This window comes from Bacillus sp. JJ1122, assembly GCF_036964885.1.
In the GTDB taxonomy this organism is placed as follows: domain Bacteria; phylum Bacillota; class Bacilli; order Bacillales; family Cytobacillaceae; genus Mesobacillus.
The window spans coordinates 51,602-98,334 of sequence record NZ_JBALQL010000006.1 but is presented as its reverse complement, the minus strand read 5'-3'; the positions used below and the strand labels follow the sequence as shown (position 1 = coordinate 98,334).

Annotated in this window: 47 protein-coding genes and 2 other annotated features; of the genes, 41 read left to right on the top strand and 6 right to left on the bottom strand. The window is 39.3% G+C overall.

The window, feature by feature from the left end; translation table 11 throughout:
* Positions 1–191 precede the first annotated feature (191 nt).
* From V7201_RS04125 to dapF, 7 genes are all read left to right on the top strand, one after another.
* A complete protein-coding gene (locus tag V7201_RS04125; protein ID WP_335375520.1) occupies positions 192–392 on the top strand; it encodes a PLD nuclease N-terminal domain-containing protein in 201 nt (66 codons plus the stop codon).
* Entirely contained in the window at positions 392–1,300 is a 909-nt protein-coding gene (locus tag V7201_RS04120) for an ABC transporter ATP-binding protein (protein ID WP_335375519.1), read from the top strand. Before V7201_RS04125 ends, V7201_RS04120 begins: the two co-directional genes overlap by 1 nt.
* Positions 1,297–2,076: an ABC transporter permease gene (locus V7201_RS04115; protein WP_335375518.1), complete on the top strand. Its 780-nt coding sequence runs from the start codon at positions 1,297–1,299 to the stop codon at positions 2,074–2,076. Before V7201_RS04120 ends, V7201_RS04115 begins: the two co-directional genes overlap by 4 nt.
* A 283-nt stretch (positions 2,077–2,359) precedes the next feature.
* Positions 2,360–3,748, top strand: coding sequence for a S8 family peptidase (locus V7201_RS04110; protein WP_335375517.1), 1,389 nt, complete (start codon positions 2,360–2,362; stop codon positions 3,746–3,748).
* A 197-nt stretch (positions 3,749–3,945) separates the two neighbouring features.
* Entirely contained in the window at positions 3,946–4,716 is a 771-nt protein-coding gene (locus tag V7201_RS04105; protein ID WP_335375516.1) for a hypothetical protein, read from the top strand.
* Positions 4,717–4,801: 85 nt separating this feature from the next.
* Positions 4,802–5,131 (top strand): four-helix bundle copper-binding protein, encoded by a 330-nt coding sequence (locus V7201_RS04100; RefSeq protein WP_335375515.1) that lies wholly within the window; start codon positions 4,802–4,804, stop codon positions 5,129–5,131.
* A gap of 131 nt (positions 5,132–5,262) precedes the next feature.
* A complete protein-coding gene (gene dapF, locus V7201_RS04090; protein WP_335375513.1) occupies positions 5,263–6,243 on the top strand; it encodes a diaminopimelate epimerase in 981 nt (326 codons plus the stop codon).
* A gap of 66 nt (positions 6,244–6,309) precedes the next feature.
* On the opposite strand, the gene V7201_RS04085 is transcribed toward dapF, so the two are convergent.
* On the bottom strand, positions 6,310–8,142 hold the full coding sequence (locus tag V7201_RS04085; RefSeq protein WP_335375864.1) for a DNA ligase D: 1,833 nt from the start codon (positions 8,140–8,142) through the stop codon (positions 6,310–6,312).
* Positions 8,143–8,277: 135 nt separating this feature from the next.
* On the opposite strand from V7201_RS04085, the gene V7201_RS04080 reads away from it, so the two are divergent.
* The 5 genes from V7201_RS04080 to V7201_RS04060 all read left to right on the top strand — a co-directional run bounded on the left by V7201_RS04080 (position 8,278) and on the right by V7201_RS04060 (position 11,939).
* Positions 8,278–9,123 carry a Ku protein gene (locus tag V7201_RS04080; RefSeq protein ID WP_335375512.1) on the top strand — a complete coding sequence of 282 codons (846 nt, stop codon included), beginning with the start codon at positions 8,278–8,280 and terminating at the stop codon, positions 9,121–9,123.
* A gap of 108 nt (positions 9,124–9,231) precedes the next feature.
* Positions 9,232–10,128, top strand: coding sequence for an NAD-dependent epimerase/dehydratase family protein (locus V7201_RS04075; RefSeq protein WP_335375511.1), 897 nt, complete (start codon positions 9,232–9,234; stop codon positions 10,126–10,128).
* Positions 10,129–10,312: 184 nt separating this feature from the next.
* Positions 10,313–10,849, top strand: a complete 537-nt coding sequence (locus V7201_RS04070) for a hypothetical protein (protein ID WP_335375510.1) — start codon at positions 10,313–10,315, stop codon at positions 10,847–10,849.
* Positions 10,850–10,879: 30 nt separating this feature from the next.
* Complete coding sequence (locus V7201_RS04065) at positions 10,880–11,407, top strand: metallophosphoesterase family protein (RefSeq protein ID WP_335375509.1); 528 nt, start codon at positions 10,880–10,882, stop codon at positions 11,405–11,407.
* Positions 11,408–11,549: 142 nt separating this feature from the next.
* A complete protein-coding gene (locus V7201_RS04060; RefSeq protein WP_335375508.1) occupies positions 11,550–11,939 on the top strand; it encodes a cytosolic protein in 390 nt (129 codons plus the stop codon).
* Between the two features lie 34 nt (positions 11,940–11,973).
* On the opposite strand, the gene V7201_RS04055 is transcribed toward V7201_RS04060, so the two are convergent.
* Positions 11,974–12,279, bottom strand: coding sequence for a DUF6509 family protein (locus V7201_RS04055; RefSeq protein WP_335375507.1), 306 nt, complete (start codon positions 12,277–12,279; stop codon positions 11,974–11,976).
* Positions 12,280–12,405: 126 nt separating this feature from the next.
* A complete protein-coding gene (locus V7201_RS04050) occupies positions 12,406–13,026 on the bottom strand; it encodes a LysE family transporter (protein ID WP_335375506.1) in 621 nt (206 codons plus the stop codon).
* 328 nt (positions 13,027–13,354) lie between these two features.
* Between V7201_RS04050 and V7201_RS04045 the strand changes: the two genes are divergently transcribed.
* The 10 genes from V7201_RS04045 to V7201_RS04000 all read left to right on the top strand — a co-directional run bounded on the left by V7201_RS04045 (position 13,355) and on the right by V7201_RS04000 (position 23,399).
* Entirely contained in the window at positions 13,355–13,561 is a 207-nt protein-coding gene (locus V7201_RS04045) for a cold-shock protein (RefSeq protein ID WP_335375505.1), read from the top strand.
* A gap of 536 nt (positions 13,562–14,097) precedes the next feature.
* On the top strand, positions 14,098–14,736 hold the full coding sequence (locus V7201_RS04040) for a hypothetical protein (RefSeq protein ID WP_335375504.1): 639 nt from the start codon (positions 14,098–14,100) through the stop codon (positions 14,734–14,736).
* 357 nt (positions 14,737–15,093) lie between these two features.
* Complete coding sequence (locus V7201_RS04035; RefSeq protein WP_335375503.1) at positions 15,094–15,330, top strand: hypothetical protein; 237 nt, start codon at positions 15,094–15,096, stop codon at positions 15,328–15,330.
* Entirely contained in the window at positions 15,323–16,693 is a 1,371-nt protein-coding gene (locus V7201_RS04030; protein ID WP_335375502.1) for an arsenic transporter, read from the top strand. Before V7201_RS04035 ends, V7201_RS04030 begins: the two co-directional genes overlap by 8 nt.
* 18 nt (positions 16,694–16,711) lie before the next feature.
* Positions 16,712–17,374 (top strand): DUF2642 domain-containing protein, encoded by a 663-nt coding sequence (locus V7201_RS04025; protein WP_335375501.1) that lies wholly within the window; start codon positions 16,712–16,714, stop codon positions 17,372–17,374.
* A 301-nt stretch (positions 17,375–17,675) separates the two neighbouring features.
* The gene (locus V7201_RS04020) at positions 17,676–18,428 is read left to right on the top strand and encodes a DeoR/GlpR family DNA-binding transcription regulator (RefSeq protein WP_335375500.1); all 753 of its coding nucleotides are present in this window, start codon (positions 17,676–17,678) and stop codon (positions 18,426–18,428) included.
* Positions 18,425–19,336, top strand: coding sequence for a 1-phosphofructokinase (gene pfkB, locus V7201_RS04015; RefSeq protein WP_335375499.1), 912 nt, complete (start codon positions 18,425–18,427; stop codon positions 19,334–19,336). The genes V7201_RS04020 and pfkB overlap by 4 nt, the downstream gene beginning before the upstream one ends.
* A 15-nt stretch (positions 19,337–19,351) precedes the next feature.
* Complete coding sequence (locus V7201_RS04010; RefSeq protein ID WP_335375498.1) at positions 19,352–21,211, top strand: PTS fructose transporter subunit IIABC; 1,860 nt, start codon at positions 19,352–19,354, stop codon at positions 21,209–21,211.
* A gap of 117 nt (positions 21,212–21,328) precedes the next feature.
* Positions 21,329–22,129 (top strand): DUF2935 domain-containing protein, encoded by an 801-nt coding sequence (locus tag V7201_RS04005; RefSeq protein WP_335375497.1) that lies wholly within the window; start codon positions 21,329–21,331, stop codon positions 22,127–22,129.
* Between the two features lie 499 nt (positions 22,130–22,628).
* Positions 22,629–23,399 (top strand): alpha/beta fold hydrolase, encoded by a 771-nt coding sequence (locus V7201_RS04000; RefSeq protein ID WP_335375496.1) that lies wholly within the window; start codon positions 22,629–22,631, stop codon positions 23,397–23,399.
* 30 nt (positions 23,400–23,429) lie between these two features.
* On the opposite strand, the gene V7201_RS03995 is transcribed toward V7201_RS04000, so the two are convergent.
* Positions 23,430–24,704: an MFS transporter gene (locus V7201_RS03995; RefSeq protein WP_335375495.1), complete on the bottom strand. Its 1,275-nt coding sequence runs from the start codon at positions 24,702–24,704 to the stop codon at positions 23,430–23,432.
* 146 nt (positions 24,705–24,850) lie between these two features.
* On the opposite strand from V7201_RS03995, the gene V7201_RS03990 reads away from it, so the two are divergent.
* The 8 genes from V7201_RS03990 to trpA all read left to right on the top strand — a co-directional run bounded on the left by V7201_RS03990 (position 24,851) and on the right by trpA (position 32,757).
* Positions 24,851–25,501, top strand: a complete 651-nt coding sequence (locus V7201_RS03990; protein WP_335375494.1) for an MOSC domain-containing protein — start codon at positions 24,851–24,853, stop codon at positions 25,499–25,501.
* A 50-nt stretch (positions 25,502–25,551) separates the two neighbouring features.
* Positions 25,552–25,801 (top strand) — a binding site (T-box leader).
* Between the two features lie 269 nt (positions 25,802–26,070).
* Positions 26,071–26,328, top strand: a binding site (T-box leader).
* Positions 26,329–26,387: 59 nt separating this feature from the next.
* The gene (gene trpE, locus V7201_RS03985; protein WP_335375493.1) at positions 26,388–27,782 is read left to right on the top strand and encodes an anthranilate synthase component I; all 1,395 of its coding nucleotides are present in this window, start codon (positions 26,388–26,390) and stop codon (positions 27,780–27,782) included.
* Complete coding sequence (locus V7201_RS03980) at positions 27,766–28,368, top strand: anthranilate synthase component II (RefSeq protein ID WP_335375492.1); 603 nt, start codon at positions 27,766–27,768, stop codon at positions 28,366–28,368. Before trpE ends, V7201_RS03980 begins: the two co-directional genes overlap by 17 nt.
* The gene (gene trpD / locus V7201_RS03975; RefSeq protein ID WP_335375491.1) at positions 28,352–29,377 is read left to right on the top strand and encodes an anthranilate phosphoribosyltransferase; all 1,026 of its coding nucleotides are present in this window, start codon (positions 28,352–28,354) and stop codon (positions 29,375–29,377) included. Before V7201_RS03980 ends, trpD begins: the two co-directional genes overlap by 17 nt.
* Positions 29,377–30,162: an indole-3-glycerol phosphate synthase TrpC gene (trpC, locus tag V7201_RS03970; RefSeq protein ID WP_335375490.1), complete on the top strand. Its 786-nt coding sequence runs from the start codon at positions 29,377–29,379 to the stop codon at positions 30,160–30,162. Before trpD ends, trpC begins: the two co-directional genes overlap by 1 nt.
* Position 30,163: 1 nt before the next feature.
* Complete coding sequence (locus V7201_RS03965; RefSeq protein WP_335375489.1) at positions 30,164–30,778, top strand: phosphoribosylanthranilate isomerase; 615 nt, start codon at positions 30,164–30,166, stop codon at positions 30,776–30,778.
* A 3-nt stretch (positions 30,779–30,781) separates the two neighbouring features.
* Complete coding sequence (gene trpB, locus V7201_RS03960) at positions 30,782–31,987, top strand: tryptophan synthase subunit beta (RefSeq protein ID WP_335375488.1); 1,206 nt, start codon at positions 30,782–30,784, stop codon at positions 31,985–31,987.
* Positions 31,987–32,757: a tryptophan synthase subunit alpha gene (gene trpA / locus V7201_RS03955; protein ID WP_335375487.1), complete on the top strand. Its 771-nt coding sequence runs from the start codon at positions 31,987–31,989 to the stop codon at positions 32,755–32,757. The genes trpB and trpA overlap by 1 nt, the downstream gene beginning before the upstream one ends.
* A gap of 31 nt (positions 32,758–32,788) precedes the next feature.
* Here trpA and V7201_RS03950 read toward each other — a convergent pair whose 3' ends face one another.
* On the bottom strand, positions 32,789–33,388 hold the full coding sequence (locus tag V7201_RS03950) for an SAM-dependent methyltransferase (protein ID WP_335375486.1): 600 nt from the start codon (positions 33,386–33,388) through the stop codon (positions 32,789–32,791).
* Positions 33,389–33,959: 571 nt separating this feature from the next.
* Here V7201_RS03950 and V7201_RS03945 point away from each other — a divergent pair.
* The 5 genes from V7201_RS03945 (at position 33,960) to odhB (ending at position 40,580) form a co-directional block, all read left to right on the top strand.
* Positions 33,960–34,553, top strand: coding sequence for a hypothetical protein (locus V7201_RS03945; RefSeq protein ID WP_335375485.1), 594 nt, complete (start codon positions 33,960–33,962; stop codon positions 34,551–34,553).
* Positions 34,554–34,698: 145 nt separating this feature from the next.
* Positions 34,699–35,760 carry a tRNA 2-selenouridine(34) synthase MnmH gene (gene mnmH, locus V7201_RS03940; RefSeq protein WP_335375484.1) on the top strand — a complete coding sequence of 354 codons (1,062 nt, stop codon included), beginning with the start codon at positions 34,699–34,701 and terminating at the stop codon, positions 35,758–35,760.
* 133 nt (positions 35,761–35,893) lie between these two features.
* Positions 35,894–36,130, top strand: a complete 237-nt coding sequence (locus tag V7201_RS03935) for a hypothetical protein (RefSeq protein ID WP_335375483.1) — start codon at positions 35,894–35,896, stop codon at positions 36,128–36,130.
* Between the two features lie 297 nt (positions 36,131–36,427).
* Positions 36,428–39,268 (top strand): 2-oxoglutarate dehydrogenase E1 component, encoded by a 2,841-nt coding sequence (gene sucA / locus V7201_RS03930; protein WP_335375482.1) that lies wholly within the window; start codon positions 36,428–36,430, stop codon positions 39,266–39,268.
* 1 nt (position 39,269) lies between these two features.
* On the top strand, positions 39,270–40,580 hold the full coding sequence (gene odhB / locus V7201_RS03925; RefSeq protein ID WP_335375481.1) for a 2-oxoglutarate dehydrogenase complex dihydrolipoyllysine-residue succinyltransferase: 1,311 nt from the start codon (positions 39,270–39,272) through the stop codon (positions 40,578–40,580).
* Positions 40,581–40,647: 67 nt separating this feature from the next.
* Here odhB and sda read toward each other — a convergent pair whose 3' ends face one another.
* A complete protein-coding gene (gene sda / locus V7201_RS03920; protein ID WP_207499553.1) occupies positions 40,648–40,782 on the bottom strand; it encodes a sporulation histidine kinase inhibitor Sda in 135 nt (44 codons plus the stop codon).
* 575 nt (positions 40,783–41,357) lie between these two features.
* Between sda and V7201_RS03915 the strand changes: the two genes are divergently transcribed.
* The 6 genes from V7201_RS03915 to V7201_RS03890 all read left to right on the top strand — a co-directional run bounded on the left by V7201_RS03915 (position 41,358) and on the right by V7201_RS03890 (position 46,557).
* Positions 41,358–42,491 carry an MBL fold metallo-hydrolase gene (locus V7201_RS03915; protein ID WP_335375480.1) on the top strand — a complete coding sequence of 378 codons (1,134 nt, stop codon included), beginning with the start codon at positions 41,358–41,360 and terminating at the stop codon, positions 42,489–42,491.
* 506 nt (positions 42,492–42,997) lie between these two features.
* Positions 42,998–44,638 carry an AMP-binding protein gene (locus V7201_RS03910; RefSeq protein WP_335375863.1) on the top strand — a complete coding sequence of 547 codons (1,641 nt, stop codon included), beginning with the start codon at positions 42,998–43,000 and terminating at the stop codon, positions 44,636–44,638.
* 209 nt (positions 44,639–44,847) lie between these two features.
* On the top strand, positions 44,848–45,117 hold the full coding sequence (locus V7201_RS03905; protein WP_335375479.1) for a hypothetical protein: 270 nt from the start codon (positions 44,848–44,850) through the stop codon (positions 45,115–45,117).
* A gap of 185 nt (positions 45,118–45,302) precedes the next feature.
* Complete coding sequence (locus V7201_RS03900; protein ID WP_335375478.1) at positions 45,303–45,971, top strand: SOS response-associated peptidase; 669 nt, start codon at positions 45,303–45,305, stop codon at positions 45,969–45,971.
* A gap of 106 nt (positions 45,972–46,077) precedes the next feature.
* Complete coding sequence (locus V7201_RS03895; RefSeq protein WP_335375477.1) at positions 46,078–46,281, top strand: hypothetical protein; 204 nt, start codon at positions 46,078–46,080, stop codon at positions 46,279–46,281.
* Positions 46,282–46,350: 69 nt separating this feature from the next.
* Positions 46,351–46,557: a DUF6501 family protein gene (locus V7201_RS03890; RefSeq protein ID WP_335375476.1), complete on the top strand. Its 207-nt coding sequence runs from the start codon at positions 46,351–46,353 to the stop codon at positions 46,555–46,557.
* Positions 46,558–46,733 lie beyond the last annotated feature (176 nt).

The following is a 46,733-nucleotide window of genomic DNA, read 5'->3' as shown; positions in this document are numbered from 1 at the left end:
GATGGAAATGCGTTAGCATTTTCGGAGGAGTCTACGTGCCTGGAACGAAGGTCAACAGGTTTTCAATAACTGATTTGTAATCTGTATCTTTGTAGACAAGCTGAATCCGGCATAAATTTGCTGGATTTTTTTTGAACGTTTTTTATCCTTGTGCGTCTTATGGATAGAATCCAACGGGGAGGGACTTCAATATGGAATTATTAGACACGGTAAACTGGTCTTTGGCCGCACCTATACTGGTTATTCAGGGAATCTTATTGATTGTTGCACTGGTCGATTTAATAAAAATTGAAAAAACGAATGGACCTAAATGGATTTGGGCAATCGTCATACTGATTATAAATATTCTGGGACCCATCCTGTATTTTGTATTTGGAAGGAGAAACAATTAATGTCCTTAATCCATGTGGAGAATTTGGAGAAGAGCTTTAAAGGTACCAAGGTGATAAAAGGACTGAATTTTGAACTTGAATCGGGGAAATGCGTAGCGTTAATTGGTGCCAATGGTGCAGGTAAAACAACCACTCTTAAGATGCTGTCAGGATTACTAAAGCCTTCGAATGGAAATATATATTTCGAATCTGAAGAGAAGGGGGATGACATCAGGAAGTTGATTGGCTACCTTCCACAGCACCCTGTGTTTTATGAGTGGATGACGGGTAGTGAGTTTTTGGAATATACAGGTAAATTATCAGGGTTAAGCAGCAGGGAAGCTAAACAACGTTCACAACAGCTTCTTGAACTGGTAGGTATTACAGAAGCGAGGAACAAAAGGATAAGCAAGTACTCAGGAGGGATGAAGCAGCGTCTGGGAATAGCACAAGCGGTTATTCACAAACCTAAATTAATTATGCTCGATGAACCCGTTTCTGCCCTCGATCCTTTCGGAAGAAGAGAATTACTCGGGTTGCTGGAAAAGCTAAAACAGGAAGCAACCGTTTTATTTTCCACTCATATCCTTAATGACGCAGAGGAAGTGTGTGAAAGTATATTATTCTTGCATAAAGGTGAAATTATTGAATCCGGGACGATGGACGAATTTAGAGAAAAGAACCAGCAGTCAAAAATCGACGTTGTGTTCCAGGAAAGCCCAGAACGTTATCTAAATACCATATATGATCATCCTGAAGTAATTACCATACAAATTGAAGGTAATAAAGCGAGTATTTTAGTGAATGATCTCAATGCAGTAAGAGGACTGGTCCTGAAAATGGCAGTGCAAAATGATTGGCCGTTATCTAAATATGAAATCAGTTCGATCAGTCTGGAAGATGTTTTTATGAAGGTGGTGGGAAAATGAATCAGTGGTTTACCCTTTTAAATAAAGAATTACTGGAGATGACAAGAAATTATAAATGGATATGGGTCCCGGTATCCTTTATATTACTTGGAGTCATGGATCCGCTGACTACTTATTATATGCCACAAATACTGGATTCTGTAGGTGGGTTACCAGAAGGAGCAGTCATTGAAATCCCAAAACCCTCTGCCAATGAAGTATTTATCATGAGTTTGGGAGAATACCAGACACTCGGTATTTTAATCATTGCATTATCTACCATGGGAATGGTCGCTGGCGAAAGGAAAAGCGGAGTAGCTCAATTGATTCTCGTTAAACCAGTTTCTTACTTCTCCTACATTTCTTCTAAATGGGCAAGTGCAATGTTATTAATTACGCTCTCTTTGTTTTTAGGCTTATTGGCAAGCTGGTATTATACTGGAGTTCTATATGAATTCATTCCATTTGGGGATTTCATGTCAGCATATTTCTTGTATGGTCTCTGGATTGTGTTTGTTGTGACCATCGCGATCTTCTGTAGTTCGATTATTTTACATCCGAGTGCTGTGGGAGCCTTGTCCCTAGGTATAACCATCATAATCAATCTTATTGGAAGTACCTTATCACATATGATGAAGTGGAGTCCAACTCATCTCCTGCAATATGCTTCTGAAGTACTTGTCCTGGATACTTGGCCAGATGACACCCGGTTTGCCATTGGCACTACGTTCTTGCTGATTATTTTATTGCTTGCTTCTGCCGTTGCTGTTTTTAAAAGCAAGGAACTTGCAGATTAAATTTCTTTGAATCTGGTCCATTTTGGATCAGTTTTTTTTTTTATTTTGATAGGATGTAAGAACTGTTTTATAGTCATGTTTTGTCGAAATGTTTAGTTTTTTTGTATCTATAATTGATTCTTTCACCTTATTGCAAATTTATCAAAAGGGGGAATTTTTTAAGTTTAATAATAAAATATTCCTAAATTTGCTTCTGTATCAGCAGGTTCAGTGTCGATAAAACTATATTGAGAAAATTTAAATTTTAAATATAATGAAAATTAAGAAAAAAGGGAGGGTTTTTATGTCGAAGAGAAAAAAACTTTATGCTGGTACGCTGGCTGTACTCTTAGGTGCTGCAACCATTTTTAATGCAGGAATAACCAAAGGTGAAGCAGAAACTTCTGGAAATAAATATCTAGTCATATTTAAGGACCAACAGGATCTTCCGGCAGGATATGCAGATGCAATCAGAAAAGCTGGCGGACAAATAGAAGATAAATTGGACAAGCTAGGTGCTGTGGAGGTAACTTCTAAAAATGCTAACTTCTTGAATGAAGTTAAAAAGTCTTCGCTTGTTTTAGAGGCTGGTGCAGAGAATATTGTCTACCCTGAACAAACAATTGAATCAGAGACTGTTACGGCAGAAGACCTAACAGAAGGTGCTGATTTTTACAACCAATATATGTGGGACATTAAACAAGTAACAAATGACGGAGCGTCATGGAAAATACCTGGAGGCACTGGAAAGCCGCTATCAGGAGATGACGTCGTTGTTGGTGTCATAGATACAGGAATCGATTATAATCATCCAGATTTAAAGGATAACTATGCAGGCGGAAAGTCGTTTGTTCCAGGTTATAGCGATCCGATTGATCAGAATAGCCATGGCACACATGTTGCCGGCTCGATTGCAGCAAAAGGTGAAGCCCTCGGAGTTGGTCCTGATTTGAAGGTTGCTTCTTATCGGGTATTTGGTCCAACTGGCGGAGCGGAAACCGCACATATCGCTGATGCATTAATGACGGCAGCAGATGATAATGTCGATGTTGTAAATATGTCTCTTGGCGGATATGACTGGTTCCAAAATCCGGATTATGCGACGAAAGATATCGTGGCAGATGTACATTTGTTCAATCGCGCAATCCAGTATGCCATCCAAAAGGGAGTTACTGTTGTTGGTTCGGCTGGAAACAATGCGCTGGACTTAAGCAGTCCCGGAAAACTTTCTGGTGATGATAAGGGTGCAACACATAGAAGCCCTAGCAGCCAGACAATGATCAGAGTTTCCGCAGGTGGCGCATTGAAAAATCTTGCATTTTACTCTAACTATGGTGTTGGTAAAATTGATGTAATGGCTCCCGGGGGCGACCTTGGACCTAACTATGATCCTGCTACAGGTGCCGGAAGGGATAATAGCTATCTAGCATTTAGTACAGTGCCAATCTTAGATCCTAAAACCAAAGAAGTAATTGGCCACGGTTATGGAGGTAAAGGTGGAACTTCAATGGCAGCACCGAAAACCGCGGCTTTGGCTGGTGTAATCATCGCAAAATATGGAAAGGATAAAATTTCTCCGGCACAGGTGAAAGCCATTATCCAACAATCTGCTGAAGATGTATTCCAGCCTGGCTACGATGAAAAGGCTGGACATGGATTGATTAATGCTGTTAATGCGTTGAACACGAAATAATTGTAAAAGGAGGGGCAGATTTAAGAAATCTGTCCCTCCTTTTCATTGAAAAGCTTTTAATTGAAGACTTCCCTATTGAATGAATTATATCCCAGCCGAGGGAAGTCTTTTATAAATTGAAAAAGGTAGAATGTTTAATCTCCTTGTTTAATAGAATTAATATGACGAAACAGATTTTCTTCAAGGAGATAATAGATATGAGTATCCAGCAATATTATCAGCAGGCAGCCAATATCAGATTAAACGGTTCTATTGTTTCCGCAGGAATGCTCTCCATTATTTTGACTGTCAGCCTCCTGTTGTCCTGGGATATCCCGTTCCTGGTTGTTGCAGTCCCGTTTTTGTCAGTATGTTTTTTACAATATAATAGCTATCTTTTATATCGAAACCGATCTGAAGAAAGCAGGGAATCTATAAGTCTTTATGACGAAAAGAATCTTTTATCGCAAAATCATTTAATGATCGCTTTTGCGCCTGCCCCTTGCATAAGGCTGTTATTTTTTACACCTGATGGCATGCTGGCAGGTGAATTGAAAGAGATTAAAATAAAACAATGGCGATGGATCATTCCTTTTTTTATCGATAAGAGGATGTCGAAACAGCTTGGGATTTATGATGCGCATGGGCGCCAGATAGGACGTCTGCTTAGTGATCCTAAAAAAACAAAGCTGGTTAACGAGAAAGGTGAGATCGAAGGATTCTTTTATCCGAAAAAGAAGTCAAGTACTGCTATCGTAGAGGGTGGGAAAAAATTAAAACTAGAAGGGGCAAACTCCGATTTATTTTTCATTAATGCGTATGGCATGGAGGCTTTTAAGCTTCAAAAAGGGTGGATGCCGCTGGAGTGGTCACATTTTTTTATTGATGCCAATACTCCGGTTTTGACCTTTGATTATAGTTTAACGACTTCCGAACGGCTTGCTGTATTTGCAGCAGTGGCTCATTATTACAAATACTATAACCATTAGAATATTTATCCATTTTTGTTATAGCTGTTTATCTCCGGGTATTTAGGTTAACAAATAAGTAAGATACTCAAGGAGGTAATGTTTTATGTGGGATCAGCAATATCAAGATTGTATACAGGCATGCAAAGAGTGTATTGAAGCTTGTAATGTATGTTTTGATTCGTGCTTGAAAGAAGAGAATGTGAAAATGATGGCTGAGTGTATCAGATTAGACAGAGAGTGTTCTGAAATTTGCGGCTTGGCAGTAACAGCGATGCAGACAAATAGCCAATTCGTCAAACAGATTTGTGGGTTATGCGCAGAAATTTGTGAGTCATGCGGAAATGAATGCAAGCAGCATGACCACGAGCATTGTCAGAGGTGTGCGGATGCATGCTTCAAATGTGCAGAAGCATGCAGGAATATGGCTTCTTAAATATTATCCTGTTAAAAGGCCAGCAGCAGTATGCTGGTCTTTTACTTGACTTCAAATATAGAGTTCCTTATTGAACAATTCCATCTTTTATGGCATCTTGTAATATAAAGAAGGAATTTGGGGGCAGTAATATGTTAATCAATTTAATAAAATGCCATGGTTCTAATAATGATTTTTTACTGATAGACGAAACCGAAGGAAACTATAAATTGGACGATTTCAAAAGACGGGATTTGGCTTTGGCGCTTTGTGACAGAAATACTTCACTTGGTGCTGATGGCATTTTGTTTATTCGTAACAGCAACGTAGCAGACGCGCAATACCGCATTTTTAATTCAGATGGTACTGAGGCCTCTATGTGTGGAAACGGACTTCGCTGTGCTGGAAGATATGTTTGTGAAAAGCTCGGTAGGGATGAAGCGATAATAGAAACATTGAAAGCCAATCTTAAAGTGAAAAAGCATGAGGAAATTTTTATCGATATCCCAACCTATCAAGTGGAGATATCTCCAGTGTCTTTTAAATTGGAGGATTTGCCGCTTAAGCTAGATCAAGAAACACTTATTCAGGGAAAACTCCCTCAGTTATCGGAAGAGTTGACCTTTACAGCACTGGCAGTTCCAAATCCGCATCTTACTGCCATTGTAGGCAAAGAGCAATTAGACTCTGATTTGCAGGAAGAAATAAGCCAAAAGCTAAACAATCCGAATGATTTATTTCCAGATGGAGTAAATGTAAGTTTTATCAGATTGCTTGAAAAAGGGAGTATATACGTCAATACTTTCGAACGTGGAGTAGGCTTCACAAATGCCTGCGGAACAGCAATGTCTGCATCAACTCTTGTCACTTGCCTTTTGAATGAAAATGAATTTGAACAGCCGATTAATGTTTATAACAATGGCGGAATGGTTCAATGTTCTGTCCACGAAAATAATGGTGTCTACTCGATTGATTTGATCGGTAACGCAACCTTTTTGTACTCAGCTCAGCTAAAAATTGAATTTGACGATAAAGTTATTGTAGGGGAGATATTGGAGCAGGAAGATTTCAACGAAGATGCAAAGTATAGCTTGCTGCAAGAGCATGCGAAAAAATACCTGACCCAGTTCTAAAAAATTCCCATGGGTAGCGATTTTCCGAAAAACCTCCTGAGTTCAAATATCAGGAGGTTTTTGTATCTATTTCTTCCCCTTTAAAATCTGAAGCACGGGTTCAAAATTTTGCTCTGCTTTTGCAGCGAAATAATCTCGGAACGGGCAGCCATGCTTCTGGACTCTTTGTAGAATTGTCACTAAATGAAAATCTTCAATTCGTAAATCTTCGGTAACTTCATCCCAAAATAAAGGAGTTGCCACGCCAGCGTGAGATTTGCCCCTCGCAGAATAGGGGCTGACGATTGTTTTGCCCTCGGCATGCTGGACATAGTCTACATACAACCTGTTGCCTCTATTCTTTTTCAGCCGTTCAATCGTAAATGAATCTGGATCCTTTGAAACTAGATATTGTGCGATAAAAGAAGTGAATAACCTGGTTTCGGCATAGCTATAAGTGCTGTCAGGGAGCGGAATATACACCTGAAGCCCTTTATTTCCAGATGTTTTAATAAAGCTGATGAGCTTTAATTCATCTAAGACTTCTTTAATGAATAAAGCTGCTCTGATTGCTAAATGAAAATACTCCCTTGATGGAGGGTCAAGGTCAAAGACGATTTCATCAGGCCCTTTGCTCACGATTGTTTGAAAAGGTATATGAAATTCAATGGCAATCTGGTTTCCGAGCCACAGCAGGGTCTTCATGTTGTTGCATACGATATATTCAATTCCCTCTGACATTGTCGTTTCCACAAAATCAGGAGCATAGTCAGGAACATTTTTTTGGTAAAAGGCTTCGCCGAACATGCCATGTGGAAATCGAATGACTGTTAACAGCCTGTCCTTTAAAAAAGGAAGCATAAATGGAGAAATTTCTCTTAGATAATGAATATAATCGATCTTCTGAACTGAAGGTTCCTCCCATAGCGGTTTGTCAGGATGAGTGATTTCAATATCTGGCGGCAGGTTCTTTTGCTGAAGAACAAACTTCTCGTATGTACAGGTTTCAGGCGAAAGATCGAATCGGAATTGGTGGAAATGCGGCTCGCGAAGCTGGTCTTCATAAATTTCCAAATACTTCACGTCAAGGCAAATCCCGGGTTCAACATAAATGTATTGGTTGTCTTCATCGCTTTTATTTTGTTTGATAATTTGCTGGAGTGCATTTTTCTCTTCAGGCTTAAAACCGAAAATGACAAGGCCAATTGGGAGTATCTTATCAGCCTTGTAAACAGAAATATAAAAATAACCATTCGATTTTTCGTATGCAGTCACAAAACATGAAACATATTTCCAATTCTTCGCTTTGATCCAGCTTTGAGTCCGGTTGCCTTCCACCCATTTGCTGTTGGTTCGCTTAGCCACAATCCCTTCACCATCAAATAGCACTATTTGTTCCCATAATCTATCAAGTTCTTTCTCACTCGGGATTAATTGTATTAATTCCTGGCTTCCGTTATCAGGTGCCAGTGGAAGCTTTAGGTCTTTAAATAAAGTTTCCAGCATGGACCGCCGTTCTTCGTATGATTCAGTTATTAGGCTTGTGCCTCTAAGTGTAAGGAGGTCAAAAACCATCAATCTGCATGGATTCTTTTTGGCAATATGGCCAATCCGTTCCTCCGATCTCATTCTTCCTCTAACTTGAATGGCACCAAAATTTGCTTTATATTCATTCTCCAGAAATACCAGCTCAGCGTCCATTTCTAGCGGGAGATATGGTTTGAACTCTTCCTCGAGGGAAAGCAAAAATTCCAGGATTTCTGGAAAAATTGGAATTAGCGGCTTCCCATTCCGGCTGGTCAGCGCAATCTCAGTATCCCATGACAAAACAGCTCTGAACCCGTCAAATTTTGTTTCATAACGCCATTCTTCTCCTCTTGGGATATTAAATGCCAGTGTAGGGAGCATTGGTTTCGGCATCATTTCCATCCTTTCACAAGTCGTATTTATATTGTCTCTGTTTATCAGCAAACTAGTCTGCTGGGAAAAGTTTTAACGAATGATAAACCGTTTCTAAACCAAATTAGTAATAAAACAATAAGGATGGATACGAATATGCATACAATCTGGAAAGGAAGCATCAGCTTTGGCCTTGTCAATATCCCAATCAAGCTCCATGCCGCAACTGAAGATAAAGATGTTAAACTGAGGACGCTTCATAAGGAGTGCAACTCTCCAATAAAATATGAGAAAGTTTGCCCTGTTTGTGATAAGGAAGTAAAAAATGAAGATATCGTGAAAGCTTATGAATATACAAAAGGAAAATTTGTCGTTCTTGATGATGAAGATTTGGAAGCATTGAAAAAAGAAAATGAAGATAAAGCAGTCGAAATCATCGATTTTGTAAAAATGTCTGAGATAGACCCAATCTACTATCAAAGGAGCTACTTTATGTCGCCGAACGAAAGTGGAGGAAAGGCCTATTCACTATTAAGAAAAGCGCTTGAAGAATCGAAAAAAGTCGGAATAGCAAAAATCATGATCCGGGCAAAAGAACAACTGGCCGTAATCAGGGTGTATGATAATACGCTTGTCATGGAAACAATTCATTTCCCGGATGAGGTAAGAAAAACAGTAGACGTACCAAATGTTCCCTCTGAGGATAAGGTAACGGAGAAAGAACTCGATACGGCCATTATGCTGATTGATCAGCTGACAACAGAGTTTGATCCAGATAAATATCATGATGATTACCGGACTGCCTTGCTTGAGCTAATAGAAGCAAAACGCACCGGTAAAGAACTCGTTACACCTACGGAAAAAGAACCGGTTTCCAATGTCACCGACCTCATGGCTGCACTCCAGGCATCAATCGACCGAACTAAGCCAGAGAAAAAAGAGCCAGTAAAGAAAAAGAAAGCCGCCGCAAAACCAAAAGCAAAGGAAAAAAAGCAAGCATAATAATTCATACACCGGCCAGCTTACTGCTTGGCCGGTTTTTATTCGATTTAAAAGGGAAAATTGTTTCGGCTGCAGAATTATATAGAAGAGATAAAGGGGGAAGTGCAAATGAGGAAAGTTCTTGTATTAGGTGGGACTCAGTATTTTGGCAAAAAGCTCGTTCAAAAACTGATTGAAAACGGAGACCAAGTAACAATTGCTACAAGAGGGACAAAGAATGATCCTTTTGGCAATCAAGTTGAACGGCTTGTAATTGACCGTGAAAAAAAGGATACAATGGCAATTGCATTTGCAAACAAAGATTGGGATGTGGTATACGACCAATCATGCTTTTCGCCCATTGAGGCCAGAGATACGGCCGAAGTGCTGAAGGGGAAAACTAAGCGTTATATTTTTACATCAACCCAAGCTGTCTATGAATTTGGAACACTGCATAAAGAAGAGAACTTTAATGCCAATACATATGAAATTAACTTTAAAACACGCAGGGAATACCCTGGATACGAAGGTTACAAGGAAGCTAAGCGCTCATCTGAGGCTGTTTTCCATCAGCTTGGTTATTTCGATGCTGTTTCTGTCAGATTTCCTATCGTAGTATCAGATGATGATTATTCAGAACGATTAAAATTCCATGTTGATAAAATTCTTTCAGGCCAGGCAATCGGAATTCAGAATTCTGATTTACGATATAGTTTTATCCATGCAGATGAAGCTGCTGAATTTTTATTGAAAATAGGTGCATCCGATTATAAGGGACCAATCAATCCAGGATCTGCTGGTGACATTAGCCTACGCGAGCTTATTGATAAAATTGCCCAGCTTAGTGGAAAAGAAGCAATGATTGATGCTGGCATTTCAGCAGAAAATACTTCTCCATATTCATTGCCAGGATCCTGGTCGATCGATACTTCAATGGCAGAGCGACTTGGATTTGCTTTTATCCCACTCGATCAATTGCTTGAGGAATTAATCACATATTATATTGAAGAATATAAAGGGGTATAAAAATGAACCAGGTGCAGTGCATGTACCTGGTTTTATGTTTACAAGAATTTTAGATGGAAATCAGCATTCAAGTTAAAATGAAAAATTGAAAAAGGTTTTTCCATCCAGCTGTCAAATTATATAAGAACTAGGTAATTTTGTTTTCCTTGATTGAAAGTATGATAACAGGGGGGCAGGCAGCAGCATGGAAAAGAAAAGTATATGGAAACGGACGATTGTACCATCCGCGTTATTTCTATTGGCTTTTGGATTATATGTTGGCTTTTCAAGCTGGGATGCAAAAAATAATGAGGATGCCAGGAAAATCCACGAGGCAGTGGCTGCCAGTAAAGATGCGAATGAGGATATTGCTAGTTTTCAACAAGATTCAGCCAACAAAGATTTTAAGAGTGTCGGGAGTTTTATTTCAAGGTTTCATCAAAAATACAACAAGTCTCTTGGCTGGGGCGGAATAGATTCGGTAAAATGGGAAACCCAAATGGAAACCGCTGCAGAAATAAACTCCATTATTAAAGACATTCAAACAGATAATGGCGATTTGCAAGCGGATTTCAATGCAATTTCTGAATATGCAAAAACGATTGAAGGAGGAAGACGAGATAAAAAGGCTTTGCTAAAGCTTCATCGTTACTTCCATGACTTAGACATTGAAGTTAATGGTTACAAAGATACAAATGATTACTTTGATGTGACTGAATATAAAAGTTCCGAGAATGGTTAAGAACATCGATGAAGGGTAACATAACCACATATGGGATTGGAATGGAGTGAACAGTCAACAATGAAAATCGTGGTATTGTCTGACACTCATATGCCCAAAAAAGCAAAGCATCTTCCGAGCATAATGATAAAGGATTTGGAAACTGCAGATTACATTATCCATGCCGGTGATTGGCAGACCGCGGAATTTTTTCATGAGCTTAAACAATATGCGCAAGTAATTGGTGTAACCGGGAACGTGGATAGCCCGGAATTGAAAACACTATTGAATAAAAAAGAAATTCTAAGAGCAGGAGATTTTAAAATCGGTGTAGTTCATGGACACGGCACTGGCAAAACAACTGAAAGAAGGGCAGTGGACGCTTTTATGATGGATAAAGTGGATTGTATTGTCTATGGTCATTCACATATTCCTGTACAAAAGGAATCAAACGGGATCCTGCTGTTCAACCCGGGTTCTCCTACGGATAAAAGAAGACAAAAGGATTTTTCATATGGTATCCTGACAATCGGAGGAAAGATAGAAGCAGAGCATATTTACTTTGATGACAAGAGTTAAAGAATAGTAAGGATTCGTCTTGAAGACTTAAGGTTTTGGTCAAAATAGGACTATGCCAATTTGAAATTCAGCCTATAATGTTTTAGAGGCAGTACATATTTTTGCCAGATATTCAAAGCAGATTAGAGGAGTTGCAGTAATCATGAAAACATTTAACGTAAAATTTCATGCAGAAGATCAAGTAGAAACAATGGTTGTCCAGAAGTTAAGCGGTGAAGAATATGAAACAGCTACAGAAGGTGGAACGCGCCATTTATTTGATTTGGATACAAACATCGGTTTCTTCGTATTCTTTGACGCAGAAGATAAAGCAGGCAAAGAAGCTTACCTGGTGCTTCAGTATGAGGAAGAGAGTGAAGAGCCATCCAATTGTTATGGCTTTGAATTGAAGGACTTCTATGAGTTTTCAGCTCTGTACCTGAATGACTTGGAGTTCAATGAAGAATTGAGAGAAGAGGAATACGGGCCTGTACACCATTTGGCACATCTTCTTTTTCATATTGTCGAAGAGGGAAAAACAGCTCAGGTATAATAGCAAATTAAAAAAGAGCATTTACTGCTCTTTTTTAATTTGATTCGTTATCTACCTCAGTATCGAGGTTTTGCATACAATATGCTTTTACTGCTTCAATCTCTTCATCTTCCAGGTCAAAATCAAGTACTTTTTCTGTTTCCTCTTCAATGAAATAATTTTGAAGAATTCGGCCTTCGCCACCATCCAAGAGAAAAATCACTTTTAACAGAATACCTTTCTCTGTATACAGTTCATCTTCCTCATCTACATTGATATCTAAAAAAAACTCATATCTGTGTCCTTGAAGAAGGCCGAATGGATCTTCAAGCAATTCAACAGTATGTCCTGTAATTTCCATGAAAAAATCATCCTTTTAATTTTGTCTTTTCTATTATATATCGAAAATGTCTATAACAATCAAGAAATTAGACAAAAAGTCAAAGTATGTCAGTCAATCTTGCTAACAATCCAATCTTATTTCCTTTTATAAGAATAGCTTCAATGCCTGAAAACCAAAAAACAAGCCGAAGCAAATTAATGAAACTCCTGAAATGATGGAAATGAAGATAAGCAGCCGAGTAGTAAGCAACTTCCGAAAGCTGCTTGAAACGGCGGCCATGACAATATCCCATAGGATGAGTCCTGTGATGATGCCAAAGCTATATATAATGAGTTCCCCAGTTCCGTAGGTGGATGCTGTCTTCGCAAGCACAGATCCGTATATTCCAAGCCAAAAAAGAATCGTCAAAGGATTGGAGATGGACATTAAGAACCCTGTGGAAAAGGATTTGAACCCTGATCCGCTGCCTCTATTTTCCATAACAATCTTACCAGAATTCATGATTGTCTCAATTCCAGTGTACATCAGAACAAAAAAACCAAACAGCCACAGAAAAGACTGCATGTATGCTGTCTCAAGAAATCTTACAACTCCAAGATATACAGTAAGCATATAGACAATATCAGCTGTTAAAGCACCCAGTCCGAGGAGCCAGGCCTGAAAGAATCCGCTTTTTATTCCCTTGTCAATTTGTGCAGCATTCACAGGACCAATTGGAGCTGCCAGCGATAATCCAAGGAAGATATACCCTAAAAATACGTTCAATGTAACGACCTCCATTAGCCAAAGCGTACAATTTGCTTGTACTATTTCTATTCGGGAATATGCAGGTGTACAACTTATTTTCCAAATAGGTTAAAAATTTGAATACACGTAAATAAAATTTTGTTGTTAAGCATATAATAGTAACTGTTGTTTAAGGGCAATTCCTGAGGTTTCATCTTTGGTAAAAATAAGAAAGTGTGGTAAAATGAAATAGATATCAACTTTCGCATAATTCATTTATTATAAAAAGGTTTATTTTCGGGCTTTTTATAATGAATGGATTTTTTTATCGATGGATTGTCAATTACTTATATAGGAGCGTGAGGAAATGGCATTTGGCAGAAAACCACCTGAAGAGATCGTTACAGCTGAAACGAAAGTATGGGTATGTACTTCTGAAGATTGCAATTGCTGGGTTCGCGACAATTTTAAGAGCAGCAATGTCCCCGCTTGCCCAATCTGCAAAAGTGATATGGAACAGACAACTAAAGTTTTAGAAGTAGTAAACAACCATAGCCAGAATTTGATTGGCTAAAATAGGGTCTTGATAACAGCTCGTGGATTATCCACGGGCTGTTTCTTTTTTTCGCTGTCGGTTGCTATAACTTTTTACCAAGTATTACATTCATTATCCGGAATATGGCCACTGAAAAAAAATATTTCTATGTAAAATAGATCGCATTTAATTTTACTTTATTAATTCAAAACTGACGAAAATAAATCTTCTTGGTAATAGTTGAAAATGTGAGATTCCTCCCTAAAACAAAAACTTATACTAAAGCATTTTTATTAGTACAAGCTCATTGATAGCGAAAACTATTTTTTGTGCTATTTAATTCAACTTTCGCTTATAATCTTTCCTCTTATATGATTATTCCTCATGTCTGATTTCTTCTAGTAAATTTGACTATTTCTGCTCCGCTATTAATAAATTTGTCCCATAGATTAGACATCAGCTGATAGATACTAGTGGAATTTGTAGAAATAAGGCGAACGCTTAGTTCAATAACATGGCATGACACATATAATTTCAGTACATATCAATTAATTTATTTGAGAGGGGAATTTAGTATGGATAAAATGAGCCGTCTTTCATCAATGGCAGGTAGAACCGTTCGCTTGGATAGGGGAGGTCCTGAGTCAAGGTCAGGAAAAGTTTTGGCTGTACAGTCAGATCATCTAGTATTATATAACGAAGCGGAGGGAGTAATTTATTACAAAACAGACCATGTAAAAAGTGTTAGCATGGATACTAAAGACTATTCTGATTTGACTCCATCTGCAGAAGATTCTATAAATCCAACCTTTATTAAAGAGGAAAATTTTCAAGCAGTTTTGGGAAATATGAAATTCCGCTGGGTAAAAATAAATCGAGGTGGCCCTGAATCAGTAGAAGGCATGTTAACTGAGATTTATGATGACCATCTATTATTAACTGTTAATAATGAGATTGTCAGTGTTTTCAATTTCCACATTCGCAGCATTAGCTATAAGAGTGCAAATCAAAATGCTGAGGCAAGCAAGCAAGAAAACCAGAATAAACAAAACAGTCAAGGAAATGAAGCTGGTCAAGCGCAAAGTGCTCAGCAAGAAAAGTCTTCAGAGAAATCAACAGAAAAATCAGCAGAAAAATCCAAAGAAAAATCTAAAGAAAAATCTAAAGAAAAATCTAAAGAAAAATCTAAAGACAAGAATAAGAAAGATAAATAGGGAAGATTCAATCAAAGCCTATGTTGATAGAACATAATAGCTGAAAACAGATCCGAAGATTAGTTTATGAATATATAAACTAGATTCGGGTCTTTTTCTTTGGACAAACGTGGAAGTTTTAATAATAAGGCTAAACCATCAGTACATAGAGCGCTTCCGTTACGTATCATGCAGTAACAAATACCTTCTATTGATAGATGCAGTGAGTCGATCAACTAGTTTGAATGTGGATTGGCATAAATAGAAGAAGGAGGGCGAATATAGTCCGTTTCTGTTAGGACAATGCAACTGAAAAGTAGTGGATTGCCCTAAAATCTTTCACCTTTTAGGGACCTAAAATTGAAAGGGGGCGAAAAAATGTTAATAGGTTTATTTCTATTAGTTTGTGGCTGTTTATTGTATGTATTTATAAAACCTGCATCAGGAATTAATACGGAAGAGGTTACAATTGCAAGCGAAGTACCGTCTGGAAAAATTCTGCAATATGCAAAATTTAAAAGGAGAACACGTCTTTTGCTTGCGAAGAGGTTTCCTAGTGAAAATACTGGAATAAGCCAGAGTAGTTTGGACAGGGAGGCGAAGCAAAATGCTTGATTTGGAGTTTTCCCTGACAATAATCGTATTTGCTATCACCGTCTTATTCATTCTTTGGAGGCCATTCGGTATAAATGAGTCTCTACCTACCATTTTAGGTGCAGCGATTCTATTTTTCGCAGGTATTGTACCTCTTTTAGATATTTGGGGCATACTGGGAATGGTTAGCGGTGCGACAATTACGATTTTATCGACAATTGTCATGTCCATTGTCCTAGAAAGTATCGGTTTTTTTCGCTGGGCAGCCTTTAATCTTGCGAGGAAAGCGAAGGGATCTGGAATCAGGCTCTACTGGTATATTAATTTGCTGTGTTTTTTAATGACTATGTTTTTTAATAATGATGGCAGTATATTAATTACGACACCAATTATATTACAAACTCTGAATATATTAAAAGTAAAGCCTCATCAGAAAATATCTTATTTGCTTTCTGGTGCATTGATTGCGACAGCCTCTAGTGCTCCTATTGGTGTGAGTAACCTAGCCAATTTGATTGCCTTAAATATAGTTGGACTGGATTTGAATACGTATGTTGCTTTGATGTTCGTTCCATCGATGCTCGGAATTGCAGCTATTGCTTTTTTATTTTACCTATATTTTAAGGAAAGTGTCCCAAAGAAAATACCTCAAATATCACCTGATCTGCTCGGTCATATGGTTACAAATGATCCATTGCAACGGCCATATCATCCCTTATCAAAGGCATCAAGCGAAGAGAATTATATAGATTGGAAGTTGTTTAAAATCTCCATGGTGATCGTTGTCCTTACGAGAATTAGTTTCTTTGTACTTGCTCCGTATCATATCCCTACAGAAATCCCTTCAATCATTGGTGCCTTACTGCTCATATCTTTAAGATGGGCCCGGAAAGGAATTGGGCCAAAGGACATTTTGAAAAAAACACCATGGCACATCATTTTTTTCGCTTTTGGAATGTATGTCATCATATATGGGCTTCATAATACGGGTTTTACGTCGATGATCGTGGAACAATTTGGCTCTGCGGTGTCAGAAAACCACTTTAATGCTATTTTTATCATGGGTTTGCTGCTATCGGTCATGTCGAATTTATTCAACAATTTACCGTCAGTGATGATCGGTACAATTTCACTAACTGAGATGGCACTTGATCCACAAACTTTACAAGTTGCCTACTTAGCCAACGTTATCGGCGCTGATATAGGGTCCTTGCTTCTGCCTATGGGGACACTGGCTTCGTTAATCTGGATGTTTATCTTGAAACAAAATAAAATCCCCTTAACATGGGGCCAATACTTGAAAGTGACTATCCTGGTAATCCCTGCTGGTCTACTGATTAGTCTCTTAAGTTTATATATCTGGACACAATGGATACTAGGCTAAGTAAAGGAGGGAAAATGTATGACTTTGCTAGCACAATATCATGGCAAGGAAGTTGAAATTGAAATCTCAGGAGATAAGAAACATAAAGGAGTCTTGATCGATTCGGGATTGGATATTTTAGTCATTTATAATGGAACGGATTTTATCTATATTCCTATTAACCATATGCAAAATTTCAATCTAGCTGTAAAAAGTGAACAGGAACTTTCTAATATTCCTGATATACCGATCATTAGTGAACAGAATATTTCGTACCGCAAGACTTTGACTAATGCCAAGGGAGTATTTGTAGAAATTTTTGTTACCGGAAATTTATCATTACATGGATATATTACAAACATCCTTACAAACTATTTTGTTTTTTATTCCCCGGTATACCAAACTATTTTTATTCCATTCTTCCATTTAAAATGGCTGATTCCATATCCTTATAACCAAACTCCATATTCAATAGATAAGAAGCTGTTGCCAGTAAATCCGGCCGAGATGCCGCTTGCTCGTACTTTTGAAGAACAGATAAAAAAATTAACAGGGAAAATTATAGTGATTGATTTAGGAAGTAACGGAAATAAAATGGGCCTGCTTAAAACCATAGAAAATAATATGATTGAGCTAATTACAGCCGGCGGATCCAAATTATATTTCAATATCCAACATATAAAAACTGTTCACTATGTATAGTGGGGGGTATTTTGGAAAACCATGAGAAGGGGATAAGGCACAAATAACTTCAATAAATGAAATAAAAAGAATGTTACATTAATTCAAAAAGCACAAAGTTTGTGCTTTTTTCTTTTTAAGTAAGATATGTGAATTTCTTTGAAGAGGGTATTAGGGATAGTGCTGTTTTCAGAAAACAATCAAAAACGTTCATGTTTGTGACGATTATTATTAAAATGTGAATGTTTTTGAAAGAAAATGATTGATTTTTGAAATCGATTACATTAATATAAAAATACGAAGCACATAGGAGGTAAGGCTCATGTTGACACCTGAGCGCCACCAGCTCATTTTACAATTAATTAAAGAAAAACCAATCGTTAAAATACAGGAATTAGTTGATTTAACTGAAGCATCAGAGTCTACTATCCGACGTGACTTAACAGTCCTAGAAGAAGGTAAGTTCCTTAAAAGGGTTCATGGCGGGGCAGCAAGACTGAGAGGTAAGCTCCAAGAACCAAGTATGGTTGAAAAATCGGCCAAAAACCTTCAGGAGAAAAGGTACATTGCTCAATATGCTGCCAGTCTTGTCGAAGAAGGGGACAGTATTTACCTTGATGCAGGCTCGACCATTCTGGAGATGCTCAATTTCCTTCCAGCAAAAGATATAGTAGTAGTGACGAATGGACTCATGCATTTGCCACACCTTCTTGAAAGGAATATCGAAACATATGTAATTGGTGGCTATGCCAAGCCAAAGACAAATGCCATCATTGGAAGAGGAGCATTAGCCAGCCTCGAGCAATATCGTTTCGATAAGTGCTTTCTTGGCGTAAATGGGGTTCACCCTCATTCTGGCTATACAACGCCTGACCAGGAAGAGGCAATGATCAAACAAAAAGCCATTTCATTGTCACGTGAGGTTTTTGTACTAGCGGATGATACGAAGTTCTCAGAAATCGCTTTCGCAAAAATAGCGGATTTACATGAAGCTACCATCATTACAAATACACTGAATAATGATATTAAAGGTCAATATACTAGTAAAACTTCAATAAAGGTTGTGACATCATGATTTACACATTGACGCTTAATCCTTCTGTAGATTACATTGTCGAAGCAGATGAAATCATACTAGGTGAATTGAACAGAAGCAAAAATGAAGCGAAATTCCCAGGCGGGAAAGGAATAAATGTCTCCCGAGTTCTGCGCTCGATGGAGATGGAAAGCAAGGCTATTGGCTTTTTGGGAGGCTTTACTGGTAAATATGTCGAGGAGTTCCTTAATAGGGAAGGGATTTATACAGGATTCATCAAAGTCGAAGGGGATACGAGAATCAATATAAAACTGAAAGCAGATACAGAAACAGAAATCAATGCCCGCGGTCCTGAGATTTCCTCTCTTTCATTAGGTTTATTGAAGGAACAAATCAAACAAATTGGAAACGGAGATTTCCTCGTGCTTGCAGGAAGTATTCCATCGAGCATGCCAGGGACAATCTATGAGGAAATTGTCCGAATTTGCAAGGATACAGGCGCAGAATTCATCGTAGATGCAGAAGGCGATTTGCTAAAAACGGTGCTTGAATATCGCCCATTCCTGATCAAGCCCAATCACCATGAATTAGGCCAGTTATTCAACACAGAGGTATCATCGACTGAAGAGGCAATTTTCTATGGGAAGAAGCTTATCGAAACAGGAGCTAAAAATGTGATTGTATCTCTGGCTGAAAAAGGAGCTGTATATATTAACGAATCCACAGCTTATACTGCATCTGTGCCAAAGGGAGAAGTCAAAAGCTCTGTTGGTGCAGGGGATTCCATGGTTGCAGGGTTCATTTCTCGTTACATGAAAACTAAGGATCGCAAAGAAGCATTCCGTTACAGTGTCGCCTCAGGAAGTGCTACTGCCTTTTCCATTGGATTATGTACAGATGAAAAAGTAGAAAAGCTTTTGCCAGAAGTAAAAATACAAGAATGCTAGTGAGGGGGAAGAGAAATGAGAATTACAGAATTGCTTACTAAAGAGACGATTCTTTTAACAATGAAAGCAAACACAAAACTTGATGCAGTAGATGAGCTTGTAAGTGTTCTCGAAGGGGCAGAAAAGATTACTGACCGCACAACATTTAAGAACGCAATTTTAAAACGCGAAGAACAAAGTACAACAGGTGTAGGTGATGGAATTGCAATCCCACACGCAAAGACTTCCGTGGTAAAGGAAGCTGCGATTGTTTTCGGCCGATCACAATCTGGAATTGATTACGAGTCTTTGGACGGCCATCCAGCCCATCTTTTCTTCATGATCGCTGCTCCTGAGGGGGCAAACAATACCCACCTTGAAGCACTTGCACGTCTGTCTTCGATTTTGATGAAAGCTGACGCCCGTGAAAAATTGAAGAGAGCCAAAAATGAGGATGAGGTATTAGAAATTATAAATAGCTATGACAAGGATGCGTCTGAAGATAAAGTAGAACGTACTAATAAGAAATTCATTGTTGCCGTTACAGCCTGTCCTACAGGCATTGCCCATACGTATATGGCTGCAGATTCCCTTAAAGCAAAAGCAGCTGAAATGGGTGTGGATATCAAGGTTGAGACAAACGGCTCTGGAGGGGCGAAAAATGTCCTTACCCGTTCTGATATTGAAAATGCTGAGGCAGTCATCATTGCAGCGGATACAAAGGTTGAAATGGATCGTTTCGCTGGTAAACCGTTGATTGAGGTCCCTGTGGCTGACGGAATCCGGAGGCCAAAGGATTTAATCGAGAAGGCTGTCAAAAAAGATGCACCATTATTTCAGGCTTCTGCCAATAAGAGTCCTGATAAGAAAGAAAGCCGCGGCGGTGTGTACAAACATTTGATGAATGGTGTATCCAATATGCTTCCATTTGTTGTCGGAGGCGGGATCTTAATCGCAATTTCGTTTATGTTTGGCTATAATGCGTTTAATCCTGAAGATCCAAGTTATAACCCTATCGCAAAGGCGCTTATGGACATAGGCGGAGGAAGCGGGGCATTCGGTCTGCTTGTACCAGTACTTGCAGGATTTATTGCCCTTAGTATAGCGGACAGACCAGGTTTTGCTCCTGGTATGGTAGGCGGATTGCTTGCAGCTACTGGTGGAGCGGGCTTCCTTGGCGGATTGATTGCCGGTTTCCTTGCGGGATACCTGGTTTTAGGCTTGAAAAAGGTGTTCGCAGGTTTACCAAACTCACTTGAAGGTATCAAAACAATTTTATTATATCCTTTGTTCGGTATTGCTTTGACAGGATTCCTTATGATTTTCCTCGTAAACAAACCTGTCGGTGCCTTGAATCAGGCGATCACTGATTGGCTCTCAGGACTTGGAACTGGAAATGCAGTATTGCTTGGAATTGTACTTGGATTAATGATGTCATTTGATATGGGTGGCCCGATCAATAAGGCTGCATATGTATTCGGCACGGGGCTGCTTGCAAATGGAGTATACGAGCCGATGGCAGCGATCATGGCTGCAGGTATGGTACCTCCGCTTGGTATCGCTCTTGCCACTACATTCTTTAAAAATAGATTTTCAAAGCAAGACCAAGATGCAGGGAAAGCTTGCTACATCATGGGACTTTCCTTCATAACTGAAGGTGCCATTCCTTTTGCGGCAGCAGATCCATTAAGGGTCATCCCTTCTGTAATGGCCGGCTCAGCAGTAACAGGTGGACTTTCAATGATGTTCAACATTGGATTAAGAGCTCCACATGGCGGGTTGTTCGTAGTGCCCCTTGTTGATGGAGCATGGTTATTATATCTTGCAGCAATCCTGTTGGGTGCTGCTGTAACAGCTATCCTGCTGGGAATCTTAAAGAAACCAGTCAACAACTAGAAAGCTAGCCGGCAGAAATAATCTGCCGGCTTTTTCCTTGTCAGAGTCTTTTCAAAGAATATTTCTGCAATCCTGCAGATATGATTTTATTAGATGACTGAGAAGGGAGTAGGTGGAATGGTTCAAGACTTTAAGGAAGCTGCTCTATTTGAACATCGATTCTGGCTCCAGGTACTTGGTGACCATGCGAGATTTTTACACGCTGCACTAGCGTCTGTTGAAAAGGAAGAGATAGAGATCGCGCACTATTTCATTAATGCTTTTGACCGGCTTTTAGGAAGGATTGAGACAACGGATCTGGTCCATTTGAGTATGAGGGCAGAGGAAGAGGCAAAGAAAATCCGAGAATTCAAACTGGAGTTAATCGCAAAAATGCTCACAGGCAATGTGAAAATTCATTTTGGGCCTACTTTTGTCAATCATATGGTGAATGAGGTCGAAGAATATATTAGAGTATTAGAATACTTGAAAAAGGGTCAGGTACCTCCTATTTTTCATGAACTTCACCATCATACTGTCTGGCTGCTGGACGCCGCAGGTCATGCTGGAGCCATTCAGAGTAATCTCGATCAGGTTGAAAAGCGATTAAAGGCAAGAAGTGAAAAATACATGAAGCATTTTGAAGATTTTTATTTGAAGGCAGTGGAAATGACAGGTTATCTGCGCACGAATTTAACAGCATTTCCTGCCCTTCAAAAAATGAATGAAGACGTTACATTGGAACTTCAGCTGTTCATGAAATTTTTGGATGAGCTAAAAGAACTTGAACTGACTGAGCAGGCTTTAGGCAGCTTTGCTCCATTAATGGCTGACCATATGTTCAGGGAGGAATGCTATTACTTAACAAAAGTTGCGGAAGCATCCTCTTTGCAGATGCCTGATTGTGATCCGGGAAAACCCAGAGTAAAAGCGGAATAACTAGGCGGGATACTAGATCTTATGAAGGTAACATCTAGTATCTTAGCCCTAATTTTCCTAAAAATAGAACAGATGTTCTTATTTTGTACAAGATTATGTTATACTTAAATGGCAATAGTCGGATCTCAAGGGTGGTCGGCTAGCCCCGCTGAAAGGGGGTGATGCCTTTGACGCTGTTCGAGTCCTTTATGGCTATGTTTTCCTTTGCCAGTCTTGTCCTCGCAATATTAACATTTAGCCAAAAAAAATAGACCTCCCTTGATCTAATACTGAGGGAGAGGTCCAGCTATTACTATGGCCGATCCTCCATGGGAAAGGCTATTGCAAAACTGCCGGTGGGCCAACACTGGCAGTTTTTTTACTTTTATTAATAAAAGGATACCATACCGGAAAGGCAATGTCACGGTAAGAACGTTCTTTTGCATGAGTCGTTTTGTGAAATGGCAATACTAAACTTGCCTTAACATAAGAGGATAAATGCATAAGGAGTTGATTGTGGTTGCCAAAATGTCAATTAGCTTATGGCGATCTTTTTTTCGAGGATATTGGTGCTGGGGTGCCGATTATTTTTTTGCATCCGCCTGGTATGGGAAGAAAAGTGTTTCACTACCAAAGGGCATTGAGTAATAAGTATCGAGTGATTTTGCCTGATTTGAGCGGACATGGCGATTCCACAGCCCTTTCAAGTTCAGTGAGTATAAAGAAATACGCCGACGAAATCCTGCAGCTTATTAATAGTTTAGGGGTTGAAAAGGTCGTACTTTGCGGCTATTCATCTGGAGGAAGCATCGCACAGGAATTTGCATTGACATATCCTGGCCGGTCCGCTGCAGTAATCCTTTCAGGTGGATTTGCAAAGGTGGAATCGCCTGCTCTAAAATATGAACACTTATTGGGTATGTATTTTGTTAAAAATTCACCTAATATACTGGCAAAGGTAATCGCCACTGCGCACACCCATGAACAAGTATTTCGTTTAGAATTGATTAATCATATGCTGAAAGCCCACCGCGGCACGTGGTTTCACTTTTATCAAGAATCTTTGAACTACTCGTGCTTAAAGCGGTTGAAGGATTTATCTGTTCCATTGCTGCTGATCTACGGCTCAAGGGATTTTATTAACCAGCATCTCCGGACTTATGAGAGGGTATTGGGCGAATGTAAGTCTGTTTTAATCCAGAAAGTTTCACATCAGGTACCCGTTAAAAAATGGCTTGAATTTAACAACGAAGTATCTCATTTTTTGGATAACCTCAATTTGCAAAGATAAAACGCATTGGAGCCAGCCAATGCGTTTTCTTTACGCTCCCTTTTTATCAGGCTTAATTGCGATGAACGTTGCTAATGCAGCTGCAATGCTCAACGTTGTTAACAAAATGAAGATGATTTTACTTGAATTTTTCATCAGTAATGCAATAACAGGAGGACCAGCTGCAACCCCAATAAATCTCATTGAACTGTAAATGGATGTGATGGTTCCTCGCTCCTCTTTCTCAATACTTTCAGTTATGAGCGCATCTAAAGGAGGGAGGCTTGCACCGATTCCAATCCCAGCAATCAGAAACATTGTAATGATGAACCATAGCTCCTTCGAAAAGCTCAAAAGGGCAATGGCAATTCCTAATAACACTAAGCTGCTGAATGTAATCCATTTCATCAAGACCATATTTTTTTTGATTTTTTTCCCTGTTATAAAGGATGACAGGCAAAGGGCGCCTAAGGGCAGTGCCAATAGCAAACCTTTTCGCAGGTCCTTGATTCCATACTTGTTTTCCAGAATATCTGAAAGGTAAAACAATACCCCGAATAGTACAAACATAACAATGACACCAATAAAAAAGATGGCGTAAAGCCAACGGCCATTTTCGGTAAAGATCAATTTGACTTTCTTTAAGAAGTCTTTAAAAGGCAAAGGTTTTTCTTTCTTTTTAGGGCTCCTAACCATAAAAATCATCATGACAATGGAAATCGCACAAAAAACTGGTATGGAGAAAAACGGGAGGAACCAGATAAACCCAGCCAGGAAGGACCCTAAGACTGGACTTAGAACCTTTCCAAGTGTATTGGCTGTTTCTATTTCACCTAGTACACCACTTACCTCGTCATCATTCTTAAACATGTCTCCTACCAATGGCAAAACAATCGGGAATGCCCCTGCTGCACCAACACCCTGCAGCGCTCTGCCGATAAGAACAATCCAATAACCGTCATTCATTTTCCATGCAGCCCATCCTGAGATAAGACCGCCAATTCCAGTAATGATAAGACTCGGAATGATTACTTTTTTTCTGCCGATATGATCCGACATGTAACCCGCAATTGGAATTAGAAAGATTGCTACGATGGAGTATACGGTTATGATTAAAGATGACTGAAATGCGGAAATCCCCATTTTACGTTCCATAACTGGAAGTACGGGTATAAGCATTGAATTTCCAAGTGTCATGACTAATGGAATAGATGCGATTGAAATGATGGCCCACTTTTGGTTATTAACATTATCCTTTTCGGAATCCTTTTCTTTCTTACCCTGGATTCCTTCAGATTTTGGAAACAAGTTTTCAATATAATTCATGTCCGAAACCTGCCTTTTTTCAAACTATTTTTAGTGTGAGCTTTTGTGCGGGGAAAAACAGATGTTTTTTTATGGTAATCCCTGATAGTAAAATTGGGTGGAAAACGATAAAATGAAATGAATGACCAAGAGGAGGATACAGGAAAATGGCTCAGATTTTATTTTTAAATGTTGGTTTGCCAGAGGTAAAGAACTGGAATGGTACACAGGAACACTCAGCAATCGCAAAAAAAGGAGTGTCTGAAGCCTTCCTTTCTATTGAGGCGCTTCAAGGAGATGGAGTTGCAGCTACAGAATATCACGGGGGACCAGACAGAGCCGTTTGTTTTTACCCTGTAGAGCATTATTCTCAGTGGTCACGTGAATTTGGCAAGGAACTCAATGCCCCCTCTTTTGGAGAAAATATTTCAGTTCCAGGAATGAAAGAATCTGATGTTTATATTGGAGATATTTATCGTCTTGGAGACTCCATTGTGCAGATTTCTCAAGGTAGAATCCCATGCTCTAAAATTTCGAAAAACAACGATACCGATCAGCTATTGAAAAGGGTTGTGGAAACTTGTTATACAGGCTATTTCTTTAGGGTGCTTGAAGAAGGGATGGTTTATTCCGATTCAGAAATTAACCTGCTGGAGAGGAAGCAAAATAGCTTCTCTGTTTTACGTGCAAATGAATTATTCTTTCATCAAAAAAATGATTATGATGCAATTGGGAAACTACTGGAGGTTAATGAATTGGCTGAGGATTGGAAACAAAATCTCCAAAGACTCCTAAAACAGAAAAATCGGAAAAATTAAATTTTATTTGACTTTTAGAATTATTCGTTTTATTATAAAAAACAATATAACGTATAGCGTTGACGAAGAGTAGTAACTGAAACGGGTACTTCAGAGAGCTGATGGGTGGTGAGAATCAGCGTGGCTGTTTCAGCGAATGGACTTCCGAGCTTCCAAACCGAACCCCATGGGCAGTAGGCTTTGGCGAAAAGGCCTTATCGTTACAAAAGGCAGGCATTAAGCATTTTTTCATGCTCGATGCTGTTAAGTGAGCCGAATTTCGGCTAAACAAGGTGGCACCACGGGTCTCTCGTCCTTATTTTTATAAGGAGGGGGACCCTTTTTGTTTTGGCTGATCTTTTTATCGTTAATGCTTTAAAGTTTTTTTGGAAGGTGCTGGCGGACATAGAATGTAACTAAGAAAAAACGCATCTTGGTCGTACTATACGAGCAAAATATAGGCTCACTTAAAAAATAAGAAAGTGCTCCCACGAAGTAAGGAATTTTTCAAAGAAGCACGAATCCTAAATAAATAGTGTGAAGTAACAGAAATAAATGAATGTGAAATATCTTTTATAAAACTTAATATTATTAACTCGATGAGCAAGAAGAGTAAGCAGATGATTTTCGGTACAGAGAGCTGGGTATGGTGAGAACCGGCGCGAACATCCCTGCCGAATGGCCTTGCGAGAGGCAGCTTGAAATGTAGTAGGGCTGTCCGGGATTCCACCGTTAAAAGGATAGGGTATACCGAAAATTCATTTTGATTTTTCCTGTACCTGAAGAGAGGGAGCTTTTTCTGCTCCAATATGAGGTGGCACCGCGGTCCAATCGTAATCGTCCTCTATACAGCACAATATTTGTGCATGTATAGGGGACTTTTTTTATTTCCAAAAGGAGGATATCAATGAACATACAAACCCATGAACTGATGATAGAAGAGCTTGAAGGAGATACAGTAACGCCAATTTCTTTGTACCAAAGAATTTCCGGGAAGAAAAAGTTTCTATTAGAGAGCTCCCATAAACATGAGGAATCAGGAAGGTTCTCATTTATTGGCAGCAACCCCGTTTTTGAGCTGATCAGCATGAACGGGAAAACAATAGTCAAAAACGAGAAAGACGAGGTACAGGAAACAGGGAGTTTTACTGAAGCTCTACAGCAATATGTGCCTCAAATTGAGAACAAATTGGATATACCTTTCATTGGTGGTGGTGTTGGATTTATTGGCTATGATTTCATAAGGAATTATGAGTATATTGGGTCGCTGCAGGAAGACACGATTGGGATGCCTGATGCCCATCTTATGATATTTGATCACGTTATCGTGTGCGATCATTCAAAACAAAAATTATATCTAATAGGCATTCCCATTCCTAATCAATCAACAGAAGATCTCGTTAAAAGGCTTAAAAAGCGAAAAGAGGAGATTCATACATCAGCAAAAATATCAACGGAGGGAAATTATTCCGTAACTGATTTCAAATTTTCAAAGTCGAAGGAAGAGTTTACAGAATTGGTTGCAATGGCTAAGGAACTAATTGAAGCAGGTGAAATATTTCAGGTTGTATTATCGCGTAGGCTGACTGCAAAAGCAAAAGGGGACCCTTTTAACTTTTACCGGAGATTACGGGTCAATAATCCATCACCATATATGTATTATCTAGACTTTAAAGATTACGCAGTGGCGGGGTCTTCTCCTGAAAGCTTGGTGAAGTATCATTCAGGAACCATATTAACCAACCCAATAGCTGGCACGAGACCAAGGGGGACTTCATTCGAAGAAGATGAAACTTTAGAGTCTGAATTGCGGAATGATGAGAAAGAGCTGGCAGAGCACAAAATGCTTGTAGATCTTGCCAGGAATGATTTGGGGAGGGTATGCGAAATAGGCAGTATAGAAATCAAAAAATTCATGGCTGTCGAAAGGTTTCAATTTGTAATGCATCTTGTTTCAGAAGTACGAGGTAAATTGCTTGACTCAATCCATCCAATTGAAGCACTTGCCTCTTGTCTTCCGGCGGGAACTGTATCTGGAGCTCCCAAAATACGTGCTATGCAAATTATCAACAAGCTTGAAAGTGAGAAAAGAGGAGTCTATTCAGGCGCGATCGGATATTTTTCTGCCTGTGGAAGCATGGACTTTGCCTTGGCAATCAGGACGATGGTTGTCAAAGATGGCAGGGGATATTTCCAGGCTGGAGCCGGTATCGTTTATGACTCTGATCCTCAGAAAGAATTTGAAGAAACGAATCACAAATTAAAAGCTCTTTTGGAGGCAGCAAATGATTCTGCTAATTGATAATTATGACTCTTTTACCTTTAATCTTTATCAATATTTAAGTGAACAAGGCTGGGACGTAACAACTGTTAGGAATGACAAAATATCACTTACCCAAATCGAGCAAATGGCTCCGGATTGTATCGTTCTATCCCCAGGTCCTGGAAGGCCAGAACAAGCTGGGATATGTGTAGAAGTGATAAAAAGATTCACTCCGGAAATCCCCATACTTGGTATTTGTCTTGGCCATCAGGCAATTGGGTATGCATTTGGAGGTTCAGTAATTAGGGCGAATAAAATCATGCATGGCAAAGTTTCTAAAATAAAACATAATGAATCGATGCTGTTCTCTTCATTGCATCAGCAGATCGAGGTAATGAGATATCACTCCCTTGTAATCGAACGTGAAACGTTGCCTGAAGAGTTTGTCGTTCTTGCAGAATCAATGGATGATCACGAAATCATGGCAATCAAGCATAAACGGTATCCGCTTTTTGGGCTGCAGTTCCATCCTGAATCGATAGGAACAAAAAGCGGTAAACAAATTTTAAAAAATTTCCTGGATGGAATCAGAAAGGGGAAAAAAGTATATGAAATTTTATCTTGAAAAGTTACTAGGAAAAAATTCGCTAACAGAAAATGAAATGAAAGCTGCTGTTCAGGAATTTTTCACTAAGGATATTAGTGATAGTGAAATTGCTGCTTTCCTAACGGGTTTGAAAGCAAAAGGGGAAACTGCCGATGAGATTTCGGGACTTGTTAAAGTAATCAGGAAACATTCGATGAATTTCACTAAGAACCATTCAGGTGTCATAGATAACTGTGGTACTGGAGGGGATGGATCGAAAAGCTTCAATATCAGCACAACCTCAGCGTTTGTGATTGCCGGTGCAGGAATTACGGTTGCTAAACATGGAAATAGGAGTGTTTCGAGTAAAACTGGCAGCGCTGATGTACTGGAAGAACTCGGAATCCGTCTTGACTTAGAAACAGAGACAATAGAAGAAATTTTAGAAGCTAACGGTATAGCGTTTCTATTTGCTCCCCATGTCCATCCAAAATTAAAGCAAATTATGAAGGTGAGAAGAGAATTAAAAATCCCAACAATTTTCAATCTCATTGGACCTCTCACCAATCCAGTAGAACTTGATTATCAGATGCTTGGAATTTATAGGAGAGACTTGCTTGATCAATTTGCTAAAGTCCTTGCCAATCTTGGCAGGAAGAGAGCTGTTGTTATAAGTGGAGCTGGTCAAATGGACGAAGCTTCGCTGGCTGGAGAAAACGAACTAGTTATACTAACTGGTGGAAAATTGAAAAGCCTGAAGCTCCATCCTGAGGAATTGAATATGCCAGTTTATGACAACACCCATATACTCGGCGGCGATGCCAGGGATAATGCAGAAATTTTAACGAAGATTTTAAAAGGCAAAAAAGGCCCTCAGCGAGATACTGTGCTTTTGAATGCTGGAATTGGGATTTTTACTGCAGGCAAGGCTGATTCCATATTAGATGGAATTGCCCTTGCGACAGAAAGTATTGATTCGGGAAGAGCGCTGGCAAAGCTTGAGAATTTAATAGCGTTAAGTAGCAGAACAAGAAAGGCGGTGGGATAATGGAAGGCACAATTCTTGAGAGGATTATCGAGCGAAAAAGAATAGAAGTAGAAGAATGTAAATTATCTAAGCTGGTTTCACATCAACCCTTCTTTAAACCACGATCCCTAATAGAGAAGTTAAGGAACACAGATGAAGTAGCTATTATTTCTGAATTCAAGAGGGCGTCTCCTTCGAAAGGAGACATTAACCTTAAGCTAAATCCCGCAGATCAAGCAAGACTTTATGTGAAAGCTGGTGCCTCGGCAATTTCCGTCTTAACGGATGAAATCGGCTTTAAAGGTACTTTTTCTGATCTCGAAAAAGTACGAGAGGCAGTGAACATTCCCATACTATGCAAGGATTTTATCATCGACAAGGTCCAAATCGACCTTGCCAGGTATTCAGGTGCAGATGTGATTTTGCTGATAGCAGCTGCTCTAAGTAAAGAAGAATTGGGGCTGCTGTATGGGTATGCATCATCTGTAGGGTTGGAATGCCTTGTGGAAATTCATGATGAAATAGATCTTGAAAAAGCGGTTGAATTGAATGTACCCCTGATTGGTATTAACAATCGTGATTTGAAAACCTTTAAGGTCAATCTTGAAACCACAATGAAATTGGGACCTCTTGTTAAGAAGGCGGGTGCATTTCTGATCAGTGAAAGTGGCATGAAAACTAGGGAAGATGTTCAAATAGCTGCATTAGCAGGTGCGAACGGAGTATTGGTAGGCGAGACATTCATGAAATCACTTGATGTTGAGCGGACTTTTATGGAATTCAAGGTTCCTATCGGAGGCTACTGATATGAAGGTGAAGATTTGTGGAATTAAAAGTCAGGAAGCAGCTAAATATGCAGTAGAACATGGAGCAGATGCTATAGGATTTGTTTTCGCCAATAGTAAAAGGCAAATTCCTTTAATGGATGCTAAGGAAATTATTAATGAACTTCCTGCAGCTGTCTGGAAAGTTGGGGTCTTTGTGAATGAAGATGCTGAAACAATCGTGCAAACAGCAAAGACAGCAGGCCTGACACATATTCAGCTTCACGGTGAAGAGCAAATAGAGGCTTATAGAAATATCGATCTACCGATTATTAGATCTGTTTCAGTTTCACCAGGCGAGGATTTAACAAGGATTAAGAAATTAAAGGCTGACTTTGTGCTGCTGGACAGCCCGCCTGAAAAATTTCATGGAGGAAATGGCATGAGTTTCAATTGGAACCTTGCAGAAGGGATAGGAGCCTCCCAGCAAAATGTAATCCTTGCGGGTGGCCTTAATCGTGATAATGTTCAAGCAGCGATTAGCAAGATCCAGCCTTTTATGGTCGATGTAAGCAGTGGTGTGGAAACGGATGGGCAAAAAGATTTGTCAAAAATCAGGGCTTTTATAAATAAAGCAAAAGGAATAGAGGAGGAATAAGGAATGGAGACAAGTACTTATAGTATGCCAGATGAAAAAGGTCATTTTGGAAAATATGGCGGAAGATTTGTTCCTGAGACGCTGATGCATGCAGTGTTAGAACTAGAAGAGGAATATAATCGGGCGAAAGAAGATGAAAGTTTTCGTGTCGAATTGGATCAGCTAATGAGAGATTATGTCGGAAGGGAGACTCCGTTATTTTTTGCTGAAAACCTCACCAAACATGCTGGAGGGGCAAAAATCTATCTGAAGAGGGAAGACCTGAACCATACAGGGGCTCATAAGATTAATAACACCGTTGGTCAGGCATTATTGGCTGTAAGAATGGGAAAGAGAAAAATTGTTGCTGAAACAGGAGCTGGACAGCATGGTGTTGCGACCGCTACAGTATGTGCATTGATGAATCTTGACTGTGTGATTTTTATGGGGAAAGAGGATATTAAGCGGCAGCAGCTAAACGTTTTTAGGATGGAACTTCTAGGCGCCAAAGTTGTCAGCGTAGACGCTGGCAGCGGTACTTTAAAAGATGCAGTGAATGAAGCCCTGCGCTATTGGGTATCAAACGTCCGGGACACCCATTACATCCTTGGTTCTGTGATGGGGCCACATCCATTCCCAATGATGGTTCGTGATTTTCAGAGTGTAATAGGAAGAGAAACAAGGCAGCAGTTTTTGAAGCGAGAAGGGAAACTGCCCGATGCGCTGGTAGCATGTATTGGTGGCGGTAGTAATTCGATTGGGATGTTCTATCCTTTCTTAAAGGATGAAACTGTGAGTATCTTTGGAGTTGAGGCAGCTGGATTGGGATTGACTACAGAAAAACACGCTGCCTCTCTTGCAAAAGGAAATCCTGGTGTACTGCATGGTGCGATGATGTATCTTTTGCAGGATGAAGATGGACAAATACAGGAAGCCCATTCGATATCGGCTGGTTTGGATTATCCAGGAATCGGACCTGAGCATAGCTATTTGCATGATATAAACAGAGTAAAGTACGAGGCTGTCACAGATGAAGAAGCACTTAATGCATTCAAACTTTTATCTAGACTTGAAGGAATCATTCCTGCCCTAGAGAGTGCGCATGCGGTGGCATACGCTGTGAAGCTCGCAGGTGATCTGAACGAAAACAAGAGCGTGGTTGTTTGTTTGTCAGGCCGCGGTGATAAAGATGTTCATACAATTCAGGTTATAGCAGGGGGGAGTAAGTAATGAATCAAATTCAAACAGCTCTTACTAATAAAGGGAAAAAAGTATTTGTTCCATATATAATGGCAGGCGATGGAGGGCTGGAAAGCCTAAGGGAGAAATTATTGTTCTTACAGGATAGCGGTGCAGATGCGATTGAAATAGGCATTCCGTTTTCTGACCCTGTTGCGGATGGGCCGACCATACAAAGAGCAGGTATCCGTGCATTAAAGGAAGGAACGACATTAAAGAAAGTCTTGAATACTCTTAATGCGTATAAAGATGAAGTAAGTGTTCCACTCATCTTAATGACCTATTTGAATCCGCTCATCGCTTATGGCTATGAACAATTTGCTGATGATGCACAAAAAGCAGGCGTTGCCGGCTGCATTATTCCTGATCTGCCGATTGAAGAGGAAGCATTAATTGTGCCCTATCTGGAGAAGGAAAATCTCACACTAATTAGATTGGTGACATTAACTACTCCAATTGAAAGAATAAGGGAGATTGCGGGAAAGTCTGCAGGGTTCATCTATGCTGTTACTGTGACAGGAACAACCGGTACACGGAATGAGTTCAGCAGCAGTCTTGCTGGATTCCTAAAAACAGTTAAAAGCCTGAGTTCAGTACCTGTTTTGGCGGGATTCGGAGTATCTAATAAAGAGCAGATACAAGAAGTGTGCAAGTATTGCGATGGGGTAATCGTTGGCAGTAAAGTGATTGATCTTTTTGAACAAGAGAAATATGAAGAAATTCAAAATTTAATCCATTCTGCTGAAACAGTGAATATATAGAAAAGGAATAGCCGCTATCCGAAGACAGCGGCTATTCCTTTTCTGCTGTAACACATACTGTGAGGACCGGCCTAACTTTTTTATACGAAACTACAGGATGCTTGAAACCAGATTGAAGCAAGTCCTGCTTGATTTTCTCACCAAGCTTTATAGCTGTATCATCTGTTGAACCTTCTTCTCTGGGCTGGACCGTGAGCACGATTTTCCCGCCTTTATCAATTAAAGTATGAATGTGGTTTAAAGATTGAAGAGGCTGATCCCATAATGGATAGTTATTAACAGAGAGTATTTTAGTGTAATGCTGTTCCGGCTGGAAATTGACTATGTCACCCGTTGCAAGTTTTACCTTGCCAGTTTGAATCCATTTCTGGTTTCTTTTTGATGCTTCCTCTAGCATCTTTTCTGATAGGTCAATGCCATCTACCTCGATTAAAGGGTATTCTGTTAGCATTGTTTTGATTCCGTATCCTGGACCGTAACCTATCTCAAGAATACGGTCTCTTTTTTGAATCTGCAGCTTCTTAATGCTCCATCGATTTATTTTACGGTTCTCAAAGTACATGATTGTTCCTGCAAGTTTGCCAAGTAAGCCTTTAGGTTTTTCAAATTGCTTCGCCATTGAATCGATCATGGTGTACACTCCTGTATGTTTAGTATCATGGTTCTGCACATTGTAAAAAGGTGGCTTTATCATTTATTCCTTTTTTCCTGATTTCAAAACCTTTAGTTGCATATACTTTTTCTCTTGTAGTATTTTTTCATTGAATTAATCCTTGTCTTAATAAAATTTTAAATTTTTATGGGAATATTCAGTTTATTTTTCGAGATTATTTCTCGGGAAAGCGCAGGATAAGACAAAATAAAACAAGTTGCTTCCGTATGTCGCAAATCCTGACTTTTTTTGTCAAACACTTTTATAAGCTGTTCCTTTGATTTTCCCACTGATGAGTCCGGTTTTCGGTGCTAGTCATGAGGAAATAACCGCTATGTGTTGTTATAGTGAAGTTTACAAACACGACAGTTGGCTTTTTAATAACAAAACGGAATAATTATTTGAACAGTAAGATTTGTTACAGTAGAAAAGAGTGATTGCTGTTTATACTTAATTTATGGAATTCGATAAAAGACATCAATGAGGAATTAAAAAACAAAATATTTAGTTAATAGCACTTACATTTATTGGTTCAAAAAGGAAGATGAACGTGATGAAAATCTATGAAGCAATTCTCGATATTCTAGTAAAGATGGGAACTGCGACAATTCCTGTCATTTACAAGGAAATGAGTGAACAGCAATCAAGTTATTTACGCACAGAAGAGCAAATTGTTGAGCAAGCATATATTAGATCGTTGATCAGTAGAAATAAAGAGATATTTTCACTGAAGGATGGCATCGTATCAATAAGGCCTGAACGTGAGCCTATAATGCTGACTGTCGTTATGTATGGATATCCAGGTCCCGAACGGAGAATAAAAGTGGATTTTAAAACGAATAGTTTCACTTATTTTGAATGGCATTTGGACTCTCTTTGCCAAGGTTCTCTTATTGCACCCCAGCCCGGAAGCGTGGAGCACTTCAAGAAACAGCTATACTCATTTAATTGTTGGGAATGGCAGGGCGATTACCAGGCAGAGGGAATTATTGTTGATGGAACAACCTGGTCTGTAAAACTTGAAACTAAGGGAAATAAGTTTGAAAGTGGCGGAATTGATTCTTTCCCAAAGGAATGGAAAGACTTCTGCCGAGCCATCACCACTTTGATAGGCAAAGAATTTCCGTGTGGACCGCATGCTTGATGCTATGGGGTCTTTTTTTTATTTCTGCCTCAAATATGGTAGGATAAAGAGAATACAAGTTATTAAGAGTGAAAATCAGGCCCATTTTCGATAAAATAGGAAGATGGCGGTTTTCACTTTTCGACCATGGAGGTCAAGCAGAAAAATGAAGGACATAACAGTACAAGAATTATTAAACGCGAATCAATTTATCCCAGTAGATGTAAGGGCACCAATAGAACACCACGAATCAGCCATTCCTGGGTCGGTCAATATCCCATTGTTTTCCAATGAAGAAAGAAAAGAAATAGGAACAATATACAAACAATTAGGGGAAGAAGCTGCAAAGTGGCGAGCAATGGAAATTGTTTCACCGAAACTGCCCCAATTGCTCAGTGATATAAAGGACCTTAAAAAAACTGGGGCTGAACCAGTGGTTCATTGCTGGAGAGGCGGGATGAGAAGCAGGTCCGTTGCCTCGTTTTTGGAATACGCAGGGATTCCATCATTCCGTCTTGAGGGTGGATACAAAGCTTATAGGGAATATATTTTAGAACAAATCCCAAAGCTCCTCCCTGAAAAGGCAGTTGTTTTGCATGGCATGACTGGGACTGGAAAAACGGAGATTTTACACGCTCTGCAGGACAAAGGATTTCCAGTAGTTGATTTAGAAAAAATGGCTAATCACCGTGGTTCAATTTTTGGGATGATTGGCATGGGAGAAGGCCATAACCAAAAGACCTTCGATGCGCTTCTATTCGATCGGTTAAATGAAATAAAGGGCTCAAAATATTTCTTAATTGAGGCTGAAAGCAAAAGAATCGGCCGTGCCGCCCAGCCGGATGAACTTCTGGATAAAAAGGTGGATGGTATCCACTTCCTGATCAAGAGTTCAATTCCCAAAAGAGTGGAAAGGATCTTTAATGAGTATGTATTGCCATTCAAGGAACAGGAGTGGTTTGAGACTGAAGTAAATGATAAAGTATCAAAACTTCTTAAGAGAATTAAGAAACAGGATATATCTGCCTCACTAGAATATGCACTAAATAATCGGGAATATAAGGAATTAATAGAAATTCTGCTTGTACACTACTATGACCCGAGATATGAACATGCGCTGCAGGAATATAATGGGCCATTTATAGAACTTGATGGGGACGATCCAGCTGCAATTGCCGCACTGGAAAAAACTTTGCAAATTCGATTTTCTGATTCCACAGCGGTTTAGAATAACATAAAAAAGGATATGTAAAAGGGAGAGCATTTAACAGTGCTTTCCCTTTATTTATGCCATTAAACAAATAAAATTCTGAATATTAAATATATTATTGAGAGGAAAATAGGAAATAGGAGGAGGAAGTATGAGCGAATCAAAAAATGGCTATTACCGCTTTTCACTTTATGAAGAGAATGTTGGTTTCACTACAAATGACGGTGTGGATATTTTCAATGCTGGAACAAGATTTCAAAAATGCATTACATGCGGACATACGGAATTGCCAGTGGATTCAAGCGATATGATTGCAGCAAACCAAATTGAAAAACGGAACAATTTATTTGCCCCTAAAAACATGTATGTAACATTAATGAGCCTTTAATAGACTAAAACCGGATTAACCGGTTTTTTTTTATTTGTCACAAATCCACTTTTGAAATTTTTTTACTATAGCATTAAATTGAGGTTTAGTTTTCACCATTATGATAGTCAAAACCTTTGGTTAAATGTAAGTATCATGTTAAAATAATATTGTAACCGTTTTATAATCTGAATAATAATATGATTCTTGGAATTTACCGTTATTTTTAGATTTCTCAGGGTAACAGATAATTAAACGCTGTTTTCGATTGGAAAGTGGCTAATTAAATGACTTTAGAATTGGTAAGGGGGTTTTATTTTGACGAAGCCAATTTCGGGCAATGGATCTGAATGGCCAGGATTTTATGGTCCCAACCAGGGGTATGTTGAGGAACTATATGGAAGGTTCCTGGAAGATCCCACATCGGTAGAGCCGGAAATAAGAGAATATTTTGAGCAGCATGTTAACCGAGCGTCCGCTCACTCATCAAAATCATCTGTATCTATCACGTCAGGTAATGAAATGATATCACCAGAAACTATTGCAAATGTCCTTCGATATGCTGATTATATCCGGTCATACGGACATTTATATGCAAAGATTTATCCTTTGCCTTTTAATACAGGCGATACTAAGCTAAACGATCTGGAAAAGTGGGGTTTAACAGAATCTGAATTGCTGAATATCCCTGTAAGCCTTATATGTCCAAATGCACCAGGAGCTATTAAAAATGGCTTAGAAGCATTTGATTACTTAAGAAAAGTATATTCCCACACAATTGCCTATGAATTCCATCATGTTAATGAAATGACGGAAAAAGATTGGTTAAGGCAGAAGGTTGAATCGGGACAATTAATTCCAAAGCTTGAAAACAACAGAAAAATCGGTCTGTTTGAGCGTTTAACAGAAGTGGAGAGCTTTGAAAAGTTCCTGCATCGCACATTTGTAGGACAGAAGAGATTTTCAATTGAAGGTTTGGATGCAATGGTGCCGCTTCTTGACGAAGTGGTAGCGGATGCAGTTAACAATGGAGTGGAAACCATCAACATTGGAATGGCACACCGAGGTAGACTGAACGTTCTTGCCCATGTATTAGGCAAGCCATATGAGATGATTTTTGCAGAATTTCAGCATGCACCTAATAAAGAGCTTGTCCCTTCAGAAGGTTCGATTGGAATCAATTTTGGGTGGACTGGTGATGTTAAATACCATCTCGGACTTGACCGGAAAATAAAATCGGAAAGTACTGCTAATGCAAGGCTGACTTTAGCTAATAATCCAAGCCACCTTGAATTTGCAGGCGCAGTTGTTGAGGGATTTACGAGAGCAGCCCAGGATGACCGGAGCCAACCAGGTTATGCACAATATGATCCTGTAAAGGCACTGGCAATCCTTATCCATGGTGATGCAGCGTTTCCGGGACAAGGAATTGTCGCAGAAACGTTAAATTTAAGCCGCTTGAATGGTTACAAAACAGGAGGAACCATCCATGTAATTGCCAATAATACGATTGGTTTTACAACAGAATCCATGGACTCCCGATCTACGCGTTATGCAAGTGATCTTGCTAAAGGATACGAAATTCCAATCATCCATGTAAACGCCGACGATCCAGAAGCATGTTTAATGGCAGCACGTCTAGCCTTTGAATATCGTGCGACGTTCGGTAAGGACTTTTTAATCGATTTGATCGGTTATCGCCGTTTCGGACATAACGAAATGGATGAACCGATGACGACAAATCCTGCTATGTATAAGCTTGTTAACAATCATCATACAGTTAAAACACTTTATGGTAATAAACTTTTGCAGGAAGGTGTTTTGACAGAACAGAGATACTCAGATATTGAGAAAAGTATCTCCGCTAAGCTGTCTGGCGCATATGAAAAGGTTCCGAAAAAAGAGAAGGAAGTCCGGGCTGAGCCTGATATCCCTGAAGTGATAGAAATGGGAATTCCTCAGATTGACACCAGCGTGCCATTGGATTCATTAAGAAAAATAAATGAAGAACTGTTGAAATGGCCGGAAGGATTTAATGTCTTTAATAAGCTTGAGAAAATTTTACAGCGCAGGAAAGATGCTTTATCCGAAAATGGAAAAATTGATTGGGGACTTGCAGAAACCCTGGCCTTTGCTTCTATAGTTAAAGATGGGACTCCGGTAAGGCTGACTGGCCAGGATTCTGAACGTGGAACATTCGCACAAAGAAACCTGGTTTTACATGACAGTGAAACTGGAGAGCAGTTTTCTCCACTTCATTATATGCCTGACGCAAAGGCATCATTTTCAGTTCACAACAGTCCTTTATCAGAAGCGGCGGTTGTTGGTTTTGAATATGGCTATAACGTCTTCTCTCCTGAAACGCTTGTATTATGGGAAGCACAATATGGTGATTTTGCTAATGCGGCTCAGGTACTTTTTGATCAGTTTGTTGCCGCTGGCCGAGCGAAATGGGGACAAAAATCTGGGCTTGTCATGCTTTTGCCGCATGGATATGAAGGACAGGGACCTGAACACTCAAGCGGCAGAGTAGAACGCTTCTTAACGCTTGCAGCGGAGAATAACTGGACAGTTGCAAACCTGTCTTCTGCAGCACAGTATTTCCATATTCTAAGGAGACAAGCTGCAATTTTAAAGCAAGAAGCAGTCCGTCCGCTTGTCTTGATGACACCGAAGAGTTTGTTAAGAAACCCATTAGTTGCAGCATCTCCAGATCAATTAAGTGAAGGCAGCTTTATGTCCATTTATGAACAGCCAGGGCTTGGAGGAAATCCTGACCAGATCACGAGAGTTGTATTGTGCACTGGCAAAGTAAGCATTGATCTTGCTGAAAAAATTGATCAAGCAAATCATAATTGGCTGCATGTATTAAGAATAGAAGAAATATATCCTTTCCCGCTGGATACGCTAAAAGAAAAACTAAAACTCTACCCATATCTTGAAGAAATTTTCTGGGTTCAGGAAGAACCAAAAAATATGGGAGCCTGGACATTCGTTGAACCAAGAATTAATGAGGCAGCACCAAATGGAATAACCGTTTCTTATATAGGACGCAGAAGACGTTCCAGTCCTGCTGAAGGGGATCCAAATATTCATAAGCTAGAGCAGGCACGAATTGTGAACGATGCATTGACAAGGACGAATGGAGGAGGAATTTAAAATGGCAGACATTAAAGTTCCTGAATTAGCAGAGTCAATTTCAGAGGGAACGATTGCCCAATGGTTAAAAAAGAAGGGTGATCAAGTTCAAAAAGGTGAATATATTGTTGAATTGGAAACTGATAAGGTTAATGTAGAAATCATCTCAGATTATGACGGCGTTTTAACTGATCTCCTGGCTGAAGAAGGGGACACGGTTAAGGTTGGGGAGACAATCGCGGTTGTTAGTGAAGCAGGCAGCACGGTTAGTGAGGAAAAGTCGAATGGTGGGCAAAAAGCTGAAACAGGAAAGGAAGCGGAATCCCCTGATGAATCTGCTGCCAGAAGCGAAGCTCCATCTGAAGGGTCACAAAGTGACAAAGCTGCAGAAAGCCAGGATAAAGAAGCAGCTGATGGAGTTAGTGAAAGAATCATTGCTTCACCGGCTGCAAGGAAGCTAGCAAGGGAAAAAGGAATTGATTTAAGCCAGGTTCATTCAAAAGATCCACTTGGAAGAGTCCGGAAACAGGATGTGGATTCCTATAAAGCGGGACAAACTATTGAGCAAAAAACCGAAGTCAAAAAGCCGGACAATGTAAAACAAACAATAACAGGCAATTCGGAAAATAGTAAGTCTGTGGAAAGAATCAGAATGTCAAGAAGGCGCCAGACAATTGCCAATAGACTGGTCGAGGTTCAGCAAACAGCTGCGATGCTGACTACTTTCAATGAGGTGGACATGACTGCTGTCATGGAATTACGGAAGAAATGGAAAGACCGCTTTTATGAAGAAAATGATGTGCGCTTAGGCTTTATGTCATTCTTTACAAAGGCAGTCGTAGCAGCCCTCAAGAAAACACCATATTTAAATGCTGAGATTCAGGGTGATGAAATTGTCCTGAAAAAGTTCTATGATATCGGTGTGGCTGTCGCTGCAGATGAAGGCCTGGTTGTTCCGGTAATCAGGGACGCTGACAGAAAGAATTTTGCAGAGATCGAGAGAGATATAAACGACCTGGCTGAAAAAGCTCGGACAAACAAACTCTCCTTAAAAGATCTCCAGGGTGGTACCTTTACAATCACCAATGGTGGGGTTTTTGGTTCACTGCTTTCAACACCAATCATCAATGGGCCTCAGGTAGGAATCCTTGGCATGCATACCATTCAGCTGCGCCCGGTAGCGATTGATAAAGAGAGAATGGAAAACAGGCCAATGATGTATATTGCTTTGTCCTATGACCACAGAATTGTCGACGGTAAAGAAGCGGTAACATTCTTAAAACGAATAAAAGATTTGATGGAAGATCCAGAATCATTGCTTTTACAAGGATAAAAAAATCACTGCCGTGGATACACGGCAGTGATTTTTTTTACTATTGTCTTTTGGATTCATGTTTCAATCAACGGTTCTTAAACGGTTTCAGACCTCTTTTGGAAATTTCTACTTTTAAAATCTTTGCCCATTCTTTATCACTTTCCGACTTTAATGCATCACGATACGAGACCACCAATTGTTCATTGCTCATAATTTTCATTTGCATTCCTCCTCGGTAAGAATGGATTGAATTTTCAAACTATATATATAGTTTCATTCATTGTAAAGGTTTATTAAGGATTTGAAAACCCTTAACGAAGATTTTTTTTTAGTAAATTTTTCATTTATATTTTCATAACTAGGAGATGTTTATCTTAACTGTTATTCCGCTTCAGACACATGCTCTGTGCGTTCGGCCTGTGGTCTCCTCGGTGGCAGTATGCCAGCGAAGTGCAAATGATACCTAATAAGAATCATTTTACTTGGCTCTCCACCGACCTGTTTATTCAGAAGGAAAATGAATGGCTCCCTCCAATATACCGACGCACGAAGTAACAACCAATAGCAACTTCGGGGTGACTCCCGACATATGCATCATTCCAATAGAGTTTGTAAATCGAGTGTTACAGGAACTAAGTTTACAAAAACACTTAAATTCATCATAACCACATTATTAATAAATAAAAAATTGCATTTTAAATATCATTCACTTATTATATACCTATAAGGGTATTTTGTTTGAGGATGAATATCCGTTACAAATTAATATGAAAAGCTATTCTGGGAGGAATATCAATGGGTATTCAAGCAATTACAGCAGAAAAATTAATTGAGTGGGTTGTTAACCAAAAGGAATTCTTTATTTTTGATGTAAGAAATGTAAAGGATTTTGAAGACTGGAGGGTTGAAGGAAGAAACATTCAGTATTTAAATATTCCTTATTTTGAATTGATTGACGGTGTGGACGAAGTAGTTAACCAGTTGCCAAAGGATAAAGATATTGTTGTCATTTGCGCAAAGGAAGGCTCCTCCGTAATGGTAGCCAAAATGCTTTCCGATGCAGGATTCGATGTTTCTTTTCTTTCAGGTGGAATGAAATCATGGAGTGAATATTTATATCCTGTCGAAGTTTATAAGGATAATCAAATCAAGGTACTGCAATTCATTCGTGTTGGCAAGGGCTGCTTATCATATATGGTTTTATCCGAAAATGAAGCACTTGTTGTTGATCCTTCAAGATTTACAGACCGATATACTGCAGTTGCTGAGAGAGAAAACGTAAAAATTACTCACATTGTTGATTCACATTTGCACGCTGATCACTTGTCTGGCGGAAAGCAGTTGGCTGAATTGACAGGAGCAAAATATTACCTTATGAAGAGTGAAGGCGCAGTATTTGACTTTGAAGCTCTAGAGCAGCATGATAAAATTGAATTTGACAGTATTAGCCTTGAAGTATTGGCTGTAAAGACTCCTGGTCATACCCCTGGTAGTGTTTCGTTTTTTGTGAATAATAAGCTTCTTTTCTCAGGAGATACTATTTTTGTAAACGGACTAGGCCGTCCTGATTTAGGCGGTAAAGCGGCAGAATGGGCAAAAGACCTTTACGAAACTGTATATAGCAAGGTTTCTCAAATTGCAGATGATGTAATCGTATTGCCAGGACATTATGCTGACTTCGATGGTGAAGTCAATGCTGATGGTTTCATTGGAAGTCAGTTAGGGTTAATCCGAAATCAAAATGAAATGATGGATGGCAAGACAATTGAAGAATTTGTCGACCACGTTGCACAATCGGCATCAAGTGATACACCTCCAAATTTTGAAGATATTGTCGCAATCAACCGCGGGGTAAAAGATGTTACTGCAGATGAAGCGATGGAACTGGAAATCGGGCCAAATCGCTGCGCAGTTCATCACACACACTAATAGATATAAGAAGAGGAGAGCAGCGCATTCCTCTTCTTATCTATCTTGATAAATGGTGGTGGGAACATAAAAACTAATGAGGTGAAAGTGATGGAAGAAGAAACTAAAAATAATCATTGTGCAGGCGGGTCCTGAGGCATCGGACCAAAGCGTACAGCTAAAGAGGATACAGGCAAGTTTTCCGGCTTTCCTCCAATATGACCAGCTACGTACGTCTGGCTCCTGGCAGGAGTCATTTACTTGATATCAAAATTATTTTAATGAAGCTCCAAAAGCCATAATCCTCAAAAGTGGCTCTATTATTTTTTTGGGGTCACAGGTACATGAATAACATATTTTTGGCATGATAATGATTCGAAGCAGGAAAAATTCCTGCTTTTTTTTATGGTTTTTAGGAAAATGGAAGGAATATATTTTTAAAATATCGAATATTCAAACATATATGTTATAGTTTATAGCAAACGTTTACATATCGAACTTAATTAGGAGGTTAAAAGATGGAAAGTTTGCTGCCATTTACTATTGGTGAATTATTAGAGGTCCAGGCCAAAACCTATCCTGATCATGAAGCTGTTGTTTATGCTGACCGAAACCTTAGGATGAGTTATGCAGAATTTAATCGTCTTTGCAGGAAAGCGGCCCGAGGATTGATGAAGCTGGGTGTGCAAAAGGGAGAAAATGTATCAGTATGGTCCTCGAATACTCCTGAATGGGTAGTAACCCAGTTCGCCACTGGGAAAATGGGCGCAGTTCTTGTAACTGTAAACACCAATTATCGGACTGCTGAGCTTGAGTACCTTTTAAAGCAATCCGATTCTACTACAATTATTTTAATGGAACAATTTAAAGATGCTTCATATATTGATATGTTGTATGAAATTGTTCCAGAGCTTAAAACAAGCGAGCCAGGCAAGCTTGAAAGCGGCAGACTTCCATTTCTGAAAAATGTCATAGTGATGGGTGATAAACGTTTTCCAGGGACTTTCAGCTGGCAGGATATCCTGGACATGGCGGATGGCGTTACAGAAGATGAGCTTGACAGAAGGATGGGAACACTAAAGCAAAGCGACGTAATTAATATGCAATACACTTCTGGTACAACTGGTTTTCCTAAAGGTGTAATGCTGACTCACCGAAATATTGTCAATAACGCTTATAATGTAGCATTAGCTATGAAACTGACAGATCAAGACCGGCTCTGCATTCCAGTGCCATTCTTCCATTGCTTTGGCTGTGTGATGGGGACGCTTGCCTGTGCCACAGTAGGGGCAACAATGGTGCCAGTTCAGGAATTCAATCCTAAAGTCGTTCTGGAAACGGTAGAAAATGAGAAGTGTACAGCGTTGCACGGTGTGCCAACCATGTTCATCGCAGAATTGAATGACAATGATTTTGATAAATATAATCTGTCATCGTTAAGAACAGGGATTATGGCAGGATCTAATTGCCCTATAGAGGTAATGAAAGCTGTCAATGAAAAAATGGGAGCAACAGAAATTACAATCGCTTATGGACAAACCGAATCGTCTCCAGTTATAACCCAGACTAGAACAAACGATCCTCTCGAATTGAGAGTGGAAACAGTCGGCAAGGCTTTGCCACATGTTGAAGCAAAGATTGTTAAGCCTGGTACAACGGAAGAAGTGCCACGGGGAGTCCAGGGAGAGCTTTGCACACGTGGATATCTTGTTATGGAGGGGTATTATAAGAATCCTGATGCAACTAGAGAGGCGATCGATGAAGAAGGCTGGCTTCATACAGGAGATTTAGCTGTCATGGATAGAAACGGCTATTGCAGGATTACAGGAAGATTAAAAGACATGATCATTAGGGGAGGAGAAAATATTTATCCTCGGGAAATTGAAGAATTCCTTTACACACACCCTAAGGTGCTGGATGTTCAGGTTGTAGGCATTCCGGATAGCGTATATGGTGAGGAAGTCATGGCCTGGATTATTTTAAAAGAAGGCGAATCGGCTAGCGCCAATGAAATGAAAGAATACTGCCAGGGAAAAATCTCAAAGCATAAGATTCCAAGATATTTTGAGTTCACCCAAAGCTATCCGATGACAGCTTCTGGGAAAATACAGAAGTTCAAGCTTAGGGAGCAAGCTTTGGAAGTTGTTCAGGAGCTCAAGAAGATATAAATTTTTTAAAGTATTGATATAAGCATTGTTAATGTTGTTCATGTGATTTGCAAAATTTTTTTTTGTGAAATTGCCAAATAAAAAATATCATTTTGAACATTTTGTTACAACTGCACTGCTGATATATTATTTATCAATATTACTCCCTATAATATAGTGTATACACCTGCAATTTGAAGTTTAATGCAGGACTATGGGGGTATGCTCGAATGAAGTGGCTGATCGTGATCGTACTGTCAATCTTAAGTATATTATTCCTGGAAAAAGGGATTGAATTATGGACCGTAATCAAACACGTAGATGGTGATGGTATCGGGATAAGTTTTATGGGAATGAGCATCAGCGAGAGGGTCCTAATTGAAAGCATCCCAGGCTATGCACTTGGCTTTACGATTGCTTCGCTTATTCCTATCTTTGTGGCAATAAATTTAGCATTAAGAATGAAGCCAAAAAAGAAAATGGATACGACAAATATATAAATAAGCCGGTGGTTCTACAAGGAACACTGGCTTATTTTTTTCTCTATATAACAGTCAGTTCTTTGAAATCTGGCAGTTCTCTTAGTATATATTAGAGTTATTTATTTGAATGAGAACGGATGTTACTTCCTCATATGGAAGGGAATTATAATAAAAAAAGGAAGTTAATGATGGAGGGAACGATTATGTGTGGAAGGTTTTCTTTGTTTGAATCTATTGATTCGTTGCAAGAACAGTTTAACTTTGAATATTTTGGGGATCTCGAACCTCGATATAACATTGCCCCGGGACAGGATATTTTTACTGTTTTCCATAATGGAGAAGGCAGGGAAGGTGTGAAAATGAGATGGGGTTTTATTCCGTTTTGGGCGGAGGAAGAAAAAATCGGATATAAAATGATAAATGCTCGAGCTGAAACAGTTGATGAAAAGGCAAGCTTCAAAAATGCTTTGAAAAAAAGACGCTGTCTTATTCTCACTGATGGTTTTTATGAGTGGAAAAAAGAAGGGAGCCAAAAACAGCCTTACAGATTTGGGATGAAAGGCAAGAAGCCATTTGCCTTGGCTGGGCTATGGGAAAATTGGAGTAAAAATGGAAAGAACATTACTTCCTGCACCATCATCACCACCACTCCAAATGATGTAACGAGAAACGTCCATGACCGAATGCCTGTGATCCTTCCTGAAGACAGGCTGGATATGTGGCTTGACCGATCAATGAAGGAGACAAATGAACTAAAGAAATTACTTGTCCCTTACCAGGCAGAATTGATGGAGGGTTATGAAGTATCTACGGCAATAAATTCAGCTAAAAATGAAGGTGAAGATTTGATTTTGCCGCTTAACAGTCTTTAGCGAAATGTAATCTTTTTTAATGGGATGTTTAATACAAGCTTGGATGGTGGTATATAAAGACACAGCCAACACCAAGATGAATACATCCTGGAAAGAGGAGATTAACATGAACGGATTTACAAAAAACGGATTTTATGAACTAATTTATAATAACGAGCGCTTCTCATTTTTACAGTATATTCGCAAAGATACTATTTGTGATGTTTGTTATATAACTTTAAAAAATGTGATCACGGGTGAAACTATTACATTTAATCAATCAGAAATACGCGGATTCCAACTCGTGGGTGAAGAAGCTAATGCAAGCTAACTATTGCTAAATAGATTGCCTATTCTTTATACTAGAGAGTATTAGATAAAGTAAAGGAAGTGGCAGCAAATGATTCACCAGAATTGGCACGAACGCGAAACGAACAAAAAACTAAAATGCGTTCATACAGATGCTAAAAAATACATTGTTAATAACAAGCTCACTACTGGAAACGTGTATGATGTTAAAAATGAAACCGAAGAATTTTATTTCATAGTAGATAACTCCGGTAAAGTAGGCGGTTACTACAAAGAGTATTTCGAAGAAATCAACTAATAAGGAAGGCTGCCGCAGATTATGCGGCAGCCTTTTTTTAGGCTGTTTTCGTAACTTGTCCTATAGTTATTTGGATTAAGTAAACAAGAGCTCTTATTGGTGTTCCGTTTTTCCAAATATTGTTTTTTAAAAGAACCAAGAGGGCTTATTGGAGATTTGTTTTTCCAAAATATGTT

Bases quoted from the DNA above. Each gene is read 5' to 3' on its own strand.
- V7201_RS04125 (WP_335375520.1), top strand. From the start codon at position 192: ATGGAATTATTAGACACGGTAAACTGGTCTTTGGCCGCACCTATACTG.
- V7201_RS04120 (WP_335375519.1), top strand. From the start codon at position 392: ATGTCCTTAATCCATGTGGAGAATTTGGAGAAGAGCTTTAAAGGTACC.
- V7201_RS04115 (WP_335375518.1), top strand. From the start codon at position 1,297: ATGAATCAGTGGTTTACCCTTTTAAATAAAGAATTACTGGAGATGACA.
- V7201_RS04110 (WP_335375517.1), top strand. From the start codon at position 2,360: ATGTCGAAGAGAAAAAAACTTTATGCTGGTACGCTGGCTGTACTCTTA.
- V7201_RS04105 (WP_335375516.1), top strand. From the start codon at position 3,946: ATGAGTATCCAGCAATATTATCAGCAGGCAGCCAATATCAGATTAAAC.
- V7201_RS04100 (WP_335375515.1), top strand. From the start codon at position 4,802: ATGTGGGATCAGCAATATCAAGATTGTATACAGGCATGCAAAGAGTGT.
- dapF (WP_335375513.1), top strand. From the start codon at position 5,263: ATGTTAATCAATTTAATAAAATGCCATGGTTCTAATAATGATTTTTTA.
- V7201_RS04085 (WP_335375864.1), bottom strand. From the start codon at position 8,142: ATGCCGAAACCAATGCTCCCTACACTGGCATTTAATATCCCAAGAGGA.
- V7201_RS04080 (WP_335375512.1), top strand. From the start codon at position 8,278: ATGCATACAATCTGGAAAGGAAGCATCAGCTTTGGCCTTGTCAATATC.
- V7201_RS04075 (WP_335375511.1), top strand. From the start codon at position 9,232: ATGAGGAAAGTTCTTGTATTAGGTGGGACTCAGTATTTTGGCAAAAAG.
- V7201_RS04070 (WP_335375510.1), top strand. From the start codon at position 10,313: ATGGAAAAGAAAAGTATATGGAAACGGACGATTGTACCATCCGCGTTA.
- V7201_RS04065 (WP_335375509.1), top strand. From the start codon at position 10,880: ATGGGATTGGAATGGAGTGAACAGTCAACAATGAAAATCGTGGTATTG.
- V7201_RS04060 (WP_335375508.1), top strand. From the start codon at position 11,550: ATGAAAACATTTAACGTAAAATTTCATGCAGAAGATCAAGTAGAAACA.
- V7201_RS04055 (WP_335375507.1), bottom strand. From the start codon at position 12,279: ATGGAAATTACAGGACATACTGTTGAATTGCTTGAAGATCCATTCGGC.
- V7201_RS04045 (WP_335375505.1), top strand. From the start codon at position 13,355: ATGGCATTTGGCAGAAAACCACCTGAAGAGATCGTTACAGCTGAAACG.
- V7201_RS04040 (WP_335375504.1), top strand. From the start codon at position 14,098: ATGGATAAAATGAGCCGTCTTTCATCAATGGCAGGTAGAACCGTTCGC.
- V7201_RS04035 (WP_335375503.1), top strand. From the start codon at position 15,094: ATGTTAATAGGTTTATTTCTATTAGTTTGTGGCTGTTTATTGTATGTA.
- V7201_RS04030 (WP_335375502.1), top strand. From the start codon at position 15,323: ATGCTTGATTTGGAGTTTTCCCTGACAATAATCGTATTTGCTATCACC.
- V7201_RS04025 (WP_335375501.1), top strand. From the start codon at position 16,712: ATGACTTTGCTAGCACAATATCATGGCAAGGAAGTTGAAATTGAAATC.
- V7201_RS04020 (WP_335375500.1), top strand. From the start codon at position 17,676: ATGTTGACACCTGAGCGCCACCAGCTCATTTTACAATTAATTAAAGAA.
- pfkB (WP_335375499.1), top strand. From the start codon at position 18,425: ATGATTTACACATTGACGCTTAATCCTTCTGTAGATTACATTGTCGAA.
- V7201_RS04010 (WP_335375498.1), top strand. From the start codon at position 19,352: ATGAGAATTACAGAATTGCTTACTAAAGAGACGATTCTTTTAACAATG.
- V7201_RS04005 (WP_335375497.1), top strand. From the start codon at position 21,329: ATGGTTCAAGACTTTAAGGAAGCTGCTCTATTTGAACATCGATTCTGG.
- V7201_RS03995 (WP_335375495.1), bottom strand. From the start codon at position 24,704: ATGAATTATATTGAAAACTTGTTTCCAAAATCTGAAGGAATCCAGGGT.
- V7201_RS03990 (WP_335375494.1), top strand. From the start codon at position 24,851: ATGGCTCAGATTTTATTTTTAAATGTTGGTTTGCCAGAGGTAAAGAAC.
- trpE (WP_335375493.1), top strand. From the start codon at position 26,388: ATGAACATACAAACCCATGAACTGATGATAGAAGAGCTTGAAGGAGAT.
- V7201_RS03980 (WP_335375492.1), top strand. From the start codon at position 27,766: ATGATTCTGCTAATTGATAATTATGACTCTTTTACCTTTAATCTTTAT.
- trpD (WP_335375491.1), top strand. From the start codon at position 28,352: ATGAAATTTTATCTTGAAAAGTTACTAGGAAAAAATTCGCTAACAGAA.
- trpC (WP_335375490.1), top strand. From the start codon at position 29,377: ATGGAAGGCACAATTCTTGAGAGGATTATCGAGCGAAAAAGAATAGAA.
- V7201_RS03965 (WP_335375489.1), top strand. From the start codon at position 30,164: ATGAAGGTGAAGATTTGTGGAATTAAAAGTCAGGAAGCAGCTAAATAT.
- trpB (WP_335375488.1), top strand. From the start codon at position 30,782: ATGGAGACAAGTACTTATAGTATGCCAGATGAAAAAGGTCATTTTGGA.
- trpA (WP_335375487.1), top strand. From the start codon at position 31,987: ATGAATCAAATTCAAACAGCTCTTACTAATAAAGGGAAAAAAGTATTT.
- V7201_RS03950 (WP_335375486.1), bottom strand. From the start codon at position 33,388: ATGATCGATTCAATGGCGAAGCAATTTGAAAAACCTAAAGGCTTACTT.
- mnmH (WP_335375484.1), top strand. From the start codon at position 34,699: ATGAAGGACATAACAGTACAAGAATTATTAAACGCGAATCAATTTATC.
- V7201_RS03935 (WP_335375483.1), top strand. From the start codon at position 35,894: ATGAGCGAATCAAAAAATGGCTATTACCGCTTTTCACTTTATGAAGAG.
- odhB (WP_335375481.1), top strand. From the start codon at position 39,270: ATGGCAGACATTAAAGTTCCTGAATTAGCAGAGTCAATTTCAGAGGGA.
- sda (WP_207499553.1), bottom strand. From the start codon at position 40,782: ATGAAAATTATGAGCAATGAACAATTGGTGGTCTCGTATCGTGATGCA.
- V7201_RS03915 (WP_335375480.1), top strand. From the start codon at position 41,358: ATGGGTATTCAAGCAATTACAGCAGAAAAATTAATTGAGTGGGTTGTT.
- V7201_RS03905 (WP_335375479.1), top strand. From the start codon at position 44,848: ATGAAGTGGCTGATCGTGATCGTACTGTCAATCTTAAGTATATTATTC.
- V7201_RS03900 (WP_335375478.1), top strand. From the start codon at position 45,303: ATGTGTGGAAGGTTTTCTTTGTTTGAATCTATTGATTCGTTGCAAGAA.
- V7201_RS03895 (WP_335375477.1), top strand. From the start codon at position 46,078: ATGAACGGATTTACAAAAAACGGATTTTATGAACTAATTTATAATAAC.
- V7201_RS03890 (WP_335375476.1), top strand. From the start codon at position 46,351: ATGATTCACCAGAATTGGCACGAACGCGAAACGAACAAAAAACTAAAA.